Source organism: Rhizomicrobium sp. (assembly GCA_037200045.1).
Classification (GTDB): domain Bacteria; phylum Pseudomonadota; class Alphaproteobacteria; order Micropepsales; family Micropepsaceae; genus Rhizomicrobium.
This window is the reverse complement of the sequence record JBBCHM010000002.1, coordinates 170,535-224,988: the sequence shown is the minus strand read 5'-3', so window position 1 is coordinate 224,988 and position 54,454 is coordinate 170,535. Positions and strand designations below refer to the sequence as shown.

Sequence of the window (54,454 nt, the reverse complement as noted above, 5' to 3'; positions counted from 1 at the left end):
GAAAACCGGCCCGCTTGGCGGGTCCGCGCTCGGGATCTTCGGTGGCCGAGCCGACGAAAAGGACATTCGCACCATCTTTCAGGTGCGGCACGAGCGCCTCTGTCAGCGCGAACGGCCCGAGGTGGTTCGTCGCGAACGTCATGTCCCAACCGGCTGCGTTCTTCGCGACCCGCGGGCTTTGGACGCCCGCGTTGTTGAGCAGCCCGACGATCCGCAGATCGAGCGCGATGATTTGCGCGGCGGCGCGGCGTACGCTCGCCAGATCTGACATATCGCACAAAACCGGCACCGCGTGCCCGCCCCATCGCTCGATCTGCGTCTTCACGTCATCGAGCTTGCCGCTACTGCGGCCCACCAGCACAAGCGTGCCGTGCCCGGCCATTCTAAGAGCGGTCTCGCGCCCGGCGCCCGAGGTCGGCCCGGTGATGATGTATGCCTTGCGAGCTGAGGGATTTCTCAAGTCCGCTTTCGACATTGCGCTTCCTCAGATCTGCATGCCGCCGGGACGGCCGATCCCCCGGCTGCCGCCGGTGACGATCGCGATTTTGCCATCTGACATAATTACTTTTTCCGTTAGGAACCGGCGTTCCCGAGCCGATTGCGTTGATCGATTGTGGTAGCCGAAGGCCACAAAGCGGAATGCCGGAACGCGCCCATTTCTTGCCTATTCCTGCTTCGCGGCATTCTCATTGGCGGTTTCAACGCGAACGGAAGGGTCGGACGTGCCGATCAATTGGCGCAAGCGCTCCTGCGCTATACGGATAGCCGGCTCGGAGAGAGCCCGTTCGTGATGGCCATCGACGGGTTGGCCATCGTGCGATTGGATCATCCGAAGCCGCCGCGCCACATGATCTCCAGGCCGGCGGTGTGCATCGTGGCGCAGGCGCCAAGTGGTCGGTGCTCGGCGACAACAAGCTCGAATACAGGGCGGGGCAGGCTCTCCTGATCGGCGTTGAGGCGCCCTCAATCGGCCGGGTGGTTGAAGCGAGTCCTGGGCGGCCATGTCGAACGGACACTGGGCAGGACGTTCCGCAGCTTTCGAACATTAGCGGACTTGGCTAGCCTGCACGGACGACGCGTTGCAGCAGCGGCCGAAACTCTTCGAACGTCATGGTTCGCCGGCCGGTCATCTTGCCGCCATCGTCCCAACGCCTCAGGCGCACCGCGTCTTCGTGGTGTTCCAGACGGCGGAACGCAGCGACCTCGGCGGCGCTCATGGGCCCGCCCTGGAGCGACAGGCTGTGCTTCGACGGCTCGGAGAGCTTGTCGTAATAGGTTTGGTCCGTGGCGCAGAGATAGCGCTTGGCGGCGACATGCAGACGGACGACCTCGGTGACGGCGGTCGGGAAATAGCCGTCCAAAACCTTCGCGCCCGCCGCTTCGTGGAGCCTGTCCATGGTGTCGTCGTGGGAGTACGCGCCGAATTCGCCGGTGAAGTGCCCGATGTCGTGCAGAAGCGCGGCGGCGATCAGAGCGTCGGACGCGCCTTCGGCTTGCGCCAGGGTGGCGGTCTGCAGCATGTGTTCGGCCATGGTGACCCTTTCGCCGAGATAGGCTTCCGCGCCGCGCCGCTCGAAAATATCGGCGATCCGGTCGATGATGTCCGTGCTGTCCGGGCTGGTCATGGGCTGGCTCCCTCCTCCTCCAGCGCGGCGATGGTCGACAGCAGGCCATCGCTGTCCGCATAGCATCCTTGCAGCCAGCGCTCGCCGCTGCTGGTGATGGCGCTGCGCGCATGCAGTACGCGCAAATTGTCGACGATGAAGAGATCGCCCGGCGCCAATTTGAAGCGCACCGCCAAGGCCGGGTCTTCGATCAGTTCCGCCATGCGCCGGTAAGCGACGTAGTAATCCGCCATGTCGTCATAAGGGATGTCGGTGAAGGGTGCCGCGGAACGGTTGTTGAAGCGAACGGCGATCAGTTCGCCGTCCGGCCCGAGTTCGATGATCGGTCGTTTGGATCGCAGCCGGACGCCCTTCGCGCCCGAATATTCGAAGCGGGCGCAATATCTGGTGAGCAGGTCGAAGCCGCGCGGCGACTGCGCCTTCAGCCGCTCCGCCACCGCGAAGCCGTCGACGACGATGGAGTCGCCACCCTCGACGGTGTTTTCAAGACAGGCCAGGATTTGCAGACCGGGCGCCGGATCACGATAGGGATTGTCGGTGTGGGCCTGAAGACCGAGATTGGTGTAGGCGAGATTGTTGGGACTGACCTCGACCCGAACGTCGAACAGACGGCCGTAATTGGTCTCCCGCACATAGCCGAACAGTCTGACGATATCGAACGGGACGCCGGGCGTCGTCGGCGCGCCGGTCAAACGCGCGAAGCCATAGCGCCGGATAGCTTTCAGCCAACGCAGCCTCGCGGCCGCGTCGGCGCGGACATTGCCGTAGTCTTCCAGCGGCATGCCATCAGCCAGGCTGGCGTCCCAGCCGGCGATGTGAGGGCCGGTCCAGCCGGCGGCGTTCGGCGCGGGCTTGTCGTAAGCCTGGGCGAGCAGCCAGTCCGGCTCGAACGCCGCCACCTTGTCTTCCGGGGCGAACCTCAGGCGCAGCCGGCCCTCGGCCCAGGCCGCCTCCGCGATGTGCGTCTCGCGTGGAATGTCCAGAAGCGTCACCAGGCGTTGTCCATTGGTCGGGCTGCGGGTCGCGGCATCCTGGGCGTTGTCGCGGAGCCAGATGGCGTGGAAGCGCCGCGGCTCTCCCTTCAGGATAATCTCCAGGGCGGAGCCGCCGTCCAGCAGGCGGGGGGCTGAGGAGAGGGTGTGGTCCGGCAAGTGGTCGTCCTTTGCTCAGGCGCTACCGGGAGAGCGACACGGCGGGCAGGGGTGCGGCCACGCCGCCCGCGCCGATGCTCTGGTCCAGGGAGCGGCGGTAGAAGTAGATGGCCGCCACAAGGGTCGCGACGGCACCGCAGATCCCGGTGACATAGGCGCCCATCGTGAAGAATTGCAGCCAGTTCAGCGAGGCCTGGCCGAAATTGCGCCACAGCAAGAGCGCCACGCTGCCCATGTAACCGGACGAGTCCGCCACATAAATCAGGAAGCCGGCATTCGCGACCCGTCCGCTGGCCGCCACCAGCCGGTCGAACAGCACGGCGTTGATCGGATTGTAGGCGATGTAGAGGCCCGATCCGGCCAGGATCATCCACGCCAGAGGCGAGATCAAATGCATTTGGAACGCCAGGGTGGAGAGACCCAGCAGCGCAAACCCGCCCCCCACCATCGCATGGATGACCATCAGGGCCCGCCGGTTGTCGCGGACCACGATCACCGCCGCCATCCCGATCAGGGCAATGATCGCCACCGGCAGTTCGCTGGCGGAGAATATCGCCGCCTCGCCGCCATATCCCAGGGCGGTCCAGATTTCGGCGGCGAAGTTGTCGCGAAAATCGCGGAAGGCGGTGAGAAGGATATAGGCGAACACGATGGCGATCAGGCCCGGCCCATAGGCTCTCAGAAACTCGGCGCGCTCGGCGCCGTTCATCGGCAGGCGTTTGGCCCGCTCGGCCTCGTCGCGGGCGCCCGGCGGCGGCAATTGGCTGAGCACCCAGACCGAAATGAGCAGCAGCGGCATGAACAATGCGCCGGTCGCCGCCGGCATCCAGAACTGATCCACATGCCAGGCCTGGATCAGCCAGACGCCCACGGACTTCACCACGCCGGACGACAGAATGAAACTGGCGCACATCATCGAGGCCAGGACCTCGGATACACGACGTCCCTCCATGAAGCCGAACACCAGCCCCCAGATCATCCCGAGCGGCAGGCCGTTGACGAAGAGGGTGATCACATTCCACGGGGCGGGGATGAGGGCGAAGGCCACCAGCGCCAGCCATGAGACGCCGATCAGCCCGATGATGGCCGGGGCGCGACGGCGCGGCTCGATCTCCGAAATCACCTTTACGCCGATGAATTTGGAGAGGGCGTAGCCGGCCACCTGGGCGACGATCAGGGCGATCTTGTAATCGAGCGCGAAATGCCAGCCGGGCACATGGTCATATGTCGCCGCCGTGAACGGCTTGCGGAAGGCATACATCGCAAAATAGGCGGAGAACCCCGCCAGGCCGGCGACGGTGGTGAAAATGACGGGATTGCTTTTCGACAGCGCCCGCTGAAAACGACTATCCACTGCAACATCCTGAACCGCGTCGGCTTCTCCCATACTACGGGCTCATGACAGCTAAGCTTCGGCCCACGGATCGCGACCCTGATTACGCCGACGCCTCGGCCGCCTCCGCGTCCGCCGCAGCACCGCATCGGTCGGATGCAGTCAGCTCCGTGGGCGGCCGTCGCGCGCGTTCCTGTAGCCCAGCCGCTCCCTCAGCCGCGGGATGGCGAAGTCCAGGAATACGCGCAGCTTCAGCGGCACCTGGCGCTGGCTCGGATAGATAACGCTGGCCGGCAGCGGGGCCGGCTCATAGGCTTCCAGCACGGGCGTCAGCGCGCCATTCCGCACGAGGTCATCGATCAGATAGGAGAGCACACGGGCGATCCCGATGCCGTCCACGGCGGCGGCGACGGCGGCTTCCCCCAGGTTCACCGAAAGGCGGGATGCGACCGCGATGGTCTGCGGCGGGCCGGCGCCGAAGAACTGCCAGTGGCGCGCCGTCGGATGACCCTCGTGAACCACGCAGTCATGCTTTGCGAGATCCGTTGGTTTCTTCGGCGTGCCCCGCCGCTCCAGATAGGCCGGGCTGGCGCACAGGGTGACACGGATCAGCCCCACGCGCGCGGCAATCAGGCTGCTGCTGTCGGCCAGCGCGCCGATGCGGACGGCGAGGTCGACATGCTCTTCGACGAAGTTCACGTGCCGGTCCGTGAGTTGCAGCCGGATCTGGATATCCGGAAACGCCCGCAGGAATTCCTCGACGACCGGCAGGACATGGCTGCGCCCCATCACGGCGGGCGCGGTGATGATCAATTCGCCCTGGGGCGCGCGGTACTCGCCGGAGGCCGTGCGTTCGGCCTCCGCGATTTCCTCCAGGATCTGGCGGCACGACGCGACATAGCTCTGCCCGGCGTCGGTCAGGACCACCTTGCGATGACCCCGGTGGAACAGCCGGATGTTCAGATGCGCCTCCAGCTCGGCCACGCGTCGGCTGACCGTGGCCAACGGAATCCTCAGCTTACGGCTCGCCGCCGAGAGGCTTCCCGCATCGACGGCGGTCACCAGAATGGTCATGGCTTCGAGACGGTCCATCCGGCCTTCCAGATTTGGGAGGATTGATCCTGAAACTAAGCGCTACCCGCCCAGGTTGGAACCACCTAACCTTGTCCGGGGTCGTGGGCCCCCGCGTTTACGGGGCCGTCTTTGCAGGAAGTAACTGGCCATGGCCGCGCTCGAAGAGGATTTCCGGTCGAGGCTGCGGGAGGTGTCCGGCAAGGCGTCCTTCAACACCTGGCTCGGCCTGGAGGTCGACCAGGCGAGCGAAGGCGAGGTCGAACTCAGCCTCCCATGGCGAGCGGAGTTTGGGCAGTACAGTGGTTATCTCCACGCCGGCATCGTCTCGGGGCTGATCGACACGGCCTGTGGCTTCGCCGCCTCGACCCTGTCCGGTCGGGTGCTGGCGTCGCAACTGTCCGTTCGTTTCCTGAGGCCGGCCGTGGCGGACGTCTTCGTCGTCAGGGGGAAGGTGATCAAGCCCGGACGCCAACAGATATTCGCCTATGGCGCACTCTTCGCCCGCAACGCGCCCGACAAGCTCTTGGCCGTCGGCGACGCCATCCTCGTCCCGATCGCTTGAAGAACCCTCGCCGCCCCTTTGCGGGCAAGTCGGCCGCGATTGCTTACATCGCTTGGCATGACATCCCTTCCAGAATTGGAAGGTTGGCTCCCAGGCTTCGGCACTACTGAGGACGTTTCGAAGCGCCTACGTCCTCGTCCGTGTAAGGCCCAACAACCCAGCAAAAGCAGGAATGCGATGAAAGCCATCCAATATCGGTCCTTCGGCGACTACAGCGAAAACCGCCTGGTGGATCTGCCGCGCCCGGTGCCTCGCGATGGCGAAGTGCTGGTCGAAATGCGCGCCGTCGGGGTCAATCCTTTGGACAACACGTTCCGGTCGGGCCACATCTTCTTCGCAACGCCGGCGAACCTGCCCCGCGTGGGCGGCCAGTCCGGCGCCGGTGTCGTGGCCGAGACCAGGAGCGGCGCCTTCAAGGTCGGCGATCGCGTTTTCGTTGCCGCGCCCGGCTTTGGCCTCATGGCCGACGGGACCTGGCGCGAGTTCGTGGCCGCCCCGGCAGCCGGCCTCTCGCCCATTCCCGACGGGATCGATGACGATCACGCCGCGGCCTATCTCGCCGGCGCGGGATACCTGACCGGCTACCTGGCGCTGACGGAACTCGCGAAGTTCAAGCCGGGACAGTCCGTCCTGGCGCCCGCGATCGGCGGCGCCGTCGGCATGGAGACCGTTCAGGTCGCCCGCCGCCTCGGCGCCTCGCTGGCGATCTCGACGGCCGGCAGCACCGCGAAGGCCGAACGCGCCCGGGCGGCCGGCTACGAGCACGTCATCGATCTCTCCAAGGAGAGCCTAAAGGACGGCGTCCTGCGCATCACGCAGGGCAAGGGCGTCGATGTCATCGTCGACGGGGTCAGCGGAAAGCTGACCGGCCCGGCGCTGGCGTCGCTGGCTTCCGGCGGCACCTATGTGGTTGCGGGCTATGCCGGCGGGCGCGAGGCCAAGGTCAACGTCACCGACATCATCTGGAAGGCGGCGACCATCCGCGGGTTCACCTTCCGGCTCTTCGCGCCGCAGACGGTGGCGGCGGCCAGCGCCACCCTCGCCGGTTTTCTGAAGGAAGGAGCGCTCCAGCCGACGATCGGCAAGGCCTTCCCGATGTCCGAGGCGCCCGAAGCCGTCCGCTTCCTGATCGAGGAGCGCCCCTTCGGCCGGGTGATCATGAACCCGCAACGCTGATTGCGCGGCAGCGCCAACATCCACCAACCCTATCGAGGACCTCCATCATGGCCAGCTTCACCTTCACGGTCGAGGAGGGCATCGCGACGTTGCTCCTGTCCAATCCGCCGCAAAACCGGCTCAACAGCGCCACTTCGGCGGATTTCCGGGCGGCGGTGGAGAAGATCCAGACCGACCATGGCATCCGGGCGCTGGTCATCCGCGCCGCAGGCGGCAATTTCAGCTTTGGCGGCGACATCGGCAATTGGCTCCATGTCGACCCCGCCGCGATCGGCGCCAATATCGCCGAAGGGCTCCAGTGGCTTCGCGCGTTCGAGGAGCTCCGGGTGCCGGTGATTTCGGCGGTCCAGGGCATCTGCCTTGGCGGTGCGTTCGAGATCGTGCTGCGCACGGATATCATCGTCGCGGCGGAGAATGCGCGGTTCGGCCATTCCGAACAGACCCTGGGGCTTGTCACCCTCATGGGCGGCGTACAAAGGGTCGCCGAGCGCGCCGGCCGGGCGCGAGCCCTTCGCTGGGCCATGACCTCGGAGCGCGTGCCGGCGCGCGAGATGCTGGAGGCGGGCGTGATCACCGAGGTCGTCGCGGACGACCGGCTGGTGGCGGCGGCCTATGAATGGGCCCGGCGGCTCGGCAAGGGACCGACGCTCGCCCACGCCGCCCACAAGAAGATCATGAGCGCCTGGTCGAACGGCGGCGTGGCGGCGGCCGACGCCGTGATCCCGGCGCTGGCGGAACAGCTTTGGAAAACGGCGGACGCCCGCAGGGGCATCGCCTCCGCGCAGGACGCCATTCGCCGCGGCGTGGAGCGCCCCGTCCTCGATTTCGACGGCCGTTGAAGGCGAAGTCCCGCGCGACAGCGGCGAATTCCGAACTATCCTTCGGCGAACTTCGCCGTGACTTGCCGTGTCGTGGCGATAAACGCCTTGGCCGCCGCGGAGCAATAGGCGTTGCGCCGGCGAAGCAGCGCGGCGCGCCTAGATTCGAACGCAGGGTCGGTCTTCACGGTGGCAAGGCCCGCGCCGCTGACGTTTTGCGGCAGGATGGTCGCGAGGTCGGTCAAGCGGACGAGCTCGATCAGCGCCAGGATCGAGTTCGCCTCGACGGCAATGCGCGGCCGCAGGCCTTCGCCCCGGAAATAGCGGTCCACGATCCGGCGAGTGGAGAAAGACGAATCCAGCAGCGCCAGCGGCATGCCGGCGATTTCGGCCGCGGAGAGGATGGTCTTGCGCGTCGGCGACCGCTTCGCGCTGACGATCAGCGCCACGCGTTCCATATGCAGCGGCGTCACCTCGATGTCTTCGGACGGCAGGTCGCCGAAGCCGATCCCGAGGTCGAGCTCGTCCATTATCAACGACGGCGCGATCTCCTCCTGCGCCGAAACGCGGATCGAAAGCGTGATATTCGGATAGCTCGCCCGAAAGCGTTGCGACAACGGCGCGATCAAATAGGCGGCCACGCTGGGCGTGACCCCAAGGCGGAGCGAGCCGGCGGACAGGTCTTCGACATCCCGGATGGCGCGGGCGCCTTCGTCGAGTTCGCCCAATGCACGCCGGGCGTAATCGAGATAGACGTTTCCCAGATCCGTCGGTCGGATTTGGCGGCCGCTGCGGTCCAGCAGCTGCGCGCCCAGGCGCTGCTCGAGCTCCTTGATCTGTTGCGAAAGGGCCGGTTGCGACACGTGCAGTGCCTGCGCCGCGCGGGTGAAGCTGCCGAAATCGGCGACGGCCTTCAGGTAGCGGATGTGGCGAAGAAGCATGATCCATAATCCCTGCTTATGGGGTGCGTAATGAATCGGTCTTGGACGATTATAACCCGGAGACCTACTTTCCCTCCAGACGCACCGCTGTGGTGCGTCGCTTCGGAAACCCACAAAAGGCCCTCGTCAGGCGCCGCGCTCCTGCGGCGCGACCGATGGCGGCCGCATTGAAAGGAGAGTCAGTCATGCAACAGTTTGCGCGCGTTCTTACCGAAAATGGGGTCGTCCCCGTCATTCTTCGCGGCGACGACCATCTGGACCTGCGTTCGATCGTGCCGGATATCACGCCCGATGCCATCGCCAGCGGCGCCTTGACGGTGGTGGATACAACCGGGCTGTCGTCCCTCCGTGGCTCGTTCCGCTATCTCGCGCCGATCCGGGGCGTAAGGCAGATCGCGGCCACCGGCTTCAACTACAAAAAGCACATCGAGGAATTCAAGATGAAGCCGCCGACCGAGCCCGAGGTGTTCCTGAAGGCGATCACCTCGTTGACGGGCCCCGACGATCCGATCTCGCGCGGACCCAATCCGGGCACGATGTTGGACTGGGAAGTGGAACTGGCGATTGTGGTCGGACGCCAGGCGCAGGACATCACGGCCGCCGAGGCCGCCGACTACATCTTCGGCTATGTCTGCATCAACGATGTCTCCGACCGCGCCACCCAGGTCGACAGCGATGGTGGTCAGCATCTGGTCCGCGCCAAGTCCCGGCCGGGCTACGCCCCGATCGGACCCTACCTGACCACCGGCGTGGACGGCATGAACCTCGATCTGTGGACCAAGGTGAACGGCCGCTACGAGCAGCAGGGCGACACCAGCGACATGCTGTTCTCGATCAGCGAAATGCTGGCGTATTTCTCCAGGCACATGACGCTGCTTCCGGGCGATCTGCTGGCGAGCGGAACGCCTCCGGGCGTCGGCTTCGGCAAGAATCGGTTCCTGGCGCCGGGTGATGTGCTGGAGTGCGGCATCGCCAATCTCGGGGCCCAGCGGCATGAGATTCGCGATTGAGGGCGCCAGGGTCCTCTGTTCCCGGATTTGGCGCGAACATCCAGATCAGCGGTGGGGGACTGGGCCCCACCGCTGGATCAACGGATTACCAAGATAATAAAGTGGGATCTGGCATAGCGCAGGAGCAGTCATGACAGGACGGCAAGTCGCGTTGTATTTCGCCTGGAGCCGGCCGGATGAGGTCGCGGCACCGCTGGGCATTCTGGAAAACCGGTTTCCGGCGCTGTTCGAACTGCGCCGCATGGTCTGGCCGCGGCTCGAGAAATTCGCCGATCCGGTAAAATTCGATCAGGGCATCGGCGGCTTCCTCGACAACATACAACTGGCGAATTTCAAGCTGTTCGCCGACCTGGCGGCCTCATGGACCGGAAATCCTGTCCGGCGCGCCGAACGCAGGACGGATGCCGACCAGTGCGCCCTCGATGCGGAATTTCTCACCGGCGTCGATACGCTCGTCGTCATCAGCTTCGACTCGTCCCGGACGGGGCAGCGGGCAAGCGATGCGGAGATTAGCGCCGTCCGGTCGTTTCTCCAGAATCCGGACCACACGCTTTTCATATGCCCGCATCACGATATCGGCGATGCCGACGCCCTGCCCGAAAGCAAGCGGCTGGCGCGGCAGGAGCTCGAATTCCATCATCATGGCGATCCCGGCATTCCGGCGCGGCAATGTTTCGGCGATTTCGGCATTTCGCTTCTGGAGGCGCTGGGCCTGCCGGTCAGGAACCGCTTCGGCCTGCGTCCCGCGAAACTGCCGGACGGTTCTCCGGCGCCGCTTGACGTCGCCACGGAACTCGATCGCGCCGGGCTGATGGAAGGCGTCGCGACCTTCAATCTCCATCCGCATCTGCCGCATTTCGAGCGGCTCGGCGACGGCGGCGCGAAGCTGGACGTGCTGGCGCGCCAACCGATCGATCCCGGCGCCCCGCCGCATCCTTTCACCGCGGGTGGGCGATGGGATTTCGACGCCCTGCTTCAGTCGAAGCCCGACGCATTTCCGGGCCGCGTGTTGGTCTGTGATGCGACGACCTGGAGTTCCACGGCGGGCGGCGTCGACGGCCTGCAGCGCTTTTGGCGCAACGTCGTGCTGCTGAAGCGCGTTGTTGAATAAGGCGCCGAATCCGGGGCCTTGATCCATCGCAAGGACGCTGCCTGCCTTAGAGCACAGCGTGCCCGCGCAATTTGAGGAACTTCGTCCATGGCAAAGGCAGCTACCGGCGTCGATCGGAGCACGACCAAGGTCTATCTCGTCGGCGGCGGAATCGCATCGCTGGCCGCGGCGGCCTTCATGATCCGCGACGGCGATGTCCTGGGCCACAACATCACGGTGCTGGAGGAACTCGGCGTGATCGGCGGCAGCCTCGACGGCTCCGGCTCGCCGCAAGACGGCTATGTGCTGCGCGGCGGCCGGATGCTCGAGAGCAAATATCTGTGCACCTACGAGCTGTTCTCCTCGATCCCGACGCTCGACGGCAGCAAGACCGTGACGCAGGAGATTTTCGCCTGGAACGAGACGATGAAGACCTCGTCCAAATCGCGTCTCGTGCGCGGCGGCCAGCGGCAGACCGCGCCCGAGTTCGGCCTCAGCGAAAAACACATTCTGGCGATCGAGCGCCTGGCGCTGGAGCCCGAGGCCCTGCTCGGCCGCACCAGCATCGCCGATCAGTTCGATGCCGCGTTCTTCGAGACCAATTTCTGGTTCATGTGGTGCACCACTTTCGCCTTCCAGCCCTGGCACAGCGCGGTCGAGTTCAAGCGCTATCTCGTGCGGTTCGCGCACATGGTTTCGGGTTTCGACCGGCTGCAGGGTATCATGCGGACCGTCTACAACCAGTACGACTCGATGGTGCGGCCCTTACGCAAATGGCTGGACGAGCGCGGCGTGGTGTTCGAGATGAACACCCGCGTGACCGATCTCGGCTATGGCGAGCGGGGCGGCGAGCAGGCCGTGACCCGCATTGCCTATGAGCGGGACGGCAAGAGCGCCGAAATCCTGGTCGGCGAAGGCGACTATGTCCTGGTCACGCTCGGCTCGATGACCGAGGCGTCCAGCCTCGGCGGCATGGACGCGGCGCCGGCCTTGCGCACCAAGACGGATGGCGGCGCCTGGACGCTGTGGGAGAAGATCGCCGCGGGCCGCCCCGACTTCGGACGCCCCTCGGTCTTCACCGACCATGTCGACCAGTCCAAATGGGTCTCGTTCACCACGACGCTGCGCGATCCGACCTTGCTGCGCCTCGTGCGGGACTTCACCGGCAACGTGCCGGGGGAGGGCGGGCTCATCACCCTCGCGGATTCCGCCTGGCTGGCCTCGATCGTCATCCCGCACCAGCCGCATTTCATCGGCCAGCCCGACGATGTCGCCGTCTTCTGGGGCTACGGCCTTTCCGTCGACAAGCCCGGGGACTTCGTCAAGAAGCCGATGGCGGCCTGCACCGGCCGCGAGATCATGACGGAGGTGCTGGGCCATCTGCGCATCGAAGCGGAGGCGCCGAAAATCCTGGAGACCTCCACCTGCATTCCCTGCATGATGCCGTTCATCACCAGCCAGTTCCTGGCGCGTGCCGCAGGCGACCGGCCACAGGTCCTGCCGAAGGGCTGGCGAAATCTCGCCTTCATGGGCCAGTTCTGCGAACTGCCGGAGGACGTCGTGTTCACCGTCGAATACTCGATCCGCTCGGCGCAGGCCGGCGTCTACGCGCTGCTCGGGCTGAAGCGCGAGCCGCCCGCCGTCTACCACGGCAAGTTCGACCCGCGCGTTCTCTACAAGGCGTTCCTGGCTCTACACGACATCCGCGCGTGACGCGGTGGCTGAGCGATAGCGCTCGGCCGCGTGGACCTGTGCGTAATTGGGCAGCATCGCCCGCCGCGCGGCATCGAGCGCCGCCCACTGGCCGGCGTCCGGCAAAGGCGGGATCGTCACCGTTTCGCGCCGGTCGAAGCCGACAAGCGCGGCGTCCACCAGTTCGCCGGTCTCCATGACGGCGGCCAGCGTGTTCACGTCGCGGCCGGAACGCTCCCAGATTTCGGTGCGCGTGGCGGCGGGAAGCACGGCCTGCACATAGACCCCCTTGGGGCCGAGTTCGAGATGCAGGCCCTGGGACAGGAACAGGACGAAAGCCTTGGTGGCGCCATAGACGGTCAAGCCATATTCCGGCGCCAGCCCGACGACCGAGCCGATATTGACGATCGCGCCCTGGCCGGCCGCCGCGAAGCGCAGCGCGACGGCGTTGGCAAGGCGCGTCACGGCCGTGATGTTCAGCGCGATCAGCCCTGCGACGTCGGCGCCGCTCTGGTGCAGGAAGTCGCCGGGCAGCGTGGCGCCCGCATTGTTGACGAGCACGCCGACGCGCGCGTCGTCGCGCAGCCGCGTCTCGACGCGCGCCAGATCCGATGCGTCGGTCAGGTCGGCCTGCTGCACGTCGACGCGGACGCCGGCTTCGCGGCGCAGGCGGTCGGCAAGCTGCTCCAGGCGCGAGACGTCGCGAGCCACCAGTACGAGGTCGTGTCCGCGATGGGCGAAGCGGTCGGCATAGACGGCGCCGATGCCGCTCGAGGCGCCGGTGACGAGGACGGTGGACTTGGCGGTCATGGGGCGTGCTCCTGCGATCGTATTCATGACGATGGTCATGATATTGTTTATATGATGGCCGTCATGTATATTCAAGGTGCTGGGAGAGAAGATGCGTGTGAGCCGCGAACAGGTGGCGCAAAGCCGCCGGACGATCGTCGAAGCCGCCGGCCGGCTGTTCCGCGAACGCGGCTTCGCGGCGGTCACGGTCGCCGAGATCATGAAAGCCGCCGGCCTCACCCATGGCGGCTTCTACGGCTATTTCAAATCCAAGGACGATCTCATCGCCCAGGCTCTCGCCGAGGCCCTGTCGAGCGCGGCGGGCCCGTCCGGCGATCTGGCGGACTACGCCGCCAAATACCTGTCGCCGGCCCATCGGGACAATCTCGCGGGCGGCTGCGCCATGGCGGCGCTGGCCTCGGAGACGATCCGCCAGGACGGCCGCGCCCGCGCGGCGATGACGGCCGGCCTCAAGCGGCAGATCGAGGATCTTAGCCGCGCCGCCGCCGGCGCGAACCCTGCCGACCGGCGCCGCGCGGCGATCGGAAGCTGGGCGGCGATGGTGGGAGCGGTTATCCTGGCGCGCATGAGCGACGATCCCCGCCTGTCCGGTGACATTCTCGATCAGACGCGCGCGTGGCTGGTCGCCAAGGATAGGAAGCCCAGCCGGCACAAGGCGAGATAGCGCGTGGCTGCCAAACGCCCCCGTCGCAAGTTCGGCGCTTCGCAGAAGGATCGGATTTTCTTCGCCGTTCTTCCCGATGCCGGCACCGCCGCGCGCATCCACGCCTTGGCATCCGATCTCAAGAGCAAAAACGGCCTCGACGGCACGCTGATATTGCCGGAGCATTTGCACATCACCCTGTTCCATCTCGGCGACTGGCACGCGCTGCCGACAGAAATCGTCGCACTCGCCGGCGAGGCCGCGGCGGAGGTTTCGGCCGCGCGGTTTGATGTCGCCTGCCGCCGCGTCGAGAGTTTCAGCAACCGGACGGGCGTCTATCCCTTCGTGCTGTTGGCGGAGCAGGGCACAACGCCGCTGCACGCATTCCAGCGGGCGCTCGGAGCGGCGTTGAAGAAGAACGGCCTCGGCGGCGCGACTCAGGGGGATTTCAAGCCGCATGTCACGCTGTTGCGCGACGAGACGCGCGTAAAGCCCGCCGCCGTCGAACCCGTCACCTGGACGGTGCGCGATTTCGTGCTGGTGCACAGCCTGCTCGGCCAGACCAAGCACGTGCATCTGGGGCGCTGGCCGCTCGGCGGCTGAGCCCTCACGCCTCGCCGCCGGCTTTCCATTCTGCTTGCGGCAGGCGCCAATAGATGCGGTCCTTGCGCGCCAGCATGCGGTGGCCGATCAGCTCGCGCCGCAGCGTGGCGCTGTCCCAGTGATGCGCCTGGATCGTCTCGTTGACCTCGGCTTCGGTGTAGCGGCGGTTGGCGGCGAAGTCGCGCATCAGCCAGCGCAGCACCGCGCCGCGTTTCTTCCGGCTTGCCGGAATCTGTTTCAGCGTCCCGTCCCTGGCGACGAAGCCTTGCAAGATCTTCGCATCGGACGCCTCGGCGCCGGCCGGCGCCTTGGCCTTCATCGCCGAAGGCTGCAGCACGCGCCGCGCCAGCTTCTCGAGCGCGTCGCGGTCGAGCGCGTGCCAGCGCGTGGTGCCCTCGGCCCGCGCGGTCACGATGCCTTGCGCCTTCAGGATCGCCAGATGATGCGACACGGTCGGCTCCTTGAGGCCGAGCGCCTCCGCCAGATCCTGCACGCTGCGCTCGCCGCCGGCCAGCAGGCCGATGATCTTGAGGCGGCTGTCATGCGCCATCGCCTTGAAGAATTCGAGCAGGGTCTCGGTCATCGCGCTCTCCTTTCATGGATGTCTAATTAGATATCCATCGAAATTCAAGCGGGCGCCGCTCGTTAGTGCATGATTTCGTAAGGCAGCGGCTCCCGGTCGATTTCCACGATCGCGTGCTGCACGCGGTTCCAGGCGCGAAAGCCTTCCATGTCGCCGCTTGCGAAGCAGCGTTCGGCGCGCTCCGACGCCGCGCTGGCCGCCCTCCCGGCATATTGTTTCTTCAGATCAAGCGCGGTGCGCCAAACGGTTGAGAGGTTCATGTAGGCAGTGTGCGCGGCGGCGCCTCGGCAAACCTTGCGTTTGATCAAGAACTCATTACGTAGAATCCACAATCGCCAATCATCGGGCCGAACAGCATCACGCCGCTGCCGCGCACATTGCCGACGGTGAATTGGAGCGATTCCGCGTCCTGCTCGCGCGCCCAGCGGATGCCGCCTTTCGCGTCGACGAAATACCCGTCCAGCGAAATGTTGTTGAAGACGCTCAGTCTGCGCATGGCGGCTGCGGAGAAAACGCAGACAAGAATATTGCCGTGCGTATCGGGACAACAGCGTTGCGACGGAGAGATGTTCTTGTTATGTTCTAGTGATGTTGCAAGCACGACCCCATCGCAAGTCATTGGATGCCGAGCGCGGCCGGGCCGACCGGCTTTTCTTTGCCCTGGTGCCGGATGCCGGCACCGCGGCGCGCGTGACGTCGCTTGCCGAAGATTTGAAACACGCCCGGGGATTCACCGGCCGGCTGATCAAGCCGGGGCATCTTCATGTCTCGCTGGTTTTCCTTGGCGACTGGGACGGCTTGCCGGGGTCCGTCCTTTCTCGCGCGCACGATGCGGCGCAAGGCGTGCGGGCACCGTCGTTTGTCATCACCCTCGATCGTGCGGTCAGCTTTCGAAGCGACGGAAACTATCCTTTCGTCCTTTTGGCCGGTGGCGACGACGCGCCGCTCAAGGCATTGCGCGCCTCGCTCGGTGCGGCGCTCGCCCGCCGCAAGCTCGGCCGCTTCGCGCGCGCGCCGTTCACGCCGCACATGACCTTGCTCTACGATGCCAAGGCCGCCGACGAAGCGCCCATCGCACCGATGTCCTGGACGGTGGCCGATATCGTCCTTGTGCACAGCCTCTTTGGCCAAAACCGGCATGAACATCTTGCGCGCTGGCCGCTCGGTGGCCATTAGAGGAGGCCACATGGCGATCACGCTCTACGGCATCAAGAACTGCGACACGATGAAGAAGGCGCGTGCCTGGCTCGACGGCCATGGCGTGGCTTACGCGTTCCACGACTACAAGACGCAAGGCATCGATCACGCGCATCTCGAGGCCTGGAGCAAGGAGCTTGGTTGGGAGGTCCTGCTCAACCGCGGCGGAACGACCTTTCGCAAACTGCCGGACTCGGAGAAGGAGAACCTTACCGAACGCAAGGCAGTCGCCTTGATGCTGGCGCAGCCGTCGATGATCAAACGTCCGGTGCTCGATCTCGGTAGCAAGCGGGTCGCGGGCTTCAAGCCTGAAATCTATGCAAGCACATTCGCGAAGCGATGACCGGATATCGCGTTTCATGCACAGGAAAGACGGCGGCGCGATGCGACGTTGACGCGTGCCGTGCGTTCGACGTGTTGCGGATGCGGCGCGGAAATAAATTACCTGTTCATAACGCCGCTGCGCGCTTGCCGCGACGAAGCTGCATCGCTTGATTCGACCGCTCGCGCCCGTTGGTCCGCGCGGGCGCCGGGGCCAGAAGAACAAGAAGAATGGAACACGAAGCTTACCGTCACGTCCCCTACGACATCGAGGTCGAGCAGGCTCTGCTCGGCGCGATGCTGGTCGACAATCACGCGATCGAGCGCGTCACTGCGATCCTGAAGGCGGAGGATTTCTACGATCCGCTGCATGCGCGCCTCTATGAGGTGATGCTGTCCTCGTCCGACCGCGGCGGCATGGTGCTGACGCCGTTGACGCTGCACGCCGCGATGAAGGCCGATCCCGGCCTGATCGAAGTCGGCGGCCACGCCTATCTCGCTGGCCTGGCGCAGGCGGCGCCCGCGATCCCGAACGTGCGCGACCTGGCGCGCATCCTGCGCGATCTTTCCGTGCGCCGCGCCCTGATCGGCATCGGCGAGGACATCGTCAATACCGCCTACGAGGCGCCGCACGACAAGCCGCCCAAAGCGCAGATCGAAGAGGCCGAAAAGGCGCTCTATCGCGTCAGCGAAACCTCCAAATACGGCGCCGGCCCGATCGATTTTGCCGAAAGCCTGCGCCGCACCGTGGAACTGGCCGAGAAGGCGCAGGCCCGGGGCGGGCGCATCTCGGGCCTGGCGACGGGCTTCACCGACATCGACTCGCTGCTCGGCGGCCTGCAGCCGTCGGACCTGCTCATCCTCGCCGGCCGTCCCGGCATGGGCAAGACCTCGCTCGCCACCAACATGGCGTTCCACACCGCGCGCGCCTATGTGCGCGACCTGGAAAGCGGCGCCGAGGTGCCGAGCGGCGCGCCGGTTCTCTTCTTCTCGCTCGAAATGGCGGCGCAGCAGCTCTCGGCGCGTATCCTGTCCGAGCAGACCGAGATCGAGATGTGGAAGATCCGCAACGGCAAGTTCACCGAGACCGAGTGGGAGCAGTTCGTGCTCGCCATGCAGGACCTCTCGACGCTGCCGCTCTACATCGACGACACCGGCGGCATCTCGGTGGCGCAGATCGCCGCGCGCGCCCGCCGCCTGAAGCGCGAGAAGAACATCGGTTGCGTTATCATCGACCATATCCAGCTCGTCGAAGGCACCGGCCGCGCGGAAAACCGGGTGCAGGAGATCACCGAGATCTCGAAATCGCTCAAGGTGCTCGCCAAGGAGCTCGACGTGCCGGTGATCGCGCTGTCGCAGCTTTCCCGTTCGGTCGACAGCCGCGACGACAAGCGTCCGGTTCTCTCCGACCTTCGCGAATCCGGCTCGATCGAGCAGGACGCCGACGTCGTGATGTTCGTCTACCGCGAGGAGTACTATCTCAAGACGCGCGAACCCGATCCTGGTTCGCCCGATCACGCCAAGTGGATGGAAAAGCTCGACCGCGCGACAAACCGGGCCGAGGTGCTGGTCGAGAAACACCGCCATGGCGCGACCAACAAGATCGACCTGCAATTCGATTCCCGCTTCACGCGGTTCTCCAACCTCGCCCCTGACGACGCGCGCGCCTAGCGCCGCGCGTGCGGGTCGTTGTCGGGGCAGTCGGCGTCATAGCCGTGCCAGGGATGCAGCCGCGCGCGGTCATCCGCCGCCGTCTCATGGTGATCCGCGCCGCCGCCATAGGCGCGGCCATAACCGTCGACCCAGCCGTTGCCGTGAGCCGCGCCGCCTCCAGCATAATCACCGCCGCCCATGACGTAGGACCGGCTGTCGCTGTGATAGTCGTAGGTCGCGACCGAGATTTCCGAATATTCGCGGCGCCACGCATAGCCATGGCCGCCGCCATAGACGTGGCGATCGCCGTGCCGGTGCCAGCGATGGCGCGGCGGGGGTGGCGTGTCGGCCTCGCCGGTGGGAGTCGGCGTCGCGGCCGGCGGCGTGGCGCAGTTGCAGCCGACCTTGGTGTCCTTCGCCGGACCGGTATTGATATCGCAGCCCGCGACCGTGAACACGGCCAGCGCCGCGGCCGCGGCCAGAATTATCCGCATGACAGCATCCTCAACGGCGCGGGCAAACGCACTTCGTTCACCGCGATTATGCAGGACCTGCCGGCCGAAAGGCGCGGATTTCGCGCGACTGGGTTAACGCACGGCCTCGACCCGGACGAAATCGGCTTCGCGCCGCGCCACGCTGGCGATCTGGCTGGGCAGCAGGCGCAGGTCGTAATAGGCCCGCACCATCTCGCGCTTGACGAGGCGCCAGCTGAAGTCGCGCTGGCCGGCCCGCCATTCGTCGATGTCGGTCTGGCCGCCGATCTCCTCGGACTGCCGGGCGATGGCCGGCGTCAGTTGATAGGGCCGCAGGCGCTCGGTCAGCGGCGAGTTGTTCGGGTTGAACAGCATATGGTCGACCGGCAGGGTCCAGGGCTCGTGCCAGGCCAGCAACTGCTCGGCGATTTCGCGCGTGAGGATGTAGGCCGCCGCGCCAGTGTGGCGCGACCGGAGCCGGCCGATCAGGCGGCCGCCGCCCGCGTCCACGACGTCGTCGAGCAACACGCGCTGGCTCTGCGGCCCATAGCGCTCGATCTTCAGCAAGCCGACCCCGGCCGGAATCCAGGCGGCGTCGGTGAGGAGCGGCGCCGCGTCGCCATCGATCGCCACATCGTCTTCCAGGATCAGGCCGTGGCTGTCGCCGGTCGAGAGGAACATGCTCCAGGCGCGCATATGGCTGAGGGTGCAGCATTTGTCGCCCTTGGGGATCGGGCCGAGCGGGCCGTCGCTGGCGAAGTTCCGGTCGGCGACGGCGTCCGGCATGTTCCGCGCGTCGATCGCGGAAACGAACTGGACCGCTATCGCGAGGTCCGACAATTGCTTGGACATTTTGAGCAATCGGTCGGGACGGCGGGCGAGATTTATGAGATATGCTTGCATGTCAGTCCGGTGCCTCTGACCCTGAGTGCCAGAAGACTTTTGTACGGCTCGGGTTCCTCAACCCTTCGCGCGGATTTCGACATTGTGTATGTCGGCGTAATGCTGCGACATCTCGCGACAAAAAACTTTTCGGAATCGCATAGGCTTAGGAAAGTTCCTTGCCGCGGACGGCGTCATCGGGCGTATCGGGCCGGCACATTTCGTAATCTTTCCCGAATCAGTTCTCACCACCTTTGAAGATATGTTCGCGACACGGGACATCACCACGGCCGAGATCAAGACGGCCCGCCGCACCGACCGCATCGCCATCTCGACGCCCGGCGATTTCCTGACCTCCACTATCCGGCCGTTCGACCGCGCCGGCGCGGACGGGCTGCTTCCTTATTGTCTCGATTTTCTCAGGCGGCGTTCGGTCTATGTCGGCGGCGTCGATGGCGAGGGCGCCCAGGCGGCGCCGTTCTATTATCTCTACCTTCGCCGCAACGCGACGCGCGTGGTGTCGGTCCCGTGGGAATCGGGCGCGCTCGCGCCGGGCGAGGCGCGCGCGCCGATCTTCCTCTTCTCGCCCGGCCGCTGCGGCTCGACGCTGCTGAGCCGGCTGCTGTTCGAGGCCGGGATCGCCAACGTGTCGGAGCCGGATTTCTATACCCAGGCAACGACGGCCTTGTGCGCCAGTCCGTTCAATCCGTTTCGCGCCATGGTCGCGGAGGCGGCGGCGGCGATGGGCGCCGACCTCGCAGCGGCGCTCGATCCGGTCCGGCCGCCAGTCGTGAAGCTGCGCGCCGAGTCCTGCCGCGCGCCCGACCTGCTGGTGCGTCCGCAGGAGCGTCGCACGATCTTCATGACGCGCGGCTTCGAGGCCTGGGCGCGCTCGAACGGACGCGCCTTTCGCAACGGGGCGCAAAAATCGGTGCGCAAATACCTGACCGCGATGTCGGGCTATGCCTGGGCGAAACGCAACGGCACTTGCCATGTGATTCATTATGAGCGTCTGTTGGCCGATCCGCCGGCCGAGGCGGCGGCGCTCGCCGCGTTTCTCGGCCGCGGCATTTCCGCCGAAGCGGTGGCGTCGAGCATGAAAGAAGATTCACAGAAGGATACGCCGCTCAGGCGCGGCGCGCGATCCGATCTTCCGGGCTGGGAACGCCGGTTCGACGCAACCATGGTGCTGTGGAATTCTGCTAAAGTACGTCGCGCGCGCGACGGCTTGGGCGCCGAAGAACTTTGCACCGGCTGAAGGGCCGGATCTGAGCAGGAATTGTTGTGACGGACAGTTCGGTCGATTCTGACGCGTTCGCCGGAATCCTGGCCGCGCACCCGCTCGCCGCCGCGCCCGACGACAAGCAGCGCACCTTGCGCCGCTGGCTCGCCGGCGCCGCGGTCCTGCTCGTTCATGTCCTGGCGCTCGTCATCGTCGCCTACAGCGTCCACACCCCGATCGTGCAGCGCATCCGCGAGACGATCCCCGAAGCGATCCTGTGGGTCCCGAAGCTGGAGCCGTTCCATCCGCCGAAGAAGGTCGCGCCGCCGGAGCCGGTCGAGGCCTTGCCGTTCGTCACCGCGCCGATCACCCTGCCGCCGGAGCCGAAGCGCGCTTTGCCGCCGCCGCCGAGCGAGGGACTGGAGGGCGTCGGCCGCTCGCTGGCATGCGGCGCCTCGAGCTATGAGAACCTGTCCGCCGCGCAGCGCGAGACCTGCCGCCGCCGCCCCTGGGCGTTCGTCAAGCGGCCGGACGGCACGATCGTTCTGGACGTGCCAAAGCCCGAAGCGCCGCCGACCGCCGCCGACATCGCGCGCCACGAACAGCAGACCCAGCCGACTTGTCCGCCGCTCGTCAATGTTCCTTGCCTGGGCGCGATCATACATGGCGATGGCGATCCGTTCGCGCGGCCGCGGAATTACTGAAAAACCCCTGCGACCGGGCAGGCTTTGACGCCGCCCCGGCACCCCGGCATTGTCCGGCCCATGAGCAATCCCGACTTCGAGGCGGCGCGCCTGACCGTGCGGTTGGACGCGATCGTGGCGAATTATCGCCTGTGCCAGCGGCTGGCTGGCCCGGCCGCCGTGGCGGGCGTGGTCAAGGCCGATGCCTATGGCATGGGCGCCGAGCCGGTCACGCGGGCCCTGTCGGCCGCCGGCTGCGACACCTTCTTCGTGGCACGCCTGGAAGAGGGCATCGCCCTGCGCGCGGTCGCGCCGTCGGCCCGCATCTTCGTCCTCGACGGCGCGGCGCCCGACACGGTGCCGGCCCTGATCGAGCATCGCCTGACGCCGGTGCTCAATTCGCTGGCAGAGATCGCCGGCTGGTCCGCCGCGGCGCGCGAGACCAGGACGGTGCTCGAAGCCGCGATCCATATCGACACCGGCATGAACCGTCTGGGACTTCCCGGCGACGAGCTTTCGGCGCTCGCCTCCGACTGGCGCAAACGCCTCGAAGGCCTGCGCATCGTGCTCTGGGTCAGCCATCTGGCCTGCGCCGATGACGTGGAAGCGAAGATGAACCGCATCCAGCTCGACCGCTTCAAGACCGCGCTCGCCATGCTGCCGCCGGCGCCGGCGAGCCTCGCCTCCTCGGGCGGCGTTCTGCTCGGCAAGGACTATGCCTTCGACATGGTGCGGCCGGGCATCGGGCTCTATGGCGGCAACGTTCAGCATGCGGCGCAAAATCCGTTCGCGGTCGCCGCCGTGCTCAGCGCGCGCGTGCTCCAGATCCGCCGAATTGACAGGGGTGACAGCGTTGGATACGGAGCCAGCTTCCGGGCGAAGCGGCCCACGGTGATTGCCACCGTGGCCTTGGGGTATGCGGACGGGGTGATGCGGGCCATCGGCAATCGCGGCGTTGCGGCCATCGCCGGCGTGCGCGCCCCGGTCGCGGGCCGCGTGTCGATGGACCTCGTGACGCTGGATGCGACCGATGTGCCGCTCGCCGCGCTCTCGACCGACGCGGAGGCCGAGTTCTTCGGCGATACGATCAGCCTCGAAGAGGTTGCAAGCGCCGCGGACACCGCGGCCTACGAAATTCTCACCGCGACCGCGCCGCGCGTGCCGCGCCGCTATACGGGCCAGGCGACATGAACATTTTCGCACCCATCGGCCGCGCCGTCCTCCTTCTCCTGGCGCAGATCGGCCGGCTGAGCCTGTTCACCTGGTCGGCGATCACCGGCATTTTCCGCCCGCCGATCTACTGGTGGCATATTCTGCGTCAGTTCCTGCTGATCGGTTATTTCTCGCTGCCCGTGGTGGGCCTCACCGCCTTCTTCACTGGCGGCGCGCTGGCGCTGCAGATCTATCTCGGCGGCAACCGCTATGGCGCGGAGTCTTTCGTGCCGCAGATCGTGGTGCTCGGCATCACGCGCGAATTGGGGCCGATCATCGCCGGGCTGATGGTGGCCGGCCGCGTCGCCGCCGCCATCGCCGCCGAGATCGGCACGATGCGGGTGACCGAACAGATCGACGCGCTGACGACGCTGGCCACGAACCCGATCAAATATCTCGTCGTGCCGCGGCTGGTCGCGGCGGTGATTTCCATGCCGGTCCTGGTTGCGGTCGCCGACATCATCGGCGTGATGGGCGGCTATGTCGTGGCGACGCAGACGCTGGGCTTCACCGGCGGCATCTATCTCAAGAACACCGTCGACTTCATGACCACCCAGGACGTGATGAGCGGCCTCTACAAGGCGGCGGTGTTCGGCTTCATCATCGCGCTGATGGGCTGCTACAACGGCTTCCATTCCAAGGGCGGCGCGCAGGGCGTGGGCGCCGCGACTACCAACGCGGTGGTGTCGGCCTCGATCCTGATCCTGGCCGCCAACTACGTCCTCACCTCCATCCTATTCAACAAATGACCCCGAAGATCGAGTTGCGCGGCGTCAAGAAGTCCTTCGGGCCCAAGGTGGTGCTGGACGGCATCGACCTCGTGCTGGAGCCCGGCCAGTCGCTGGTGGTGATCGGCGGCTCGGGCACCGGCAAGTCGGTGACGATCAAATGCGTGCTCGGCATCCTCAAGCCCGATGCGGGGCAGATCTTCGTCGACGGCAAGGAAGTCACCCATCTGCGCGGTCGGGCCCGCGACCAGATGCTGAAGAAGTTCGGCATGCTGTTCCAGGCCGCCGCGCTGTTCGATTCGCTCACTGTCTGGGAGAACGTCGCGTTCGGCCTGATCCAGGGCCGCGGCATGGCGCGCAAGCCGGCGCGCGAGATCGCGATCCAGAAGCTCGCCAAGGTCGGCCTCGGCGCCGAAGTGGCCAACCTGTCGCCGGCCGAATTGTCGGGCGGCATGCAGAAGCGCGTCGGCCTCGCCCGCGCCATCGCCGCCGATCCGGAGATCATCTTCTTCGACGAGCCGACCACCGGCCTCGACCCAATCATGGCCGACGTGATCAACAATCTGATCGTCGACACGGTGAAGGATGTCGGCGCCTCGACGCTGTCGATCACCCACGACATGACGAGCGCCCGCAAGATCGCCGACCGGATCGCCATGCTCTACAAGGGCAAGATCATCTGGAACGGCCCGACCAAGGACATCGACAACAGCGGCAATCCCTATGTCGACCAGTTCATCCACGGCCGCGCCGAAGGCCCGATCAAGATGGAAGTGAAGGCGTAAGGCCGTGGCGATCGGCATGGCGCGCGGTTTCGGGCGCGCGTAATGTAAAAAATACTTGACATTAAGTATGATATATATTACATCATGTCTCGAAATATAGACATGAAAGAGCCTTTCCATGGCATTTCGCGAGAAAACTGCGTGGATTTCGTTGCTGTCGACGCTGATCATCTACGGGCTCTATTTCTGGTCGGTCGTTCGCACCGGGCAGCAGATGGGCAGCTTCCATTTGGGCAGCCTCATCGGGACGATTGTCGCGCTGGTGATCGTTCAGGTCGCGCTGATCGTGGTTGCAGCGATCTTCTCGCCCAAGGACGCGCAGGCGCCGCGCGACGAACGCGAGAAGCTGATCGAGCTTCGGGCGATCCGCATCGGCTATTTCGGACTGGCGATGGGCGTTTTGTCGGTTTGCGCCGTCGGCGCGTTCTATCCGTCGGTCGTCTTCAACATCAATGCGTTGCTGTTTCTTCTCGTGGCGGCCGAGGCGCTGCGTCAGGCCGGTTCGATCGTTCAATACCGGCGCGGCGCCTGACATGGCCACGATACGGAACGAGATCCGGCGCCTGCGCTTCGAACATGGCGAGATGACGCAACAGCAACTGGCCGAAAGGATCGGCGTCACGCGCCAGACGGTGAACGCGATCGAGCAGGGCAAATACTCGCCGTCGCTCGAGGCCGCCTTCCGAATCGCCGCCGTGTTCGGCCAGCCGCTGGAGAGCGTGTTCCATTATTCCGAGGACAAGTAGGCCGCCTTGACAGGTGTGCTAGAACGGAATCATGGCCAAAGCCTCCTTCGTCTGCCAGTCCTGCGGCGCCGTCCATTCCAAATGGTCCGGGCGCTGCGAGGCGTGCGGCGGCTGGAACACCATCACCGAGGAAGGCGCCCCCGCGCCGATCGGCGCCGGCGCGGCCAAGCGCGTGCGCGGCCGCAAATTCGCGCTCGAAGACCTCAAGACCGAGGATGCCGCGCCGCCGCGCCGCGTCACCGGCATCGCCGAGTTCGACCGGGTCGCCGGCGGCGGCATCGTGCCGGGCTCGGCCCTGCTGATCGGCGGCGATCCGGGCGTCGGCAAGTCCACGTTGATCCTCCAGGCGCTGGCCTCCTTCGCGGCGAGGGGCGGCAGCGCGGTCTATATCTCCGGCGAGGAGGCGATGGCGCAGGTCCGGCTGCGCGCCGCGCGCATGGGCGTCTCCGACGTGCCGGTGGCGCTCGGCGCCGCCACCAATATCGAGGACATCCTCGCCACGCTGGAAGGCGGCAAGCGGCCCGACATCGTCGCCATCGATTCGATCCAGACGATCTGGACCGGTGCGCTGGAAGCGGCGCCCGGCACCATTGCCCAGGTACGCACCGCTTCCTTCGATCTCGTTCGCTACGCCAAGGCGTCGGGCGCCGCCGTGATTCTCGTGGGCCATGTCACCAAGGACGGCCAGATCGCCGGACCCAAGGCGGTCGAGCATCTGGTCGACGCGGTGCTCTATTTCGAGGGCGAGCGCGGTCATCACTTCCGCGTCCTGCGCGCGGTGAAGAACCGTTTCGGGCCGACCGACGAGATCGGCGTGTTCGAGATGACCGGCAAGGGCCTCGCCGAGGTCGCCAATCCGTCGGCGCTGTTCCTCGGCGACCGCAATTCGACTTCGCCCGGCACCGCGGTGTTCGCCGGGCTGGAAGGCACGCGGCCGCTGCTGGTCGAGATCCAGGCCCTCGTCGCCGCCGCCGGCTATGGCTCGCCGCGCCGCGCCGTGGTCGGCTGGGACACCGGGCGCCTCGCCATGATCCTGGCGGTGCTCGACGCGCGTGGCGGGGTCGGCATCAGCGCCTCCGACGTCTATCTGAACGTCGCCGGGGGCTTGAAAGTCGGCGAGCCGGCGGCCGATCTCGCGGTCGCGGCGGCGCTGGTCTCCTCCCATGCCGGCCAGGCGCTGCCGCGCGAAACCGTGTTTTTCGGCGAAATCAGCCTTTCCGGCGATGTGCGGCCGGCGCCGCAAGCCGAACTGCGCCTCAAGGAAGCCGCAAAGCTGGGCTTTTCCACCGCCGTGGTGCCGGCCGGCACCAAGATCGAGGGCGCGGGCCTGGCGCTTCGCCCCATACGGGATGTTACGGAGTTGATTGAGCTGTTTGGCACAGTCTCCGCGGCGCCGCGCCGTGGTACAATAAACGCATGAGTCTCGCCTTCTCCTTCGTCGATCTCCTGGTGGTGCTCGTCATTCTGGGGTCGGCGGCTTATGCGGCCTGGCGCGGCTTCGTGTCGGAAACCCTCGGCATCGTCGCCTGGGCGGCGGCGGCCTTCGCGTCGCTCTATCTCGGACCCTGGGTCGCGCGGCTGGCGCATTCGCTGATCGCGACGGACTGGATCGCGACCGTCGCCGGCTACGCCATCGTGTTCGTCGCCGTCTTTATTCCGATCCAATTCGCGAGCCACCGTTTCTCCGAAGGCGTGAAACGCTCGCCGGTCGGCCCGCTCGACCGCGTGCTGGGCGCGACCTTCGGCATCGTGCGCGGCCTCGCCATCCTCGGCATCGCCTATCTGGTGTTCACGGCCTTCGTGCCGATCCATTCCCAGCCCTATTGGCTGACCGGAGCGCGCTCGCTGCCGATGATCCAAAGCTCCGCCGAGGTGCTGCTGGCCCTGGTTCCCGACCGCGATCGCCGCGAGCCGGTCGCGCCGTCGTCCGGACCCAAGCCCACGAGCATCGACGATCTGCTGCGCGCCCCGGCCCATGTCGCGCATCCGGTCCATCCCGCGGCCAAGCCGGACGGCCGCAAGAAGCACAAAAAGGGCTATGGCGCCCAGGACCGCCATGCGCTAGACCGACTTTTCGAGGCGACTGGCAGTAACGGTAGCGGCAGCCGATGACCGGCCTTCCAAAAGGCGAAGATATTCAAGACGATAAGCTCCACGAAGAATGCGGCGTGTTCGGCGTTTTCGGGCACCCCGATTCCGGCGCGCTGACCGTCCTCGGCCTGCACGCGCTGCAGCATCGCGGCCAGGAAGCGGCCGGCATCGTCACCTATCACGACGGCCATTTCGTCTCGGAGCGCCATCCGGGCCTGGTCGGCGACATCTTCGGCGGCAAGAACGCCGGCCGCGCCCTCAATCTCAAAGGCTCCTTCGCCATCGGGCATAACCGCTATTCGACGGCGGGCGGTTCGGCGCCGCGCAACATCCAGCCGATGTTCGCCGATTTGACCGGCGGCGGCCTCGCGCTGGCCCATAACGGCAACCTCACCAATGCGCGCACGCTGCGCACCGAGCTGGTGGGCGAGGGCCGCATCTTCCAGTCGACCTCCGACACCGAGGTCATCATCCATCTGGCGGCGCGCAGCCACTACAAGCCGATCGTCGACCGGCTGATCGACGCGCTGAAACAGGTCGAGGGCGCCTATTCGCTGGTCGCGCTGACCTCCAAGAAGCTGATCGGCGTGCGCGATCCGTGGGGCGTGCGGCCGCTGGTGCTCGGCAAGCTCGACCAGGCCTATATCCTGGCGTCGGAGACCTGCGCCCTCGACATCATCGGCGCCGAGTTGGTGCGCGACGTGGCGCCGGGCGAGATGATCGTCATCACCAAGGACGGCATCGAAAGCTATCATCCGTTCCAGAAGCAGCCGAACCGCTTTTGCGTGTTCGAATACATCTATTTCTCGCGGCCCGATTCGGTGGTCGAGGGCCGCAACGTCTACGAGCTGCGCAAGCGCACCGGGGCGGAGCTGGCGCGCGAGGCGCCGGCCGGCGCCGACATGGTGATCCCGGTGCCCGATTCCTCCATTCCGGCGGCGATCGGCTACGCGGCGGAGGCCAAGCTGCCCTTCGAGCTCGGCATCATCCGCAACCATTATGTCGGGCGCACCTTCATCGAGCCGACCGACGGCATCCGCAATTTCGGCGTCAAGAAGAAGCACAATCCCAACCGCGCCACGCTGGCCGGCAAGCGGGTCGTGCTGATCGACGATTCCATCGTGCGCGGCACGACCTCCAAGAAGATCGTGCAGATGGTGCGCGACGCCGGCGCCGCCGAAGTGCATTTCCGCGTCGCCAGCCCGCCGACGGCGCATTCCTGCTTCTACGGCGTCGATACGCCCAACACCGCCGACCTGCTGGCGCACCAGATGGATGTCGAGGGCATGCGCCGGCTGATCGGCGCCGACAGCCTCGCCTTCATCACCATGGACGGGCTTTATCGCGCGATGGGCGAAGGCAAGCGCAACAACGGCGCGCCGCAGTTCTGCGATGCGTGCTTCTCGGGCGCCTATCCGATCGAGCTGACCGACATCACCGGCGGCGCCGGCCGCGGGCAGCTCTCGCTGCTGGCGGACGTGGCGTAGACACCTTTCCACTGTCATGGCCCGCGAATGCGGGCCACCCAGGTGACAACGCCAAAGTGTTGCAGTACATGGCGCGAAAGTTCTCCATCTCATTATAAAGGGCATGCCGTTTTCAACTGGGTGGCCCGCATTCGCGGGCCATGACAAGCGTGGGTGGTTGCGGCAGCGATGAACATGACCAAGCCTCTCGAAAACAAGATTGCCCTCGTCACCGGCGCATCGCGCGGGATCGGGTATTTCGCGGCGCTGGCGCTGGCCAAGGCCGGGGCGCATGTCGTCGCGCTCGCCCGCACCACGGGCGGTCTCGAAGACCTCGACGATGCGATCCAGAAGGCCGGCGGCACGGCGACCCTGGTGCCGCTGAACCTGCGCGACTTCGCGGCGCTCGACCGGCTCGGCCAGTCGATCCATGAGCGCTGGGGCAGGCTCGATGCCTTCCTCGCCAATGCCGGCTCGCTCGGCGTCCTGACGCCGCTGTCCCATCTGGAGCCCAAGGTGTTCCAGGAACTGGTCGAGACGAACATCATCGCCAATTGGCGGCTGATCCGCTCGCTCGATCCGTTGCTGCGCGCCTCCGATGCCGGGCGCGCGCTGTTCGTCTCGTCGGGCGCGGCGCGCAAGCACACGCCGTTCTGGGGCGGCTATGCGATGGCGAAGGCGGCGGTGGAATCGCTGGCGCTCACCTATGCCGCCGAATGCGCGACGACGAATGTGAAAGTGAACCTGCTCAATCCGGGCGCGATGCGCACGGCGATGCGCGCCAAGGCGATGCCGGGCGAGGATCCCGATACGTTGCCGAGGCCGGATGCGGTGGCGCCGCTCATCGTCGAACTCCTTTCGCCGTCGAACACCAAGAACGGCGAACTCGTGGCCTTCAGGGCCTGAGCGCCGGTCTCGATTCAATTGTGGGGATATGTGGGATTTGGTGCGTAGGCCGACTCGGTTCAAGGGGCGGTCGGAAATATTTCCGGCGCGCGTTCGAGAGCGGGTTATCCGACAGAGGATTCACGCGGAGCCGCGGAGAACGCGGAGGAATTCATTTTGCTGCGTGGATAAGTTTTTTCGCTGCGATGCGGCGAACGATATTTTGTTTCGGGGAAAATTATTTTTCGGAAGGTGTTTGAGCCCGCCTCACACAATCCCGGTGTCATGGCCCGCGAATGCGGGCCACCCAGGTGACGTTGCCTCCGGTGCCGGGTATCGGCCACCCCAATCCTGCAGAACCGGCGCAGACTTCAACTGGGTGGCCCGCATTCGCGGGCCATGACAGGGGAGGCGGACGGGGCGGAGAGGTCTAATCCTCCGCGTACGGATTCTTTCCGCCGCGCATCAGGAAGCGCAGGGCGGTGCCCTTGAGGCCGAACGCCTCGCGCAGGCCGTTGGTGAGATACCGGATGTAGTCCTCCGGCAGCGACTTCAACTGGTTGCCGAAGAGGGCGAAAGTCGGCGGGCGCGCCTTGACCTGGGTCATGTAGCGGATGCGCACGCGCCGGCCGCTGATCGCCGGCGGGGCGTGGCGCTCCAGGGCCTTCTCCAGGAAGCGGTTCAGCGCCGAGGTGCTGATGCGCTTGGTCCAGGCGGTGTGGGATTCGATCACCGCCGGTACGATGCGGTCGAGCCCCTCGCCGGTAAGCGCCGAAATGCCGACCAGCGGCGCGCCGGTCAGTTGCGGCAGCGAATGGTCGAGACGGTCGCGCAGATCGCCCACCGCGCCGGCGCGGTTCTCGATCAGGTCCCATTTGTTCGCCACGAACACCACGGCGCGGCCCTCGCGCTCGATGAGGTCGGCGATGGTCAGGTCCTGCTTTTCGAAGGCCTGCGTCGCGTCCAGCAGCACGATCACGCAATCGGCGAAGCGGATCGCGTCGAGCGTCGACGCCACCGACATCTCTTCCAGCGTGTGTCCGGCGGCGCGCGCCTTGCGGCGCAGGCCCGCCGTGTCGTGCAGCACGAAGTCGCGGCCGTCGGCGTGCCAGGCCGCCGCGATGGCGTCGCGCGTGATGCCGGCCTCGGGTCCGGTCAGCGTGCGCTCCTCGCCGAGCAGGCGGTTGAACAGGCTCGACTTGCCGACATTCGGCCGGCCGACGATGGCGAGCCGGATCGGCCGCGCCAGCGCTTCGTCGTCGGTTTCCTCGATCGGCGCACCCTCGTCCTCGTCGTCCTCGGGATAGACGGTGGGCGCGATGTATTGCGACAGCGCCTCTTCCAGCGCGCCGAAGCCGAGCGTGTGCTCGGCCGAGACCGCGACCGGCTCGCCGAAGCCGAGCGAATAGGCCTCGTTGTAGCCGTCGTCGCTGGCGTGGCTCTCGCATTTGTTGGCGACCAGGATCACCGGCTTGCCGGATTTGCGCAGCGCCTGCGCCACCGCTTCGTCGCCGGTGGTCACGCCGGCCTTGGCGTCGATCACGAACAGCGTCGCGTCGGCGTCGGCGATCGCGGCCTGGCTCTGCGCCGTCATGCGGCCGGCCAGGGTCTCGGGCGCTTCGTCCTCGAAGCCGGCGGTGTCGATGACGCGGAAGGCGAGCGCGCCCAGCGATGCATCGGCCTCGCGGCGGTCGCGCGTCACGCCGGGGGTGTCGTGCGTCAGCGCGAGCTTGCGGCCCACCAGCTTGTTGAACAGCGTCGACTTGCCGACATTCGGCCGGCCGATGATGGCGAGGGTGAAGGACATCGAACACTCTTTGTCATGGCCCGCGACTGCGGGCCACCCAGGTGACACATACTCCCAATTGGAAGTGGGGGCAGTGCCAATATTTCAACGAAGGCGCCCGCTGCAACTGGGTGGCCCGCAGTCGCGGGCCATGACAGCGGGGAGGGCTACCTGAGCGCCACCAGTTGCGCGTCGGCGGTGTAGACATAAAGCGTGCCGTCGGCGACCACCGGGGCGATATAGGTTCCCGACGGGATCTCCATCCGCCCGATGAGCTGGCCGGTATAGGGCGACAGCGCCGCCGCGACGCCGTTCGAGGACACCGCGATCAGCCGGTCGGAGACCAGCACAGGGCCTGCCCATACGATCGGTCCGTGCTTGTCCTCGGCATCCTCCCAGCGCTGGAGCTGGTGGATCCACTTCACCTTACCCTCCTTGCGGGTCAGGCAGATGATCTGCTCGTCGGTCGTCAGCACATAGACATAGTCGCCCGCGACCCAGGGCGTCTGGATACCGCCGATGTCGCGCGACCACAGCCGGTCGCCGGTGTTCAGGCTGATCGCCGCCATGACGCCCGAATGGCTGATGGCGAAGACGATGTCGCGGTCCACCACCGGGCGGCCGGCGATGTCGTCGAGCTCGGACAGCGCGGTCGGCGCGCCGGAATGGGTCAGCATGTCGTTCCAGGCCGGGCGGCCGTTCTGCACCCGCAAGGCGTAGATCTCGCCCGACGAGTAGGGCGCCATGACGTATTCGCCCGCCACCGCCGCGCTGGTGCTTTCCAGGATCGCGGCGGATTCGGAGATGCCCTGGTGGTCCCAGAGCCGGCGGCCATCGGCCTGCGCCAGCGCGAAGAAATGGTTGTCGTAGGACGACACGAAGACGCGTCCGCCATTGGCCGACGGCGCGTTCACGATCGGCACGGCGAGGTCCTGTTTCCACAGCACTTTGCCGCTGCGCGCGTCCATCGCGATGACTTCGCCGAAGCCGCTGGTGGCGAACAGCTTGCCGTCGTCATAGGCGACGCCGCCGCCGAAGCCCTTGGACGGATCGATCTTGTTGCCGGCGCCGAACAGGCCCCAGAGGTTGAGCCAGTTTATGTCGCGGTCGACCGGCGCGATGGATCGGTCCCACACGGGATTGCCGGTCTTGGCGTCGTAGACGAAGACATGGGCGGCGGCGTCGAGCACATAAATCCGTCCGTCGGCGACCACCGGCGGCGCGGTCAGGCGCGAGGAGGTGTCGGAGCCCTTGCCGGCATCCTGCTGCCACAAGACGCGCAGCGGCCCGGGCGCGTCCAGGTGATACATCGCGTTGGAGGCATAGCCGCCGGGCTCGGGCCAGTCGGCGTTCTTGTAGGGCGCCGGAAGCAGCACCGGCACGTCCTTGAGCGAATCGTCGATGCGCAGCGTCTCGTCGATGGTCATCACCGAGATGCGCTCGCCGCGCAGCTTGGACTTCTTGCCGTTGGACTCGAACCAGTTGCTCACCGTGTCCATGACCATGCAGCTCGACGCGAACAGCGCGACCGTCAGGACGATGGCGAGATTGCGGACCTGTCTGGCGTTCATGGCTGGGGCGTACCGGTTGGCGGCGCGTCGGGCCCGCCGGCCGGCGGCGGCGCGGCCGGGACGGGCGGGGGCACCGTGCCGTAATTCCGCATGCCGCCTTCCTTGAGGAACGCGGCCATGGCGGCGGCGCGGCGGCGCATCGGCTCGGCGGCGTCCTTGTCGTCGGCCAGCGCCTGGAATTCCTTCTGGGCATCGGCGATGGCGCCGGACCGGTAATCGGCGAAGGCCAGGATCTCGGCCGCGGCGGGACGCCAGGGGCTGGCCGGATCGGTGAGCGGCGCCAGCAGGGCCGCGAGGTCGCCGTGGGGCATGGTCTCCACGCTGGCCCAGCCGGCGCGGATCAGGGCGACGCCGCGCAGCGGGCCCGAATCGTCGGCGGCGACCGCCTTGTAGATCTGCACCGCCTCGTCGCGGCGGCCGGCGCGGACCAGCGCGCCGGCTTCCGACAGCCGGGCGATTTCGGCATAGCCCTTGGGCGCGTCCCGGGCGACGACGGCGAGGGCCGGATTGGCGCGGGCGAAATCGCCGCTCTCCGCCAGGTCCTGGGCCGCGATCAGGGTCTCCGACGCCTTGAGGCTCTGGTTGGTCTCGTAGCGCTGCCACAATTCGTAGCCGGCGATGGCGATGACGATCAGGGCGACGACCGCGATCACATAGTCGCCATACTGCTTCCAGAGCTGCTCGAAGCGCTCGCGGCGGACTTCCTCCTCGACTTCGCGGAAGATGTCGCTCACTGGAAAATCCTCGTTAACGGGGGCGGCGGCGGGCCCAAATGGGCCAAGATATTGGCCGCGCGGGATGATTTAGCCGCTCGGGCGCGCGGGCGCAACTTGCCTTTCCGCAATCTCCCACGCCCGGAGCGGGGGCGAGGCTACCCCGCCTTCTTCATCGTGTAGACGTTTTCCTTGCCCGGGAAGGAGCGGTCGCGGACGTCGGCGGCATAGGCCTTCACCGCCCGCTCGATCTCGGGCCCGAGATTGGCGTATTGGCGGACGAATTTCGGCGGGCTGGGGTTGAGCCCCAGCATGTCTTCCATCACCAGGATCTGGCCGTCGCAGCGCGGCGAGGCGCCGATGCCGACGGTCGGGACGGCGATCTGGCTCGTGATCTTGGCGGCCAGCGGCTCGGCCATGCCTTCGAGCACGATGGCGAAGGCGCCGGCCTCGGCGACGGCTTTCGCGTCGGCCTCGATCGCCGGCCATTCGGCCTCGGTGCGGCCGCGGGCGCGGAAGCCGCCGGAAAGGTTCACGGCCTGCGGCGTCAGCCCGATATGGCCCATCACCGGGATGCCGCGCTCGGTCAGATAGCGCACGGTCTCGGCGAGGCGGGTGCCGCCCTCCATCTTGACCGCGGTGCAGCCGGTCTCCTGCATCACCCGCGCCGCGTTGCGGAACGCGATCCGCGGGCTCTCCTCATAGGAGCCGAACGGCATGTCGACGACGACGAGGGCGTGGCGGCTGCCGCGCATCACCGCCTTGCCGTGCCCGATCATCATGTCGAGCGTGACGCCGACCGTGCTCTCCATGCCGTACATCACCATGCCCAGGCTGTCGCCCACGAGCATGAGATCGACGTGATCGTCGAGCAGGCGGGCGGTGTGGGCGTGGTAGCAGGTGAGGCAGACGATCGGCCTCTCGTTCTTGTGGGCGCGGATCTCCGGCACGGTGACGCGCTTGGTCTGGACGACGACGGACATGGTTCCTCGCTGGCTGAATCGATTTTCCTGGGAACTGGCCTGTCCACGGCGCTGGGCGTCAGGTGGGCGGCGGCGGTCCTTGACCGGTCGGCGGCTTTATAGCCGATGTCGGGCGGCGAAACGACGGCAATCTTGCCGTCCGGGGCCGGGCCGCGAGTTCCGGTAAAGACGGCGTTTACCAGTTTTACGGGATGCCGAAACATGGACGCGATTACACGTTGCACGGCGCGTGCTCCTATAGGTTCGCCGCGATCCGCAAGTCGCCAGGCGGGCGGAGGAATACATATTGAATACGTTTGTGCTCGGACTTCTGGTCGTCATCGCGCCCGCGATACTGACCGCGCTGATCGTGCTCGCCGCCCGACAATTCCTGCATGAGAAGGTTCGCGAGGGGCATAATGATGTCCTGGTCCCGCTGTTCCTGACCGCCGGCACGATCTACGCCGTGATGCTCGGCTTCCTGGTGGTCGTCGTGTGGGAAGCCTATGGCGACGCGAAGGAGAACGTGGCGCTCGAAGCCTCGACGCTCACCACCATGTACCGCCAGACCAACGGCATGGTGCCCGACGAGATCAAGGCCATGCGCGAGCATATCCGCGCCTATACCGAGGCGGTGGTGAGCACCGAATGGGATATCCAGGCCAAGACCGGCGGCGCGGCGCCGGAAGCGCGGCGCCAGATCGCCAATATCTACCGCGAATACGCGAACATGCCGCCGGACGTCGCGAACTCCTCGATCAACCGCGAGTTCCTCTCGCAGTTCTCCCTCGTCACCGCGGCGCGCAACAAGCGCACGCTCCAGGCCGGCGAGGCGGTGCCGTGGGTGCTGTGGCTCGGGCTGGTCGGCGGCGCGACGATCGTGGTGGCGATGAGCTGCATGCTCTACATGGACACCTGGTGGCCGCATGTCGTGATGTCGGCCGTGCTCACCCTCATGATCGGCATGCTCTTGTTCATCACGATCATCCTGGCCAAGCCGTTCCAGGGCGCGCTGGCGCTGGAGCCCGGACCATTCGAACATTCCTTGTCGGTCTACAAAGCCGTCGACGGCGGAAATTAGGGGACGAGCGATGCGCGTCAGCACTTTGCAACACCGTGAGCCGAGCGAGGTGGAACTCGGCGTCGTCTATGCCAGCGTCGAAGGCGTGAACGAGAAGTCCTACGACGAGGCGCTCCACGAGCTGAAGGAGAAGGGCGCCAAGCTGGGCGCCACCGCGCTCATCGGCCTGCAATTGGTGCAAAGCCAGTTCCAGTGGAACCAGCGCACCAGCCTGATCGCCACCGCCATCAAGTAGCGCTTGCCGCCGCCGCTCGGCGGGCGCATGACCGTTCCGGTCCCGCATCGCGGACCGGAGCCGTCAGGCGTGAAGATCGGGATGGAACCGCCGGAACCTGTGGGTCGCGCGATGACGTCGCGTTCGGCCTTTCTCGCGATCAGCGGCTTTCTGAGGCTGCGTGGCCGGACCGACATTCCGCTTCGGGCGGCGTGGCTGCGAGCGACGATCGCGCTGTTGTCGGGATCGCGGAAGACCGAGCGCCAGGCCGAGTTCGCGTGGCGGCGGGGCGATGCGCTCGCCGCGACGGCGCATTGGCGCGCCCTGGAGCGCGAACAGCCCGGCCGCGCGGCGTGGCCGTTGAAGATCTCCCAGGCCGCGACCGAGCGCGGCGATTTCGACGCGGCGGAGCGCACCCTGTTCGACGCGCGGGCGCGCGGCATCGACGACAGCGAGGTCGAAGCCGGCCTCTTGCGCTGCGCTCGCCTGGGCCGGCGCTCGAATTCCGCGATCGACGAGGCGGAGACGATCGCGGCCGACCCCGCCGCCTCGCTCAACCAGGTGTTTCAGGCGGCGTTCTACCTGATGGCCCGCAACCGGCTGGAGGGCGCGCGCGCCGGATTTGGCCGGCTCCTCGATCATGCGAAAATGGGGCCTCTGGCGCGCGGCTATCTGGCGGCCATCGACCTGATGGCGGAGGCCCGCGCGAAGGGCCGTCCCGATGTCCCCGGCTGGGTCTCCCCGGCCGAGAATTCCATCCTCGTGCGCGAGCCGTCGTCCGATACGCTGGTCGTGGGCTTTGCGCTGCCGTCCAGCGCGCTCGGGCTGTCCTTGAACGGCGTGCATGCGATGCTGTCGTCGCGCGGCGTGAACGCGCTCTATCTTTACGACAGCCGCCAGGTCTTCCATCTGGCGGGCACCGACCGTTTCGGGCCGGGTTACCAGGCGATGCTGGGCGGCATCCGCGCGCTGGCGGCCGAGCTGGGAACGCGCCGGCTGATCACGCTGGGCGGCTCGGCGACGGGCTATACCGCGATCCGCGCGGCGCTGGATCTGGATGCCGACGGCGCGCTGGCGTTCGGACCGGCGACGCTCATGCTGCCGACGGTCAGCCCTGGCGTGGCGCGCAGCGCGCACACGCTTCAGCGGCTGATCGAGACTGTCCGCCCGATGATGAAGGATCTGCGCCCGCTGGTTCGAGCCCGCGCCAACGGCCCGCGCATCGAAATCTACTACAGCGCTCAGAACCGTCGCGACCGGATGCACGCGGGCAATTTGGCGGGGTTGCGCGGCGTCACCCTCCATCCCATTCCAGGGATCGAGCGGCACGACTGCCTGACCGAGATGGCGCGGCGCGGTTATCGCGATCTGCTGGACGTGTTCCCGGCGCCGGGCGTCAGCTGAAAGTGGCGTTGAGGTCCGCGCTTGAATTCGCGCCGGTCTCGGATCTCGCGACGTCAAGGCGCCGGAAGATGGGGGTATTCCACGGCTTGAGAAAGGCCGGCGGCGTCGCCATGCGCTCGGCGCGGATCGTATCGTCTTTCATGTTTTCATTCCGGTCGACAATAGAGAACTAAGTTCCGCATGGATCGGTTGCAACTAAGGGATAGTCCGGATGCGATCTCCCAATGCCTGAAAAAAATGGCCGGTCTCGCGGCCGGCCATTTCGTGTCGTGTCGTGTCGGATCGGGAGCCCTATTCGGCTTCCGCGGTCTCTTCCTCGCCTTCCGGCTTGGGCGCGGCGCCTTCCTCGAAGAGTTCCTCGGCGGCGACCTTGGCCTCCTCGGCCTCGGTGCGCTCGGCGAGCACGTCCTCGCCGCGGGCCTGGCGCTCGGCCTCGTCCTCGCTGCGCGCGACGTTGATCGTCACGCTGACGCGGACTTCCGGGTGCAGGCGGACGCTGACCTTGAACAGGCCGATCGTCTTGATCGCGGTGTCGAGCGGCACCTGGGTGCGGTCGACGCTGACGCCGCCTTCCGAGATCACCGTCGCGATGTCGCGCGTGGAGACCGAGCCGTAGAGCTGGCCGCGGTCGCCGGCCTGGCGGATCAGGACGAAGGTCTTGCCGTCGAGCTTCTTGCCCACGGCCTCGGCTTCCTTCTTCTGTTCCAGGTTGCGGGCTTCGAGCTGCGCCTTCTGGCCCTGGAAGAATTCCCGGTTGGTCTTGTTGGCACGCAGCGCCTTCTTCTTCGGCAGCAGATAGTTGCGGGCGAAGCCGTCCTTGACCTTCACCTCGTCGCCCATCTGGCCGAGCTTCTCGACGCGTTCGAGCAGGATCACTTGCATCGTCGTCGCCCCTAGTTCAGCACATAGGGAAGCAGCGCCATGAACCGCGCCCGCTTGATGGCGTTGGCGAGGATGCGCTGCTTCTTGTTGGACACCGCCGTGATGCGCGACGGCACGATCTTGCCGCGCTCGGAGATGAAGCGCTGCAGCAGCTTCACGTCCTTGTAGTCGATCTTCGGCGCGTTGGCGCCCGAGAACGGGCAGGTCTTCTTGCGGCGGAAGAACGGACGGCGCTGACCGCCCTCGCGTCCACCTTCGCCGCCACGTCCGCCTTCGCGTCCGCCACCCTCGCGGCCACCGCCGCCGGCACGATCACCACCATACGACATTATGCGGCCTCCTGGGTTTCGGCGCCTTCCGGCTTGCGCTCGCCCTCGGGGCGGTCGTCGCGGCGGTTCTTGTTCGAGGAGACCTCGAACGCATCGACCTTCACCGTGATGTAGCGCAGCACGTCTTCGTTGATCTTGAGCTGACGCTCGAGCTCGACGACGGCCTTGGACGGCGCGTTGATGTTGAGGAGCACGTAATGCCCCTTGCGGTTCTTCTTGATGCGATAGGCGAGCCCGCGCAGGCCCCAATATTCCTGCTTCTCGACCTTGCCGCCTTCGCCTTCGACGATGGTCTTGAGGTGGGTCGCCAGCGCGTCGACCTGCTGCGCGCTGATGTCCTGGCGCGCGATCAGGAGATGCTCGTAGAGAGCCATGTCCGTCCTTTCCCGGGCTGCGGAACAGATCGGGGCGGACACCCGTCACTGCCTCGGATCGCCCGGAATACGCACCATGCGCACACCCGCCGCTTCTTCGAATGGAAGAGGGGCAGGTTCCGGCGACCGCAGCCGCTATGAAGGCGGGGCTTATAGGGGAACGGGCCTGGGGAGGCAAGGGCGGCGCCTGGCGGCCGATGGCCCGCGCACGGACCTTCCTGTTCGACCGGATGGGCGCGACGCCCAGGCCCTGAAACGAAACGCCCTGAAACGAAAAGGGGCGCGAAGCATGGCTTCGCGCCCCGATTCGAACCGATGTCCGGTGCTTACCAGCCCCAGCCGCGGCAATAGCGGTCATGGTGATGGTGATGCCAGCCCCAGCTCGTGCAATGGCGATGGCCGTGATGGCCACCACCGATGTGGATGGACAGAGCGGCGGCCGGCATGGCCGAGGCGGCCAGCAGACCCAATGCGAATACGGAAGCGATGACGTTCTTCAATGTATGATCCCCCTTTAGGAGTTGAATGGACGGTTACCAGCCCCAGCCGCGGCACCAGCGGTCGCGATGATGGTGACGCCATCCCCACGACGTGCAATGACGATGATGCCCCCAGCCGTGATGGTGAGGATAGGCATCGGCCGCCGTGACGGTGACGCCCATAAGGCCGACGGCGAGTACCGCGGCGGTAAGTAGTGTTTTCATGAACTCTCCCTCTTGAAAGTTGGAAGGCACGGCAGCGTTAACGTACCCGCGCGCTCCGAAGTTCCCAACCCCTCGCAAGTCCATGTTCCAACCTTTTTCCTGAACGCAGCATGAACAAGGACTGTATCAGCCGCTTGAAGGCCCGGCTATGCGAGGGCGCCCGGCGCCGTCATAGTCGGCCGAAAGCCGGGGGATTTGAATGGGACGCGGGGTGTTTGCAAGGGTCACATGGCGACTCATGCCGTTCATGGCGCTGCTCTACATCGTCGCCTATCTCGACCGGGTGAACATCGGTTCCGCGGCGCTGACGATGAACAAGGACATCGGGCTGACGCCGGAGATCTACGGCTTCGGCGCCGGCATCTTCTTCATCGGCTATTTCCTGTTCGAAGTGCCGTCCAACGTGATTCTGGAGCGGGTCGGGGCGCGCATCTGGATCAGCCGGATCATGCTGACCTGGGGCGTGGTCTCGATGGCGAACGCCTTCGTCACCGGCCCGGTCGGCTTCTATGCCGTGCGCTTCCTGCTGGGCCTGGCGGAGGCCGGGTTCTTTCCGGGCATGGTGTTCTATCTCACCACCTGGTTTCCCTCGCCGCTGCGGGCGCGGCTGGTCGCGCTGTTCCTCGCCGCCGTGCCGCTGACCAACGTCATCGGCGGGCCGCTCTCCGGGCTGATCCTGGGGATGGAGGGCTTTCACCATCTGCATGGCTGGCAGTGGCTGTTCCTGATCGAAGGTGTCCCGTCGCTGGTGCTGGGCGTGCTCGTGCTCCTGTGGCTGCCCAAGGGGCCGGCGGACGCCAGATGGCTGACCGAGGAGGAGCGCGGCGCGATCGCGGACGCGTTCGCCGAGGAGCCGGAGCAGCACCACACCGAGCTGCTGCCGATGGTGAAGGACGCCCGCGTGTGGATGCTGTCGGGAATCTATTTCGGGCTGGTGGTGGCGCAGTACGGGATCAATTTCTGGCTGCCGCTGATCGTGCGCGAGATGGGGTTCAGCATCTTCGACACGACGCTGGTCGCGGCGGTGCCCTATTTCGCGACCATGTTCGCGATGGTGGCGTGGAGCCGGCACAGCGACGCCAGGAGCGAGCGCGTCTGGCACATCGCCGTCGCGGCGCTGGCCGGTGCGGCCGGCCTTGGCGGCGCCGCATTGTTCCATGCGCCGCTCCTGGCGCTGGCCGCGATGACGCTGGCGCTGATCGGCGCCTATGCCGGGGCGGCGGTGTTCTGGACGCTGCCGCCGGCCTTTCTCGGCGGCCCCGCCGCGGCGGCGGGCATCGCGCTGATCAATTCGATCGGCAATCTGGGCGGCTTCTTCGGGCCCAACATCATGGGCTGGCTGAAGCAAGAGACCGGGAGCTTCACCGCCGGCCTCGGCACGCTGTCGCTGGGCCTGATCGGGGCGGCGGTCCTGGTGGTGCTGGTCGGCCGCACCATCACCTTCGCCGGCCGCGCCGCCGCGCTGGAGCGTTATACGCGGCTGAACGCCTGACGTTGCGGCAACGCCTGCCTTGCGCGGCGGGTCCGCCTCGCTATCTTTCGCGGCCGGGAACGGAGGATGCGATGGGCGCGAGCGTGCGCAGATACGAAGGCGGCTGCGGCGCGGAGGTGCTGGGCGTCGACCTGCGGCGGCTGAGCGAAGCCGACATGGCGGCGCTCAAGCGCGCCTATGCCGAGCACGGCGTGATCTTCTTCCGCGACCAGAGCCTGACCGAGGACGACCACATCGCCTTCGCGAGGCGCTGGGGCGAGATCGACATCAACAAATTCTTCCCGCACATCGAAGGCTATCGCGAGATCGCCGCGGTGAAGAAGGAGCGCGAGCAGAAGACCAATATCGGCGGCGGCTGGCACACCGACCATTCCTACGACCAGATCCCGGCCATGGGCTCGATCCTGGTGGCGCGCGTGCTGCCGGCAGCGGGCGGCGATACCATGTTCGCCGACATGGTCGCGGCCTATGCGGCGCTCGACGACGAGACCAAGGCGGAGATCGCCGACCTCAAGGCCGTGCATTCCAACGCGCATATCTTCGGCTCCAAGGCCTATTACGACAATCCCGAGCGCCGGGAATTCGCCAACGACGCGGCCGTCGGCAAGGCGCTGCATCCGGTGGTGATCACCCACCCGCTCAGCGGGCGCAAGTCGCTCTACGTCAATCCCGGCTTCACCATCCGCTTCGAGGGCCAGTCGACGGAGGAGAGCCGTCCGCTGCTGCACAAGCTGTTCGCGCATGCGATGAAGCCGGAATTTCAGAGCCGCTTTCAATGGCGGCCCGGTTCGGTCGCGTTCTGGGACAACCGCGCGACGTGGCACTTCGCGCTGAACGACTATCACGGCGAGGAACGCCTGATGCACCGGATAACGGTGAAGGGCGTGGCGCTCGCCTGATCACGCCGGCTTGCCGATCGCGCCGCGCCCAAGGATGTAGGCGCCGAGCTGGCCGATGCTGACGGCGTTGAGCGGGAATTCCAAAAGGACATGGAGCATGCTGATGAGGAGCAGCACCAGGATGCCGATGTCGAAGTCGTAGAAATAGAGCGCGGTCGACGCGGCGCTCAGGATCGCGATCGCGATCAGGCGCGGCCGCGGGATATTCGACCAGCGGATGACATCGGCTTTGATGAACCAGTTGAGGTAGTGATAGGTGTAGACGAAGGACAGAAGGCCGGTCACGCGGCCGCCGAAGGTCAGGTCCGGCACGCCGACGAGCGCGCCGAGCGCCGGCGCCACATCGCCGAAATTCTCGCGCGCGACGCGCGCCAGGCCGGGAAGGACCGAGCCCGCCCAGGGCGGCACGGCCAGGATCAGCACGATCGCCGCGACATAGGCGCCGAGGATGGCGAACTGCACGCCGCTGCCCCTGCGCACAGCGCCCAAAGACATAAAGACCAGGGTGAAGACGCAGACATGGATGAAGGTCGGCAGCAGGATGCCGACGAGCGCGAAGGGCACATCCGAGGCGATCATCGCCAGTGTGGCGGCGGCGGCGAGCGTGCCGTACAGCGCGGCGGTGCGCGGCTGCGAGGTCGTCGCCGCGATGGCGCAGGCGGCGAACACGCACCACAGCGTCACGCCCAGCCAGTAGGGCGTGGCGATGAACATCGCCCCGAAGGCGACCGCCGCCGGAACCGCCGCCAGCGCGCGGCGCGGCAGGAAATAGCCGCGGTCGTGCAGCCAGGAGATCTCGGTGAAATAATGCGCCGGGCCGAGGACGGCATAGGACAACAGGACCAGCTCGAACGGCAGCGCATAGGCGGCGGCCAGCGCTGCGAGCAGCAATGCCAGATGGGCGGTGTCTGCGCGGCGCATGCGGTCCCCCTCCAAGAGGGCAGAACTCTAGCAGAACATCGGCGGCGCGACTTGCCACTTGCCTCTTGCGCCGCCGCCATTTAATGCCACGCGCCATGACACGCGCGTTCATCTTTCCGGGGCAGGGCTCCCAGGCCGTCGGCATGGGCAAGGCGCTCGCCGAGGCGTTCGCGCCGGCCCGCGAGGTCTTCCAGGAAGTCGACGACGCGCTCGGCCAGAACCTCTCCAAGCTGATGTGGGAGGGGCCGGAGAGCGACCTCGTCCTCACCGAGAACGCCCAGCCGGCGATCATGGCGGCCTCGATGGCCATCATCCACACGCTGCAGAAGGACGCGGGACTCGATCTCGCCAAACACGCGCGACTCGTCGCCGGCCATTCGCTCGGCGAATACACCGCGCTGTGCGCCGCCGGCGCGTTCTCGCTGTCGGACGCGGCGCGGCTGCTGAAGGCGCGCGGCCGGGCGATGCAGAGCGCGGTCCCGGTCGGCGAGGGCGGGATGTCCGCGCTGCTCGGCGCCGAGATCGAACAGGCTGAAGAACTCGCAAGGCAATGCGCGGCGGCGGGCGGCGGCGTCTGCGTCGTCGCCAACGACAACGCGCCGGGCCAGGTCGTGGTCTCCGGCAGCAAATCCGCGATCGACAAGGCGCCCGAGATCGCCAAAGCCCTGGGCATCAAGCGCGCCATGGCGCTCAACGTCTCGGCGCCGTTCCACTGCCCGCTGATGCAGCCCGCCGCCGACAAGATGGCCGAGGCGCTGGCGGCGGTGACGATCCGCCCGCTCGCCGTGCCGGTGGTGGCGAATGTGACGGCGGCCGAGACCGCCGAGCCGGAAACAATCCGCCGCCTGCTCGTCGAGCAGGTGACGGGCCGCGTGCGCTGGCGCGAGAGCGTGCTGGCGTTCAAGGGCTATGGCGTGACGACGACGGTCGAGTTCGGCGGCGGCAAGGTGCTCACCGGCATGGTCAAGCGCATCGACAAGGAGCTCGCCACGGTCACGCTCGACACGCCGGCGGATGTCGAAGCTTTCGTGAAAGGCCTCTGATGTTCGATCTCACCGGCAAGACCGCTCTCGTCACCGGCGCGTCCGGCGGCATCGGCGGCGCCATCGCCAAGGCGCTGCACGCGCAGGGCGCCAGCGTCGTGCTCTCCGGCACCCGCGCCGAGGCGCTCGCAGCGGTCAAGGCCGAGCTCGGCAGCCGCGCCTTCGCCGCGACCTGCGACCTCGGCAACAAGGAATCGGTCGAGGCGCTGGTGAAGACGGCGGAAGCCGCCGCCGGCGCGCCCATCGACATCCTCATCAACAATGCCGGCATCACCCGCGACAACCTCTTCCTGCGCATGAAGGATGAGGAATGGGACCAGGTCATCGCGGTGAACCTCACCGCCGCCTTCCGGCTCTCCCGCGCCGTGCTGCGCGGCATGATGAAGAAGCGCTGGGGCCGCATCGTCTCGATCACCTCGGTGGTCGGCGCCACCGGCAATCCCGGGCAGGGCAATTATGCCGCCGCCAAGGCAGGCCTGGTCGGCATGACCAAGTCGCTGGCGGCCGAGGTCGCGTCGCGCAACATCACCGTCAACGCCGTGGCGCCGGGCTTCATCGCGACCGCGATGACCGACGCCCTGACCGACGCCCAGAAGGACGCCATCGCCGCCCGCATCCCGGCCGGGCGGATGGGAACTGCGGCCGAAATCGCCGCCGCGGTGGTCTATCTGGCGAGCGAGGAAGCGGCCTATACGACCGGCGAGACCATCCAGGTCAACGGCGGAATGGCCATGATCTGACAGTCAATTCAAATACTTAACCCTGTTGTAGCAGGCGGCGAGCCTTTGTGTTACGAAACCCGCCGACCCCACATGCTTTATCAGTGAGGGCCCTACCTGCGGGCCGCAACCCTAACCCCGGCAGGCTATTCCAAGGAGAGGCTTACAATACCATGAGCGATACGGCGGAACGCGTTAAGAAGATCGTCGTCGAACACCTCAACGTCGAGGCCGACAAGGTCACCGAGAACGCGTCCTTCATCGAGGACCTCGGTGCGGACAGTCTCGACACCGTCGAGCTGGTCATGGCGTTCGAGGAGGAATTCGGCATCGAAATCCCCGACGACGCGGCGGAATCCATCGTCACCGTCGGCGATGCCGTGAAGTACATCGACAAGTCGGCCACCGCCTGACGTCCCCCTCCCCACCCACCCGCATGCGTAGAGTCGTCGTCACCGGAATTGGCCTCGTCACGCCGCTCGCCTGCGGCGTCGAGGAAACATGGTCGCGCCTGCTCGCCGGCAAGTCCGGCGCGCGGCCGATCACCAAATTCCGGACCGACGACCTCGCCACCCGCTTCGCGGCCCAGGTGCCGCGCGGCGACGGGACGGACGGCACGTTCAACGCCGACCAGTGGGTGGACCCCAAGGAACAGCGCCGGATGGACGATTTCATCGTCTTCGGCCTGGCCGCCGCCAAGCAGGCGGTGCGCGATTCCGGCTGGGAGCCGAAGACCGAGGACGAGCGCTGCCGCACCGGCGTGCTCATCGGCTCGGGCATCGGCGGGCTTCCCGGCATCGAGGAAGGCGCGCTCCTGGTCGAGACCAAGGGGCCGCGCCGGCTGTCGCCGTTCTTCATCCCGGGGCGGCTGATCAACCTGATCTCCGGCTATGCCTCGATCGAGCACGGCTACAAGGGCCCGAACCATTCGGTGGTCACGGCCTGCGCCACCGGCGCGCATGCCATCGGCGACGCGGCGCGGCTGATCGCGTTCGACGACGCCGATGTGATGCTGGCGGGCGGCGCCGAAGCGGCGATCTGCCGGCTCGGCATCGCCGGCTTCAATGCCTGCCGCGCGCTGTGCACCGACTTCAACGACGCGCCCGAAAAGGCCTCGCGGCCCTACGACAAGGACCGCTCCGGCTTCGTGATGGGCGAGGGCGCCGGCGCGGTGATGCTGGAGGAATACGAGCACGCCAAGGCGCGCGGCGCGAAGATCTATGGCGAGGTGAAGGGCTATGGCCTGTCCGGCGACGCCTTCCACATTACCGCCCCGTCGGAAGACGGCGATGGCGGCTTCCGCGCCATGACGATGGCGCTGAAGAAGTCCGGCCTGTCGCCGTCGGACATCGACTACGTCAACGCCCACGGCACCTCGACCATGGCGGACTATATCGAGGCCGGCGCGGTGGAGCGCTTCCTCGGCAACGCCGCGGCCAAGGTCTCGATGTCCTCGACCAAATCCTCGATCGGCCATCTGCTCGGCGCCGCCGGCGCGGTGGAGGCGATCTTCTGCCTGCTCGCGATGCGCGACCAGATCGTGCCGCCGACCATCAACCTCGACAATCCGGACGGCACCACCCAACTCGATCTGGTGCCGCGCACGCCGAAGGAGCGCGAGGTGAACGTGACGATGTCGAACTCCTTCGGCTTCGGCGGCACCAACGCCGCGCTGATCTTCACGCGCGCGGATTGAGTTTCGCCGTCTGCGGCCTCTTGAAATATAGTTCAAAGTACTATAGTTTATAGTGCTAGGAGCGTCCGTGCGGATATACAAAACCAGGTGGTTTGTCCGATACGCACGGCAAGAGCGCATCGCCGATTCATCTTTGCGCGATGCCATCGAGCGCGCCGAAAGAGGTCTTATCGATGCCGATCTGGGCGGAGGCGTCATCAAGCAACGCGTCGCCCGTCCGGGACGAGGGCGGTCAGGTGGTTATCGGACGCTCATCGCGTTTCGTCGTGGGGACCGCGCGATTTTCGTTTTTGCTTTCGCAAAGAGCGATCGCGAAAATATCGATGCCGACGAATTGGAAGCTCTGAGGGAGACTGCGGAAGAGTGGCTTTCGATGAGCGTCGCGACACTCGAAGTCTCGCTCGACAAGGGCTCGATACAGGAGATTAGGGAATGAAGGCCAAATCTCGTTTGGCGGAAGCGCTACTGGAAACGGCGGACGACATGTTGCGTTCGGGTATCATGTCGAAGGAGAAACACGAGAAGATCACCAAGCGGCTTCTGGGCCGGCTGGCGCCGCCCAAGCCGCTGTCCGGCGCGCAGATACGTGCCATGCGGGAGCGCGCGAATATGAGCCAGGCGGCGTTCGCCCATTGCCTCAACGTCACGACCGGCTATGTTTCGCAATTGGAACGCGGCGCCAAGCATCCCACCGGCGCGGCCCTTGCGCTTTTGAACGTCATCCAGCGCAAGGGAATTGAGGTGATACTCTAGCCCATGCGCGTCTTGCTTCGCCTCCTCGTCGTCCTGATCCTGCTGGCCGGCCTCGCCGGCGGCGCGTTGTTCTGGGAGGAGACCAATTTCGACGCGCCGGGCCCGGCGGCGCCGGCCGGCGCCGAGACCGACGTCGTGATCAAGCCCGGCATCGGGCTGCGCGGCATCTCCGACGCGCTGAAGGCGGACGGCGTGATCGCCAATCCCGACCTGTTCCTGTGGGGCGTGCGCCTGCGCCGCACCACCGCGGCGCTCAAGGCCGGCGAATACGCGATCCCGTCGCGCGCCAGCATGCGCGACATCATGGACATCCTGATCGCCGGCAAGTCGATCGAGCACAAGATCACCGCCGCCGAGGGCCTGACCAGCGACATGATCGCCAAGCTGATCAACGCCGATGCCGAGCTGACGGGCGATCCCGTCGCGGTGCCGGCGGAAGGCACGCTGCTGCCCGAGACCTATCTCTTCCTGCGCGGCGCGACCCGGCAGGACATCCTCGACCGCATGACGGCGGCGCAGAAGAAGCTGATCGCCCGGCTGTGGCCCCGGCGCGACGCGAACCTGCCCTACAAGACGGTGCGCGAGGCGATCATCCTCGCCTCCATCGTCGAGAAGGAGACCTCGCTGCCGGCCGAGCGGCGCCACATCGCGGCGATCTTCGTCAACCGGCTGCGCCTCGGCATGAAGCTGCAATCCGATCCGACGATCATCTATTCGCTCACCGGCGGCTATCCACTCGGCCGCGGCATCCGCATGAGCGAGCTGAACCGCGTGACGCCCTACAACACCTATGCGGTGGCGGGGCTGACGCCGACGCCGATCTGCAATCCGGGCAAGGATTCGATCGCCGCGGTGCTCAATCCCGGCACGACGAACGACCTGTATTTCGTGGCGAGCGGCACCGGCGGGCATGTGTTCTCGGCCACCGTCGCCGACCAGAACCGCAACGTCGCCGCGCTGCGCGCCCGCGAGCGGCTCGAGAAGCTGAAGCCGGTGATGCCGGAACCGACGGTTCCGCATCTGTGACGTCATCACCTGCCAGCCGCGCGCAGCGCGATTGATTCACGCGGAGCCGCGGAGAACGCGGAGTTAGCGTCTTTGACTCTCCGCGTCTCCGCGCCTCCGCGTGCCAAATTTTTATGCTTCGGCTTTGCGGCATTTGCTCGCCGGGTCTATCTTTCGAAAAGATCGGAGTCGCCATGAGCATCGTCAGCATGACCGGATTCGCCGAGGCGCATGGCAGCCGCGACGGCACGCGCTGGCGCTGGGAGGTCAAGAGCGTCAACGGCCGCGGCCTCGACGTGCGCCTGCGCACCCCGCAGGGCTTCGACGGGCTGGAGGCGGCGGCGCGCACCCTGGCCGGCGAGCGCTTCAAGCGCGGCTCGCTCCAGGCGGCGCTGACCTTCGAGCTCGGCGAAAGCGCGCGGGGCCTGCGCGTCGATCCCGCCGCGCTGGCCTCGGCCATCCGCATCGCCCGCGAGGTCGCGGCCGAGACCGGCCTCGCGCCGGCGCGCATCGACGGGATTCTCGCGCTCAAGGGCGTGATCGTGCAGGACGACGTGATCCCCGCCGACGAGCGCGAGCGCGGCGCGCGAGACGCCGCGATCCTGGAGACGTTGGCGACCGCCCTCGACGCGCTCGCTCGCGCCCGTGCGACGGAGGGGCACAAGCTTCTCGCCGTGCTGACCGGCCAGATCGACGAGATCGCGCGGCTGACCGGCGAGGCGCGGGCGCTCGCCGCGGCCCAGCCGGCGGCGCTGCGCGACAAGCTCGCGGCGCAGATCAAGGACATGCTGGCCGGCGGCACCCTCTCCGACGACCGGCTGGCACAGGAAGTGGCGCTGCTCGCCGTCAAGGCCGACATCCGCGAGGAGCTCGACCGGCTGTCGGCGCATGTGCAGGAAGCGCGCGCGCTGCTCGCGTCCGGCGAGGCGGTCGGACGCAAGATCGATTTCCTGGCGCAGGAGTTCAACCGCGAGGCCAACACGCTGTGCAGCAAGTCGTCCGACATCGCGCTGACGCGGCTGGGCCTGGCGCTCAAGGCGGTGATCGACCAGTTCCGCGAGCAGGCGCAAAATGTCGAATAGGCTTGGCGAATGAGCGAGATCGCGCGGCGCGGCTTGATGCTGGTCCTGTCGTCGCCGTCGGGCGCCGGCAAGACGACGCTGGCGCGCCGGCTGCTCGAAAGCGATCCGGGCATCTTCATGTCGGTGTCGGCGACGACGCGCGCCAAGCGGCCCAGCGAGGTCGAGGCCCGGGACTATTTCTTCGTCGAACACCTGCAATTCGAGGAGATGGTGAAGGCCGGCGATTTTCTCGAACATGCGACCGTTTTCGATCACCGCTATGGCACGCCGAGGGCGCCGGTGATGGCGGCGCTCGACGCGGGCCGCGACGTGCTGTTCGACATCGACTGGCAGGGGACGCAGCAACTGGCGGAACGCGCCCGCCAGGATCTTGTCAGCGTCTTCGTGCTGCCGCCGAGCCATGACGAATTGGAGCGCCGGCTGAAGGCCCGCGCGCAGGATTCCGACGAGGTGGTGGCGCGCCGCATGGCCAAGGCGGCGAGCGAGATCAGCCACTGGCCGGAATACGACTATGTGATCGTCAACCGGGAGGTCGACCGCGCGCTGTCGCAGGTCAAGGCGATCCTGGAAGCCGAACGCGCCCGCCGCACGCGCCTGGTCGGCGTCGGCGAATTCGTGGCGGAGCTGACGCGATAGGATACCTCTCCCGCACGCGGGAGAGGATACGTCCAGCCTGTTGCAGGTAAGGCAGCCGGCGCTCCGATTATCCGATCGCCGCGCGATACACCCTCTTCGCCGTGCCGCTAAACAACGCCGTCTTCTCGTCGGCGGAGGCGCCGCTGGCGAGGCGCTTGAACGCGTTCCACAGGCTGGCGTAGTCGCAGCCGAAGCGGTCGACCGGGAAATTGCTCTCGAACATGCAGCGGTCGGCGCCGAACGCCGCGATGGTGGTCTCGACATAGGGCTTCCACTGCGCCGCCAGGATTTCCGACGGCGGGTCGTCCTCGCGCATGCGCAGCTTGAAGCCGGCGAAGGGCATCGGCAGGCCGCCGACCTTCACCACGACGTTCGGACATGCCGCCAGCGTCTGGATGCTTTCCTTCCAGGCGCCGAAGCGTTCGGCGCGCTTGCCCTCGTAACGGCCGATGCCGAGCGGCGTGCCGACATGGTCGAGCACGATGGTCGTCTCGGGGAAGGCGCGGGCGAGATCGATCAGATCGGGAAGCTGCGGCTCCAGCAGCCAGGCGTCGAAGGAGAGGCCAAGTTTGTGCAGCACCGCGAAGCCCTCGCGGAATTTCGGATCGAGATAGAGCCCCGCCGTGTTGCGGCCCGACAGCGGACCCAGCACGCCGGGATCCTCGTCATGGGATGCGGAGTGGCGGATGCCGCGGAAGCGGCCATGGCCGGCCGCGATGTGGCTGCGCAGCACGTCCTCCACCGTGTCGGCGCCGAGGCGCAGATCGACATGGCCGACGATGCCGGCGCAGGCGCGCACCTCGCCATAGAGGCCGCTGGCGCTCATCGCCGCCACGCCGTTGACGAATTCGGTCTCGCCTACGCATTTGAGCGCGTCCGGCCCGTCGGCGCGGTACATCGCGCCGCATTCCATGTAGATCGTGCCGCGGATGTTGTGGCCGCTGTTGAGGTCCTTCAGCAGCTCGTCGAACAGATAGCGCGGGATGTTGCGGATGATGTCCATGAAGCCGTGCTCGGACGGCGGCAGGTTCTTCAGGATCGCGGTCGGCCGGTCCCACAGATGATGATGCGGATCGACGATCGGCAGATCGGGTTCGAGGATTTGTTCGGGCATCAGCAGCCTCCCATACTGTCATCCCCGGCCGAGCGAAGCGAGGGGAAGGGGACCCAGGCGTTGAAGCTACCCGGGTCTCGAATTTCTATCGCGCCTATTCTGCCGCAGCTTTCGTGCGACGACCACCTGGGTCCCCTTCCCCTCGCTTCGCTCGGCCGGGGATGACAGGGGGGCTGCTACGGCGTCAGCACCACGCGGCCGGTGATCTTGCCTTCGCGCAGATCCTCCAGCGTCTGGTTCGCCGCGCTGAGCGGCCGCTTGGAATAGGGGATCGGGTCGACCTTGCCGGCGCGCACCAGATCCATCATCTCCAGCGTCTCGCCCAGCGAGCCGGTCATCGAGCCGCCGATGGAGATCGTGCGGAACGGGAACATTGGCAGCGGCATGCTCATCGCGCCGCCGAACAGCCCGACGATGATCACCTTGCCGCCGCGCCGCACCGCCTGGCTGGCGAAGGCGAAGCTCTTCTCCGAGCCCACGAAATCGACCACCGCATAGGCGCCGCCCTTGGTGTCGGCCATCACCTTCTTGGCCGCGTCCGGCTCCTTGGTGTTGTAGGTCGCCGAGGCGCCGGCCTTCTTGGCCGCTTCCAGATGCGAGTCGATGATGTCCGCGGCCAGCGGGCCCTTGTGGAACATCGCCTTGGCGAACTGCACGCCCATCATGCCGACGCCGCCGACGCCCAGCACCAGCACCTGGTCGTCCGGCCCGAGCGCGCCGACGCGCTTCATCGCCGAATAGGCGGTGAGGCCCGAGCACATATAGGCCGCGCCCAGCGCCGGATCGGTCTTGCCGTAGTCGATGAGATATTTGGGATGCGGCACCAGGACATGGGTCGCGTAGCCGCCGGCCACGCCCGACGAACAGCCGAGCTGGCGCGGGCCGCCGATGCACAGATTCTCCTCGCCGCGCAGGCAGGACGGGCACTTGCCGCAGCCGATCCAGGGGAACGCCGCATAGCGCACGCCGATGTCGATGCCCTTCACGTCGGGACCCACGGCGACGACCTCGCCCTCGATCTCGTGGCCGAGCGTGTGCGGCAGCTTCATGTTGGCCATGGGCAGCTTGGCGCCGTTCCCGAGGTCGAAATAGCCGTCATGGATGTGGACGTCGGAATGGCACACGCCGGCGTTCAGGACTTTCAGCAGCACCTCGGTGCCGGTCGGCACGGGCGTCGCCGTCTCGATTTCCTGCAGCGGCTTGCCGAATTCGGTGATGGCCTGGCTTTTCACGCGGCTCTCCCTTCGATTTCTGGTTCTGACTTGTTGTCAGTGTGGCACGCTCTTGACGTCGTCTCAACATGCCGCGTACGGGGTTGGGATACTTTCCGATAGGGAGGCCCGACGCCATGAAAGCAATTGTTCTGGCCGCGGCGATCGCAATGCTGCCGGGCGCGGCGCTGGCCGGCGGTCCATTCGACGGCACGTGGAAGATCGACACCGGCACGGCGGGCGCTCCCGACAAGCCGAACGTCTTCCTGCTGCAGGACGGAATTTTTGCGTGCAAGAGTTGCGCGCCGCCGTTCGCTGTTGCCGCCGACGGCACCGACCATCCGGTGAGCGGAAATTCCTATTTCGACCGCGTGACCATCACGGTCGTCGATGCGCGCCACATCGTGGAAACCGAGAGCAAGGCCAGCAACGCCGTCTTCGTCTACACCATGTCCGTGTCGGCGGATGGACAGACGTTGACGACCGTGCTCGACGACCGCAGCGCCGCCAACGGCGTACCGGCGGGCGGTACCATCATCCAGGCGCGGGTGACGCAGGGGCCGGCCGGCGCGCACGCCGTTTCCGGCGAATGGCACGCGATCAAATATGAAGGTTTCTCGGACAGCGCGATCACGTTCACGCTGAGACTTGACGGCGATCGGTTCTCGTTTTCGCAGCCGACCGGACAGTCCTACACCGCGACGCTCGGTGGACCGGCGGTGCCCTATTTTGGCGATCCCGGCATCACCACGGTATCGGCAACACGGGCCGGCGCGGATACCGTCGTGGAGACGGACATGCGCGATGGAAAGATCGTCTCGACCAATTCCATGACGACGCACGATGGAAAGACCCTGGCGGTGACGTTCGTCGACGAACTGCGCGGCAGCACCCAGAGCTTCGCCGCCATCAAGCAATAGCGGTCAATTCCGCTCGAATCGACCGCGAGCGTTCTCGCCGCGCGTCGCCCTCGGGAATGTCCGCGCCAGCGCCGCGAAGTCCGCGACTGAAAGATTTTCCGCCCGCCTGGTCGGCTCGATGCCGGCGGCGCGGATGAGGGCTTCGGCGTCGGGGCAAAGGCTCTTCAGGCTCTGGCGCAGCATCTTGCGGCGCTGGCCGAAGGCGGCCTGGGTGACGCGCTCCAGATCGGCCAGCCGCGCGGGCGCGACCGGCTCGGCCAGCGGCTCCAGCCGCACGATGCTGGAGGTCACGCTGGGCGGCGGCACGAAGGCGCTGCGCGACACGTCGAACAGGATCTTCGCGGTCGTGCGCCACTGCGCCAGCACGGACAGCCTTCCGTAGTGCTCGGTATCGGGTTTGGCGACGATGCGCTGCGCCACCTCGCGCTGGAACATCAGCGTGAGGCTCGACCAGAAGGGCGGCCAGGTTTCGCTCGTGAGCCACTTCACCAGCAGCGCCGTGCCGATGTTGTAGGGCAGGTTGGCGGCGATGCGCACCGGCTCCTCGGCGACGGCGTCGGCCAGCAGCCGGGCCTCATCGATCTCCAGCGCGTCGGCGGAAACGACCGTGAGCCGGTCCGGATAGGCGGCGGCGATCTCGGCCAGCGCCGGCAGGCAGCGTGGATCGCGCTCCACCGCGATCACGCGCGCCGCGCCCTCGGCGAGCAGCGCGCGGGTCAGCCCGCCCGGCCCGGGGCCGACTTCGTAGAACGTGCCGCCGTCATTCGCCCCCGCCGCCCGCGCGATGCGACGCGTGAGGTTGAGATCGAGCAGGAAATTCTGCCCGAGCGATTTCTTCGCCTGAAGGCCATGCGCCGCGATCACCTCGCGCAGGGGAGGCAGGTTATCCGGCCCGGGCATCGGCCATCTTCGCGGCGAGCCGGATCGCGGCGATCATGCTGCGCGGGTCGGCCTGGCCGGTGCCGGCGATGTCGAACGCGGTGCCGTGGTCGGGCGAGGTGCGCACGATGGGAAGGCCCAGCGTCACGTTCACTCCGTCCCAGAAGGACAGCGTCTTGATCGGGATCAGCGCCTGGTCGTGATACATGGCGAGCGCCGCGTCGTAGCGCGCCCGCGCCTCGGCATGGAACAGCGTGTCGGCGGACAGCGGCCCGCGCACGTCGTGGCCCTTGGCCTTCAGCGCCGCCACCGCGGGGCGCGATGATCGTGCCGTCCTCGCCGCCCAGCACGCCCTCCTCGCCGGCATGCGGGTTGAGGCCGGCGACCGCCAGCCGGGGCGCCGCGATGGAGAAATCGCGCTTCAGCGCGGCCAGGATGATGTCCGCGGTCTCGACGATGGCGGCGGTCGTGATGGCGCGCGGAACATCGGCCAGCGGGATGTGGATCGTCAGCGGCACGACGCGCAGTTCGTCGCTCGCCAGCATCATCACCGCGCGCGGCGCGCCGGTGAGTGCCTGGAGAAATTCGGTGTGTCCGGGATGGGGAAAG

Annotated in this window: 64 protein-coding genes and 1 pseudogene (2 of these 65 only partly in view); 38 read left to right on the top strand and 27 right to left on the bottom strand. The window is 66.7% G+C overall.

The window, feature by feature from the left end:
* The 5 genes from WDM86_16435 to WDM86_16415 all read right to left on the bottom strand — a co-directional run.
* Positions 1-475, bottom strand: the 5' portion of a protein-coding gene (locus WDM86_16435; protein ID MEI9991619.1) for an SDR family NAD(P)-dependent oxidoreductase. It extends 452 nt beyond the left edge of the window; only the first 475 of its 927 coding nucleotides appear in the window; it begins with the start codon at positions 473-475; its stop codon lies beyond the left edge, outside the window.
* A 583-nt stretch (positions 476-1,058) separates the two neighbouring features.
* Complete coding sequence (locus tag WDM86_16430; protein ID MEI9991618.1) at positions 1,059-1,625, bottom strand: HD domain-containing protein; 567 nt, start codon at positions 1,623-1,625, stop codon at positions 1,059-1,061.
* Complete coding sequence (locus WDM86_16425) at positions 1,622-2,776, bottom strand: TauD/TfdA family dioxygenase (protein MEI9991617.1); 1,155 nt, start codon at positions 2,774-2,776, stop codon at positions 1,622-1,624. The genes WDM86_16430 and WDM86_16425 overlap by 4 nt, the downstream gene beginning before the upstream one ends.
* A gap of 22 nt (positions 2,777-2,798) precedes the next feature.
* Positions 2,799-4,130: a DUF5690 family protein gene (locus WDM86_16420; GenBank protein ID MEI9991616.1), complete on the bottom strand. Its 1,332-nt coding sequence runs from the start codon at positions 4,128-4,130 to the stop codon at positions 2,799-2,801.
* Positions 4,131-4,271: 141 nt separating this feature from the next.
* On the bottom strand, positions 4,272-5,201 hold the full coding sequence (locus WDM86_16415; GenBank protein MEI9991615.1) for a LysR family transcriptional regulator: 930 nt from the start codon (positions 5,199-5,201) through the stop codon (positions 4,272-4,274).
* A 130-nt stretch (positions 5,202-5,331) separates the two neighbouring features.
* Here WDM86_16415 and WDM86_16410 point away from each other — a divergent pair, with 130 nt between their 5' ends.
* The 3 genes from WDM86_16410 to WDM86_16400 all read left to right on the top strand — a co-directional run bounded on the left by WDM86_16410 (position 5,332) and on the right by WDM86_16400 (position 7,760).
* Positions 5,332-5,745, top strand: a complete 414-nt coding sequence (locus WDM86_16410) for a PaaI family thioesterase (protein ID MEI9991614.1) — start codon at positions 5,332-5,334, stop codon at positions 5,743-5,745.
* A gap of 177 nt (positions 5,746-5,922) precedes the next feature.
* Entirely contained in the window at positions 5,923-6,921 is a 999-nt protein-coding gene (locus WDM86_16405; GenBank protein MEI9991613.1) for a zinc-binding alcohol dehydrogenase family protein, read from the top strand.
* A 47-nt stretch (positions 6,922-6,968) separates the two neighbouring features.
* On the top strand, positions 6,969-7,760 hold the full coding sequence (locus tag WDM86_16400) for an enoyl-CoA hydratase/isomerase family protein (protein ID MEI9991612.1): 792 nt from the start codon (positions 6,969-6,971) through the stop codon (positions 7,758-7,760).
* Positions 7,761-7,795: 35 nt separating this feature from the next.
* Here WDM86_16400 and cynR read toward each other — a convergent pair whose 3' ends face one another.
* On the bottom strand, positions 7,796-8,794 hold the full coding sequence (gene cynR, locus WDM86_16395; GenBank protein MEI9991611.1) for a transcriptional regulator CynR: 999 nt from the start codon (positions 8,792-8,794) through the stop codon (positions 7,796-7,798).
* A gap of 41 nt (positions 8,795-8,835) precedes the next feature.
* On the opposite strand from cynR, the gene WDM86_16390 reads away from it, so the two are divergent.
* From WDM86_16390 to WDM86_16380, 3 genes are all read left to right on the top strand, one after another.
* On the top strand, positions 8,836-9,690 hold the full coding sequence (locus WDM86_16390) for a fumarylacetoacetate hydrolase family protein (protein ID MEI9991610.1): 855 nt from the start codon (positions 8,836-8,838) through the stop codon (positions 9,688-9,690).
* A gap of 130 nt (positions 9,691-9,820) precedes the next feature.
* Complete coding sequence (locus WDM86_16385; GenBank protein MEI9991609.1) at positions 9,821-10,801, top strand: hypothetical protein; 981 nt, start codon at positions 9,821-9,823, stop codon at positions 10,799-10,801.
* 87 nt (positions 10,802-10,888) lie between these two features.
* Complete coding sequence (locus WDM86_16380; GenBank protein MEI9991608.1) at positions 10,889-12,493, top strand: oleate hydratase; 1,605 nt, start codon at positions 10,889-10,891, stop codon at positions 12,491-12,493.
* On the opposite strand, the gene WDM86_16375 is transcribed toward WDM86_16380, so the two are convergent.
* Entirely contained in the window at positions 12,473-13,282 is an 810-nt protein-coding gene (locus WDM86_16375; GenBank protein ID MEI9991607.1) for an SDR family oxidoreductase, read from the bottom strand. The genes WDM86_16380 and WDM86_16375 overlap by 21 nt on opposite strands.
* Before the next feature lie 97 nt (positions 13,283-13,379).
* Here WDM86_16375 and WDM86_16370 point away from each other — a divergent pair, with 97 nt between their 5' ends.
* Positions 13,380-13,946, top strand: coding sequence for a helix-turn-helix domain-containing protein (locus WDM86_16370; protein MEI9991606.1), 567 nt, complete (start codon positions 13,380-13,382; stop codon positions 13,944-13,946).
* 3 nt (positions 13,947-13,949) lie between these two features.
* Positions 13,950-14,528, top strand: a complete 579-nt coding sequence (thpR, locus tag WDM86_16365) for an RNA 2',3'-cyclic phosphodiesterase (GenBank protein ID MEI9991605.1) — start codon at positions 13,950-13,952, stop codon at positions 14,526-14,528.
* 4 nt (positions 14,529-14,532) lie between these two features.
* Here the strand turns inward: thpR and WDM86_16360 are convergent, their stop codons facing one another.
* The 3 genes from WDM86_16360 to WDM86_16350 all read right to left on the bottom strand — a co-directional run bounded on the left by WDM86_16360 (position 14,533) and on the right by WDM86_16350 (position 15,712).
* Positions 14,533-15,111: a metalloregulator ArsR/SmtB family transcription factor gene (locus WDM86_16360; protein ID MEI9991604.1), complete on the bottom strand. Its 579-nt coding sequence runs from the start codon at positions 15,109-15,111 to the stop codon at positions 14,533-14,535.
* Between the two features lie 62 nt (positions 15,112-15,173).
* Positions 15,174-15,419, bottom strand: coding sequence for a hypothetical protein (locus WDM86_16355; protein ID MEI9991603.1), 246 nt, complete (start codon positions 15,417-15,419; stop codon positions 15,174-15,176).
* A complete protein-coding gene (locus tag WDM86_16350; protein ID MEI9991602.1) occupies positions 15,416-15,712 on the bottom strand; it encodes a hypothetical protein in 297 nt (98 codons plus the stop codon). The genes WDM86_16355 and WDM86_16350 overlap by 4 nt, the downstream gene beginning before the upstream one ends.
* A 17-nt stretch (positions 15,713-15,729) precedes the next feature.
* Between WDM86_16350 and WDM86_16345 the strand changes: the two genes are divergently transcribed.
* The 3 genes from WDM86_16345 (at position 15,730) to WDM86_16335 (ending at position 18,300) form a co-directional block, all read left to right on the top strand.
* Positions 15,730-16,287: a 2'-5' RNA ligase family protein gene (locus WDM86_16345; GenBank protein ID MEI9991601.1), complete on the top strand. Its 558-nt coding sequence runs from the start codon at positions 15,730-15,732 to the stop codon at positions 16,285-16,287.
* A 10-nt stretch (positions 16,288-16,297) separates the two neighbouring features.
* A complete protein-coding gene (locus tag WDM86_16340) occupies positions 16,298-16,651 on the top strand; it encodes an ArsC family reductase (protein ID MEI9991600.1) in 354 nt (117 codons plus the stop codon).
* Positions 16,652-16,860: 209 nt separating this feature from the next.
* The gene (locus WDM86_16335) at positions 16,861-18,300 is read left to right on the top strand and encodes a replicative DNA helicase (GenBank protein MEI9991599.1); all 1,440 of its coding nucleotides are present in this window, start codon (positions 16,861-16,863) and stop codon (positions 18,298-18,300) included.
* Here WDM86_16335 and WDM86_16330 read toward each other — a convergent pair.
* Together WDM86_16330 and WDM86_16325 are read right to left on the bottom strand one after the other, a co-directional pair.
* Positions 18,297-18,776, bottom strand: a complete 480-nt coding sequence (locus WDM86_16330) for a hypothetical protein (protein MEI9991598.1) — start codon at positions 18,774-18,776, stop codon at positions 18,297-18,299. The two genes, WDM86_16335 and WDM86_16330, sit on opposite strands and share 4 nt — an antisense overlap.
* Before the next feature lie 93 nt (positions 18,777-18,869).
* Positions 18,870-19,658 carry a glycosyltransferase family 25 protein gene (locus WDM86_16325; GenBank protein MEI9991597.1) on the bottom strand — a complete coding sequence of 263 codons (789 nt, stop codon included), beginning with the start codon at positions 19,656-19,658 and terminating at the stop codon, positions 18,870-18,872.
* Positions 19,659-19,899: 241 nt separating this feature from the next.
* Here WDM86_16325 and WDM86_16320 point away from each other — a divergent pair, with 241 nt between their 5' ends.
* From WDM86_16320 to WDM86_16270, 11 genes are all read left to right on the top strand, one after another.
* Positions 19,900-20,895: a hypothetical protein gene (locus WDM86_16320; protein ID MEI9991596.1), complete on the top strand. Its 996-nt coding sequence runs from the start codon at positions 19,900-19,902 to the stop codon at positions 20,893-20,895.
* 26 nt (positions 20,896-20,921) lie between these two features.
* Entirely contained in the window at positions 20,922-21,563 is a 642-nt protein-coding gene (locus WDM86_16315) for a hypothetical protein (GenBank protein ID MEI9991595.1), read from the top strand.
* Positions 21,564-21,623: 60 nt separating this feature from the next.
* Entirely contained in the window at positions 21,624-22,733 is a 1,110-nt protein-coding gene (gene alr, locus WDM86_16310; GenBank protein MEI9991594.1) for an alanine racemase, read from the top strand.
* Positions 22,730-23,503, top strand: a complete 774-nt coding sequence (locus WDM86_16305; protein MEI9991593.1) for an ABC transporter permease — start codon at positions 22,730-22,732, stop codon at positions 23,501-23,503. Before alr ends, WDM86_16305 begins: the two co-directional genes overlap by 4 nt.
* Positions 23,500-24,267 carry an ATP-binding cassette domain-containing protein gene (locus tag WDM86_16300; protein MEI9991592.1) on the top strand — a complete coding sequence of 256 codons (768 nt, stop codon included), beginning with the start codon at positions 23,500-23,502 and terminating at the stop codon, positions 24,265-24,267. Before WDM86_16305 ends, WDM86_16300 begins: the two co-directional genes overlap by 4 nt.
* Before the next feature lie 118 nt (positions 24,268-24,385).
* Positions 24,386-24,799, top strand: coding sequence for a hypothetical protein (locus WDM86_16295; protein MEI9991591.1), 414 nt, complete (start codon positions 24,386-24,388; stop codon positions 24,797-24,799).
* A gap of 1 nt (position 24,800) precedes the next feature.
* Positions 24,801-25,013 (top strand): helix-turn-helix transcriptional regulator, encoded by a 213-nt coding sequence (locus WDM86_16290; GenBank protein MEI9991590.1) that lies wholly within the window; start codon positions 24,801-24,803, stop codon positions 25,011-25,013.
* A 31-nt stretch (positions 25,014-25,044) separates the two neighbouring features.
* Positions 25,045-26,433 carry a DNA repair protein RadA gene (radA, locus tag WDM86_16285; protein MEI9991589.1) on the top strand — a complete coding sequence of 463 codons (1,389 nt, stop codon included), beginning with the start codon at positions 25,045-25,047 and terminating at the stop codon, positions 26,431-26,433.
* Positions 26,430-27,125 (top strand): CvpA family protein, encoded by a 696-nt coding sequence (locus WDM86_16280; protein ID MEI9991588.1) that lies wholly within the window; start codon positions 26,430-26,432, stop codon positions 27,123-27,125. The genes radA and WDM86_16280 overlap by 4 nt, the downstream gene beginning before the upstream one ends.
* A gap of 56 nt (positions 27,126-27,181) precedes the next feature.
* Positions 27,182-28,591, top strand: a complete 1,410-nt coding sequence (gene purF, locus WDM86_16275) for an amidophosphoribosyltransferase (protein ID MEI9991587.1) — start codon at positions 27,182-27,184, stop codon at positions 28,589-28,591.
* 174 nt (positions 28,592-28,765) lie between these two features.
* Positions 28,766-29,476, top strand: coding sequence for an SDR family NAD(P)-dependent oxidoreductase (locus WDM86_16270; GenBank protein MEI9991586.1), 711 nt, complete (start codon positions 28,766-28,768; stop codon positions 29,474-29,476).
* Between the two features lie 409 nt (positions 29,477-29,885).
* On the opposite strand, the gene der is transcribed toward WDM86_16270, so the two are convergent.
* The 4 genes from der to panB form a co-directional block, all read right to left on the bottom strand.
* Complete coding sequence (gene der / locus WDM86_16265) at positions 29,886-31,262, bottom strand: ribosome biogenesis GTPase Der (GenBank protein ID MEI9991585.1); 1,377 nt, start codon at positions 31,260-31,262, stop codon at positions 29,886-29,888.
* 146 nt (positions 31,263-31,408) lie between these two features.
* Positions 31,409-32,812: a PQQ-binding-like beta-propeller repeat protein gene (locus tag WDM86_16260; GenBank protein MEI9991584.1), complete on the bottom strand. Its 1,404-nt coding sequence runs from the start codon at positions 32,810-32,812 to the stop codon at positions 31,409-31,411.
* Complete coding sequence (locus tag WDM86_16255) at positions 32,809-33,546, bottom strand: tetratricopeptide repeat protein (protein MEI9991583.1); 738 nt, start codon at positions 33,544-33,546, stop codon at positions 32,809-32,811. The genes WDM86_16260 and WDM86_16255 overlap by 4 nt, the downstream gene beginning before the upstream one ends.
* Before the next feature lie 137 nt (positions 33,547-33,683).
* Positions 33,684-34,508 carry a 3-methyl-2-oxobutanoate hydroxymethyltransferase gene (gene panB, locus WDM86_16250; GenBank protein ID MEI9991582.1) on the bottom strand — a complete coding sequence of 275 codons (825 nt, stop codon included), beginning with the start codon at positions 34,506-34,508 and terminating at the stop codon, positions 33,684-33,686.
* Between the two features lie 286 nt (positions 34,509-34,794).
* On the opposite strand from panB, the gene WDM86_16245 reads away from it, so the two are divergent.
* From WDM86_16245 to WDM86_16235, 3 genes are all read left to right on the top strand, one after another.
* Positions 34,795-35,568, top strand: a complete 774-nt coding sequence (locus WDM86_16245; GenBank protein ID MEI9991581.1) for a hypothetical protein — start codon at positions 34,795-34,797, stop codon at positions 35,566-35,568.
* Between the two features lie 10 nt (positions 35,569-35,578).
* The gene (locus WDM86_16240; GenBank protein MEI9991580.1) at positions 35,579-35,803 is read left to right on the top strand and encodes a hypothetical protein; all 225 of its coding nucleotides are present in this window, start codon (positions 35,579-35,581) and stop codon (positions 35,801-35,803) included.
* 111 nt (positions 35,804-35,914) lie between these two features.
* The gene (locus WDM86_16235) at positions 35,915-37,186 is read left to right on the top strand and encodes a hypothetical protein (protein ID MEI9991579.1); all 1,272 of its coding nucleotides are present in this window, start codon (positions 35,915-35,917) and stop codon (positions 37,184-37,186) included.
* Here the strand turns inward: WDM86_16235 and WDM86_16230 are convergent.
* From WDM86_16230 to WDM86_16205, 6 genes and pseudogenes are all read right to left on the bottom strand, one after another.
* Positions 37,179-37,328 (bottom strand): hypothetical protein, encoded by a 150-nt coding sequence (locus WDM86_16230; GenBank protein MEI9991578.1) that lies wholly within the window; start codon positions 37,326-37,328, stop codon positions 37,179-37,181. The genes WDM86_16235 and WDM86_16230 overlap by 8 nt on opposite strands.
* Positions 37,329-37,477: 149 nt before the next feature.
* The gene (gene rplI, locus WDM86_16225) at positions 37,478-38,068 is read right to left on the bottom strand and encodes a 50S ribosomal protein L9 (protein MEI9991577.1); all 591 of its coding nucleotides are present in this window, start codon (positions 38,066-38,068) and stop codon (positions 37,478-37,480) included.
* Positions 38,069-38,079: 11 nt separating this feature from the next.
* Positions 38,080-38,301: pseudogene (gene rpsR / locus WDM86_16220) on the bottom strand (30S ribosomal protein S18).
* Between the two features lie 95 nt (positions 38,302-38,396).
* Positions 38,397-38,771 carry a 30S ribosomal protein S6 gene (gene rpsF / locus WDM86_16215; GenBank protein MEI9991576.1) on the bottom strand — a complete coding sequence of 125 codons (375 nt, stop codon included), beginning with the start codon at positions 38,769-38,771 and terminating at the stop codon, positions 38,397-38,399.
* Positions 38,772-39,097: 326 nt separating this feature from the next.
* On the bottom strand, positions 39,098-39,271 hold the full coding sequence (locus WDM86_16210) for a hypothetical protein (protein ID MEI9991575.1): 174 nt from the start codon (positions 39,269-39,271) through the stop codon (positions 39,098-39,100).
* Between the two features lie 33 nt (positions 39,272-39,304).
* Positions 39,305-39,475, bottom strand: coding sequence for a hypothetical protein (locus tag WDM86_16205; GenBank protein ID MEI9991574.1), 171 nt, complete (start codon positions 39,473-39,475; stop codon positions 39,305-39,307).
* A 238-nt stretch (positions 39,476-39,713) separates the two neighbouring features.
* On the opposite strand from WDM86_16205, the gene WDM86_16200 reads away from it, so the two are divergent.
* Positions 39,714-40,967 carry an MFS transporter gene (locus tag WDM86_16200; GenBank protein ID MEI9991573.1) on the top strand — a complete coding sequence of 418 codons (1,254 nt, stop codon included), beginning with the start codon at positions 39,714-39,716 and terminating at the stop codon, positions 40,965-40,967.
* An 83-nt stretch (positions 40,968-41,050) separates the two neighbouring features.
* Positions 41,051-41,866 (top strand): TauD/TfdA family dioxygenase, encoded by an 816-nt coding sequence (locus WDM86_16195; protein MEI9991572.1) that lies wholly within the window; start codon positions 41,051-41,053, stop codon positions 41,864-41,866.
* Here WDM86_16195 and WDM86_16190 read toward each other — a convergent pair whose 3' ends face one another.
* Entirely contained in the window at positions 41,867-42,787 is a 921-nt protein-coding gene (locus tag WDM86_16190; protein ID MEI9991571.1) for a hypothetical protein, read from the bottom strand.
* Between the two features lie 95 nt (positions 42,788-42,882).
* Here WDM86_16190 and fabD point away from each other — a divergent pair, with 95 nt between their 5' ends.
* The 9 genes from fabD to gmk all read left to right on the top strand — a co-directional run bounded on the left by fabD (position 42,883) and on the right by gmk (position 49,721).
* Entirely contained in the window at positions 42,883-43,830 is a 948-nt protein-coding gene (fabD, locus tag WDM86_16185) for an ACP S-malonyltransferase (GenBank protein MEI9991570.1), read from the top strand.
* Positions 43,830-44,570, top strand: coding sequence for a 3-oxoacyl-[acyl-carrier-protein] reductase (gene fabG, locus WDM86_16180; protein ID MEI9991569.1), 741 nt, complete (start codon positions 43,830-43,832; stop codon positions 44,568-44,570). The genes fabD and fabG overlap by 1 nt, the downstream gene beginning before the upstream one ends.
* Positions 44,571-44,722: 152 nt before the next feature.
* Complete coding sequence (locus tag WDM86_16175; GenBank protein ID MEI9991568.1) at positions 44,723-44,962, top strand: acyl carrier protein; 240 nt, start codon at positions 44,723-44,725, stop codon at positions 44,960-44,962.
* A gap of 23 nt (positions 44,963-44,985) precedes the next feature.
* On the top strand, positions 44,986-46,245 hold the full coding sequence (fabF, locus tag WDM86_16170; protein MEI9991567.1) for a beta-ketoacyl-ACP synthase II: 1,260 nt from the start codon (positions 44,986-44,988) through the stop codon (positions 46,243-46,245).
* A gap of 67 nt (positions 46,246-46,312) precedes the next feature.
* Entirely contained in the window at positions 46,313-46,681 is a 369-nt protein-coding gene (locus WDM86_16165) for a type II toxin-antitoxin system RelE/ParE family toxin (GenBank protein MEI9991566.1), read from the top strand.
* On the top strand, positions 46,678-46,998 hold the full coding sequence (locus WDM86_16160; GenBank protein ID MEI9991565.1) for a helix-turn-helix domain-containing protein: 321 nt from the start codon (positions 46,678-46,680) through the stop codon (positions 46,996-46,998). The genes WDM86_16165 and WDM86_16160 overlap by 4 nt, the downstream gene beginning before the upstream one ends.
* A gap of 3 nt (positions 46,999-47,001) precedes the next feature.
* The gene (gene mltG, locus WDM86_16155; protein ID MEI9991564.1) at positions 47,002-48,024 is read left to right on the top strand and encodes an endolytic transglycosylase MltG; all 1,023 of its coding nucleotides are present in this window, start codon (positions 47,002-47,004) and stop codon (positions 48,022-48,024) included.
* A gap of 173 nt (positions 48,025-48,197) precedes the next feature.
* Positions 48,198-49,085 (top strand): YicC/YloC family endoribonuclease, encoded by an 888-nt coding sequence (locus tag WDM86_16150; GenBank protein MEI9991563.1) that lies wholly within the window; start codon positions 48,198-48,200, stop codon positions 49,083-49,085.
* A 9-nt stretch (positions 49,086-49,094) separates the two neighbouring features.
* Positions 49,095-49,721: a guanylate kinase gene (gene gmk, locus WDM86_16145; protein ID MEI9991562.1), complete on the top strand. Its 627-nt coding sequence runs from the start codon at positions 49,095-49,097 to the stop codon at positions 49,719-49,721.
* 67 nt (positions 49,722-49,788) lie between these two features.
* On the opposite strand, the gene WDM86_16140 is transcribed toward gmk, so the two are convergent.
* On the bottom strand, positions 49,789-50,835 hold the full coding sequence (locus WDM86_16140) for an amidohydrolase family protein (protein MEI9991561.1): 1,047 nt from the start codon (positions 50,833-50,835) through the stop codon (positions 49,789-49,791).
* Between the two features lie 176 nt (positions 50,836-51,011).
* On the bottom strand, positions 51,012-52,067 hold the full coding sequence (locus WDM86_16135) for an alcohol dehydrogenase (protein MEI9991560.1): 1,056 nt from the start codon (positions 52,065-52,067) through the stop codon (positions 51,012-51,014).
* Between the two features lie 116 nt (positions 52,068-52,183).
* On the opposite strand from WDM86_16135, the gene WDM86_16130 reads away from it, so the two are divergent.
* Positions 52,184-52,966 (top strand): hypothetical protein, encoded by a 783-nt coding sequence (locus WDM86_16130; GenBank protein MEI9991559.1) that lies wholly within the window; start codon positions 52,184-52,186, stop codon positions 52,964-52,966.
* Positions 52,967-52,969: 3 nt separating this feature from the next.
* Here the strand turns inward: WDM86_16130 and rsmA are convergent, their stop codons facing one another.
* Positions 52,970-53,866, bottom strand: a complete 897-nt coding sequence (gene rsmA / locus WDM86_16125) for a 16S rRNA (adenine(1518)-N(6)/adenine(1519)-N(6))-dimethyltransferase RsmA (GenBank protein MEI9991558.1) — start codon at positions 53,864-53,866, stop codon at positions 52,970-52,972.
* Positions 53,850-54,155: a 4-hydroxythreonine-4-phosphate dehydrogenase PdxA gene (locus WDM86_16120; protein MEI9991557.1), complete on the bottom strand. Its 306-nt coding sequence runs from the start codon at positions 54,153-54,155 to the stop codon at positions 53,850-53,852. The genes rsmA and WDM86_16120 overlap by 17 nt, the downstream gene beginning before the upstream one ends.
* 11 nt (positions 54,156-54,166) lie before the next feature.
* Between WDM86_16120 and WDM86_16115 the strand changes: the two genes are divergently transcribed.
* Positions 54,167-54,454, top strand: partial view of a hypothetical protein gene (locus tag WDM86_16115; protein ID MEI9991556.1) — the 5' portion only. Its footprint extends 258 nt past the window's final position; 288 of the gene's 546 nt are visible here — the first part of the coding sequence; the start codon lies at positions 54,167-54,169; its stop codon lies beyond the right edge, outside the window.

Excerpts from the sequence above, each read along its gene's own strand:
- WDM86_16430 (MEI9991618.1), bottom strand. The coding sequence starts at position 1,625 with ATGACCAGCCCGGACAGCACGGACATCATCGACCGGATCGCCGATATT.
- WDM86_16415 (MEI9991615.1), bottom strand. The coding sequence starts at position 5,201 with ATGGACCGTCTCGAAGCCATGACCATTCTGGTGACCGCCGTCGATGCG.
- WDM86_16410 (MEI9991614.1), top strand. The coding sequence starts at position 5,332 with ATGGCCGCGCTCGAAGAGGATTTCCGGTCGAGGCTGCGGGAGGTGTCC.
- WDM86_16405 (MEI9991613.1), top strand. The coding sequence starts at position 5,923 with ATGAAAGCCATCCAATATCGGTCCTTCGGCGACTACAGCGAAAACCGC.
- WDM86_16400 (MEI9991612.1), top strand. The coding sequence starts at position 6,969 with ATGGCCAGCTTCACCTTCACGGTCGAGGAGGGCATCGCGACGTTGCTC.
- WDM86_16390 (MEI9991610.1), top strand. The coding sequence starts at position 8,836 with ATGGCGGCCGCATTGAAAGGAGAGTCAGTCATGCAACAGTTTGCGCGC.
- WDM86_16385 (MEI9991609.1), top strand. The coding sequence starts at position 9,821 with ATGACAGGACGGCAAGTCGCGTTGTATTTCGCCTGGAGCCGGCCGGAT.
- WDM86_16380 (MEI9991608.1), top strand. The coding sequence starts at position 10,889 with ATGGCAAAGGCAGCTACCGGCGTCGATCGGAGCACGACCAAGGTCTAT.
- WDM86_16375 (MEI9991607.1), bottom strand. The coding sequence starts at position 13,282 with ATGACCGCCAAGTCCACCGTCCTCGTCACCGGCGCCTCGAGCGGCATC.
- WDM86_16360 (MEI9991604.1), bottom strand. The coding sequence starts at position 15,111 with ATGACCGAGACCCTGCTCGAATTCTTCAAGGCGATGGCGCATGACAGC.
- WDM86_16340 (MEI9991600.1), top strand. The coding sequence starts at position 16,298 with ATGGCGATCACGCTCTACGGCATCAAGAACTGCGACACGATGAAGAAG.
- WDM86_16335 (MEI9991599.1), top strand. The coding sequence starts at position 16,861 with ATGGAACACGAAGCTTACCGTCACGTCCCCTACGACATCGAGGTCGAG.
- WDM86_16330 (MEI9991598.1), bottom strand. The coding sequence starts at position 18,776 with ATGCGGATAATTCTGGCCGCGGCCGCGGCGCTGGCCGTGTTCACGGTC.
- WDM86_16325 (MEI9991597.1), bottom strand. The coding sequence starts at position 19,658 with ATGCAAGCATATCTCATAAATCTCGCCCGCCGTCCCGACCGATTGCTC.
- WDM86_16320 (MEI9991596.1), top strand. The coding sequence starts at position 19,900 with ATGTTCGCGACACGGGACATCACCACGGCCGAGATCAAGACGGCCCGC.
- alr (MEI9991594.1), top strand. The coding sequence starts at position 21,624 with ATGAGCAATCCCGACTTCGAGGCGGCGCGCCTGACCGTGCGGTTGGAC.
- WDM86_16305 (MEI9991593.1), top strand. The coding sequence starts at position 22,730 with ATGAACATTTTCGCACCCATCGGCCGCGCCGTCCTCCTTCTCCTGGCG.
- WDM86_16300 (MEI9991592.1), top strand. The coding sequence starts at position 23,500 with ATGACCCCGAAGATCGAGTTGCGCGGCGTCAAGAAGTCCTTCGGGCCC.
- WDM86_16295 (MEI9991591.1), top strand. The coding sequence starts at position 24,386 with ATGGCATTTCGCGAGAAAACTGCGTGGATTTCGTTGCTGTCGACGCTG.
- WDM86_16290 (MEI9991590.1), top strand. The coding sequence starts at position 24,801 with ATGGCCACGATACGGAACGAGATCCGGCGCCTGCGCTTCGAACATGGC.
- radA (MEI9991589.1), top strand. The coding sequence starts at position 25,045 with ATGGCCAAAGCCTCCTTCGTCTGCCAGTCCTGCGGCGCCGTCCATTCC.
- WDM86_16280 (MEI9991588.1), top strand. The coding sequence starts at position 26,430 with ATGAGTCTCGCCTTCTCCTTCGTCGATCTCCTGGTGGTGCTCGTCATT.
- WDM86_16270 (MEI9991586.1), top strand. The coding sequence starts at position 28,766 with ATGACCAAGCCTCTCGAAAACAAGATTGCCCTCGTCACCGGCGCATCG.
- der (MEI9991585.1), bottom strand. The coding sequence starts at position 31,262 with ATGTCCTTCACCCTCGCCATCATCGGCCGGCCGAATGTCGGCAAGTCG.
- WDM86_16260 (MEI9991584.1), bottom strand. The coding sequence starts at position 32,812 with ATGAACGCCAGACAGGTCCGCAATCTCGCCATCGTCCTGACGGTCGCG.
- panB (MEI9991582.1), bottom strand. The coding sequence starts at position 34,508 with ATGTCCGTCGTCGTCCAGACCAAGCGCGTCACCGTGCCGGAGATCCGC.
- WDM86_16240 (MEI9991580.1), top strand. The coding sequence starts at position 35,579 with ATGCGCGTCAGCACTTTGCAACACCGTGAGCCGAGCGAGGTGGAACTC.
- WDM86_16235 (MEI9991579.1), top strand. The coding sequence starts at position 35,915 with ATGACGTCGCGTTCGGCCTTTCTCGCGATCAGCGGCTTTCTGAGGCTG.
- WDM86_16230 (MEI9991578.1), bottom strand. The coding sequence starts at position 37,328 with ATGAAAGACGATACGATCCGCGCCGAGCGCATGGCGACGCCGCCGGCC.
- rplI (MEI9991577.1), bottom strand. The coding sequence starts at position 38,068 with ATGCAAGTGATCCTGCTCGAACGCGTCGAGAAGCTCGGCCAGATGGGC.
- rpsF (MEI9991576.1), bottom strand. The coding sequence starts at position 38,771 with ATGGCTCTCTACGAGCATCTCCTGATCGCGCGCCAGGACATCAGCGCG.
- WDM86_16205 (MEI9991574.1), bottom strand. The coding sequence starts at position 39,475 with ATGAAAACACTACTTACCGCCGCGGTACTCGCCGTCGGCCTTATGGGC.
- WDM86_16200 (MEI9991573.1), top strand. The coding sequence starts at position 39,714 with ATGCCGTTCATGGCGCTGCTCTACATCGTCGCCTATCTCGACCGGGTG.
- WDM86_16190 (MEI9991571.1), bottom strand. The coding sequence starts at position 42,787 with ATGCGCCGCGCAGACACCGCCCATCTGGCATTGCTGCTCGCAGCGCTG.
- fabD (MEI9991570.1), top strand. The coding sequence starts at position 42,883 with ATGACACGCGCGTTCATCTTTCCGGGGCAGGGCTCCCAGGCCGTCGGC.
- fabG (MEI9991569.1), top strand. The coding sequence starts at position 43,830 with ATGTTCGATCTCACCGGCAAGACCGCTCTCGTCACCGGCGCGTCCGGC.
- WDM86_16175 (MEI9991568.1), top strand. The coding sequence starts at position 44,723 with ATGAGCGATACGGCGGAACGCGTTAAGAAGATCGTCGTCGAACACCTC.
- fabF (MEI9991567.1), top strand. The coding sequence starts at position 44,986 with ATGCGTAGAGTCGTCGTCACCGGAATTGGCCTCGTCACGCCGCTCGCC.
- WDM86_16160 (MEI9991565.1), top strand. The coding sequence starts at position 46,678 with ATGAAGGCCAAATCTCGTTTGGCGGAAGCGCTACTGGAAACGGCGGAC.
- mltG (MEI9991564.1), top strand. The coding sequence starts at position 47,002 with ATGCGCGTCTTGCTTCGCCTCCTCGTCGTCCTGATCCTGCTGGCCGGC.
- WDM86_16150 (MEI9991563.1), top strand. The coding sequence starts at position 48,198 with ATGAGCATCGTCAGCATGACCGGATTCGCCGAGGCGCATGGCAGCCGC.
- gmk (MEI9991562.1), top strand. The coding sequence starts at position 49,095 with ATGAGCGAGATCGCGCGGCGCGGCTTGATGCTGGTCCTGTCGTCGCCG.
- WDM86_16140 (MEI9991561.1), bottom strand. The coding sequence starts at position 50,835 with ATGCCCGAACAAATCCTCGAACCCGATCTGCCGATCGTCGATCCGCAT.
- WDM86_16130 (MEI9991559.1), top strand. The coding sequence starts at position 52,184 with ATGAAAGCAATTGTTCTGGCCGCGGCGATCGCAATGCTGCCGGGCGCG.
- rsmA (MEI9991558.1), bottom strand. The coding sequence starts at position 53,866 with ATGCCCGGGCCGGATAACCTGCCTCCCCTGCGCGAGGTGATCGCGGCG.